This is a genomic window from Paraburkholderia sp. CI2, assembly GCF_014201055.1.
GTDB lineage: Bacteria > Pseudomonadota > Gammaproteobacteria > Burkholderiales > Burkholderiaceae > Paraburkholderia > Paraburkholderia tuberum.
The window spans coordinates 1-55,533 of record NZ_JACHDL010000006.1 but is presented as its reverse complement, the minus strand read 5'-3'; the positions used below and the strand labels follow the sequence as shown (position 1 = coordinate 55,533).

The window sequence follows — 55,533 nt, the reverse complement described above, 5'->3', positions numbered from 1 at the left end:
AAAGCCCGCGACGATGCCGAGCAGCACCGAGATATTGGCGACGAACCCCCTGGCAAACCTGTTGATCAGCAGGATCAGCGTCAGCACGAGCAGCGCCAGGCCGAGATATACCGGATTGCCGTAGTCGGGATTGCCGACACCGCCGGCCGCCCAGTTGATGCCGACCTCCATCAGCGACAGGCCGATCACCGAAATCACGACGCCGATCACGACCGGCGGGAAGAAGCGCAACAGCTTGCCGACCGCGGGCGCGAGCAGAATGCCGATCACGCCGGCCGCGATCGTCGAGCCGAAGATGTCGAGGATGCCGAGCGAAGGATTGGTGCCGATCGCGACCATCGGGCCGACGGCCGCGAACGTGCAGCCCATGATGACGGGCAGGCGGATGCCGAAGATCCACAGTCCGAGCGTCTGGATCAGCGTGGCGATGCCGCAGGAAAACAGATCGGCGCTGATCAGGAAGGCGACCTGGTCTTTCGGCAGCTTCAGCGCCGCGCCGATGATCAGCGGCACCGCGACCGCGCCAGCGTACATGACCAGCACGTGCTGGATGCCGAGAGTGAGCAACTGGCCCGCCGGTAGGCGCTCGTCGCACGGGTGAACCGTGTTCGCTTGCATATCGTCTGTCTCCACCATCTCGTTTTGGGATGACTCCAAGGTATCGGGGACGAAAAGTCGCAACAAGACCATACGTGGCTATTCCGGCATTCCCGGCGACGATATGCAGAGACCTGTTTTGAAAGGCAAATTAAAGCCACGCGTGGGACGGATCGGCCGTCGGACGCCAGAGAACCCTATGCAGTGGGGGCCGCGGGCGGTGCATGGCGTGCGCGGCGCGGGTTCGTCGCGCGAGGGGATATGTGTGAGAATCAATGACGTGTATCACGTTTCACGCATAGTCCTGTTTTGATGACGCTCGCAGCACGGCGGGGTTAACCCGCGAATGGTTTTTTTTCGCGTGTTTTCCGAGCCGTTTGTTCAACGTTCGCGGCGTCTGTGCAGCTTCGCCCTTGAGCTTCGCTTTCCCACTTCGTCGCCAGTCTCGCTGGCTCCTTCTTCACCTCGTTTCAACGTCCCTGCGCTCATGAGTTTTCTCGGCATCGACCTCGGCACCGGCTCCCTGAAAGCGGCAATCGTCGACGAACATGGACGCGAGCAGGCGGTATCGAGCGTCGCTTATGCGCTCGTTACGCCGCACGCGGGTTGGGCCGAAATCGACGTCGAGACCTGGTGGAGCGCGCTCGTCCATGCGATGGCGGGCCTGCCGCGCGAGCTGCGTGACGGCGTGCGCGCGATTGGCTTCTCTGGCCAGATGCACGGCGTCGTGCTGCTCGATGCAAACGGCGCAGCGGTGCGGCGCGCCATGCTGTGGCCGGACTCGCGCGCGCTCGCCATGCTCGACGCGTGGCCCGAGCCGCAACCGAATCCGGTCGCGCCCGGCATGGCCGGACCGCTGCTGCGCTGGCTCGTGCTGCAAGAGCCGGAAGCTGCGCGCCGCACGCGTTGGGCGCTGCAGCCGAAGGACTGGCTGCGCGTCGCGCTCGGCGGCGCGTGCGTGACCGATGCGTCCGACGCGTGCGCGACCGCGCTCGCCGATCCCGCCGGCGCGTGGGACACGGCGCTGCTGCAACGCCTCGAGATTCCGCCCGAGTGGTTCGCGCCTGTGGCGCCGTCGTATGCGGCGGCGGGCGCGCTGTCGCCGCAGGCCGCGCAGGCACTTGGCTTACGGGCCGGTATCGTGCTCGCAACCGGCGCCGCGGATACGCCGTGCGCGGCGCTCGGCAGCGGACTCGTGCGTGACGGCGACGCGCTGCTGACGACCGGCACCGGCGGACAGATCGTCGTGCTCGCGGACGACGAGCCTGCGCCGCTGAAGGGCTTGCATCGCTATCGCGCGGCGAGCGATCACTGGTATCGGATGGCGGCGATGCAGAACGTCGGCATCGCGCTGGAGCGGGTGCGCGGGTGGCTGTCGTTCGGGTGGGCGGAGGCTTACCGAGAGGCATTTGACGATGCGGCTGATGCAAGCGCTCATGCCGCCGCTGAAGTGGCGTCGACGCTGAGCTTCCTGCCGTACCTGACGGGCGAGCGCACGCCGTGGCTGAACCCGCAGGCGCGCGGCGGCTGGCTCGGTTTGTCGCTCGAGCATACGCGCGGCGCGATGATGCGTGCCGCGTTCGAGGGCGTCGCGTTCTCGTTGCGCGCGGGGCTCGACGCGATTCGCGCGAGCGGCGCGCCGGTGACGGCGCTCAAGCTCGCGGGCGGCGGCTCCGTCGATGCGCGCTGGCGACAACTGCTCGCCGATGCGCTCGACGTCGACCTGCATGCGGTCGATTGCCCGAACGCGGCGCCGCGCGGCGCGGCGATCCTCGGCGGTCTCGCGTGCGGCCACTGGCAGACGCGCGATCTCGCCGCGCTCGCGCCGGGCGCGACGCGCGTCGCGGGTCCACGAGGCGATGCGGCGCTTGCTGAACGCTATGCGCGCTTCGTCGATCTGTATGTCCGGGTCGAGCCGTGGTTCGGTGGTAGCGCGCCGTGCGAAGCGCAGTGACAGCGAGGGCGTTGAACACGGTGCCGAGCGCAGCCATCGGCGACGCAGCCTTCACGCACTATGCAATACCATGACGCTTTTCGCGCGCCACGTAGTCGCCGGCACGCGATGCCATTTCGCGTTCACGCACTCACGGACTCACAGGAGCATTGACGATGAAGACCAAAGCAGCAATCGCATGGAAAGCCGGCGCCCCGTTGACGATCGAGGAAGTCGATCTCGAAGGTCCGCGCGCCGGTGAAGTCCTGATCGAAGTGAAGGCGACGGGCATCTGCCACACCGACTACTACACGCTGTCGGGCGCCGATCCCGAAGGCATCTTCCCGGCGATTCTCGGCCACGAAGGCGCGGGCGTGATCGTCGATGTCGGGCCGGGCGTCGGCACGCTGAAGAAGGGCGATCACGTGATTCCGCTCTACACGCCCGAATGCCGTCAGTGCAAGTTCTGCCTGTCGCGCAAAACGAATCTCTGCCAGGCGATCCGCGCGACGCAGGGCAAAGGCCTGATGCCCGACGCGACCTCGCGCTTCTCGCTCGATGGCAAGCCCCTGTTCCACTACATGGGGACGTCGACGTTCTCGAACTACATCGTCGTGCCGGAGATCGCGGTCGCGAAGGTGCGTGAAGACGCGCCGTTCGACAAGATCTGCTACATCGGCTGCGGCGTGACGACCGGCGTCGGCGCGGTCGTGTATTCGGCGAAGGTCGAGGCGGGTGCGAACGTGGTGGTGTTCGGGCTCGGCGGTATCGGGCTGAACGTGATTCAAGGCGCGAAGATGGTCGGCGCGGACAAGATCATCGGTGTCGATCTCAACCCGGGCCGCGTCGAACTCGCGAAGAAGTTCGGCATGACGCACTTCATCAACCCGAACGAAGTCGAGAACGTCGTCGATCACATCGTGCAGCTGACCGACGGCGGCGCCGACTACTCGTTCGAATGCATCGGCAACGTGAAGGTGATGCGCCAGGCGCTCGAATGCACGCACAAGGGTTGGGGGCAGTCGTTCATCATCGGCGTCGCGGCGGCGGGCGAGGAGATCAGCACGCGGCCGTTCCAGCTGGTGACGGGCCGCGAGTGGAAGGGCTCGGCATTCGGCGGCGCGCGAGGCCGCACCGACGTGCCGAAGATCGTCGACTGGTACATGGAAGGCAAGATCAATATCGACGATCTGATTACGCACCGTCTGCCGCTCGAGCGCATCAACGAGGGCTTCGAGCTGATGAAGAAGGGCGAGTCGATCCGCTCGGTCGTGCTCTACTAAGCGAGGAGCGTCGCGATGCTCGAACTACTATCGTCGCACGGCTGCCACGGCGGCGAGCAGCGCTTTTACCGGCACGAGTCGCGCACCATCGGTCTGCCGATGCGCTTCTCGGTCTATCTGCCGCCGCAGGCGTTGCGGGGCAATGCGAAGGTGCCCGCGCTGTTCTACCTCGCGGGGCTGACCTGCACCGAAGAGACGTTCGCGATCAAGGCCGGCGGGCAGCGCTTCGCGGCCCGGCCCGGCATCGCGCTGATCGCGCCGGATACGAGCCCTCGCGGCGCGGGCGTGCCAGGCGAGAGCGATGCGTGGGACTTCGGCGTCGGCGCGGGCTTTTATGTCGACGCGACCGAGCAGCCGTGGGCGCGGAACTACCGCATGTACTCGTACGTGCGCGACGAGCTGCGCGAAACGGCGCTTGCGAACCTGCCGATCGATGGCGCGCGTCTCGGCATCTTCGGTCATTCGATGGGCGGCCACGGCGCGCTGATGCTCGCGCTGCGCAATCCGGACATTTATCGGTCGGTGTCGGCGTTCGCGCCGATCGCGGCGCCGATGCGTTGTCCCTGGGGCGAGAAGGCGTTTAGCGGTTATCTCGGCGAGAACCGTGAAGCGTGGAAGCAGTACGACGCGAGCGAGCTGGTTTCGCACGCGACGCACAAGTTCGCGGAAGGGATTCTCGTCGATCAGGGGCTCGCGGATCAGTTCCTGCCCACGCAGCTCAATCCCGACGTGTTCGAAGCGGCGTGCAAGGCCGCGGGTCAGCCGCTGACGTTGCGCCGGCATGCGGGTTACGACCACGGCTACTACTTCATCTCGACGTTCGTCGAGGATCATCTCGCGCATCACGCGAAGGTGTTGCTCGGCTCAACAACGTCGTAAAACGCGGGCAAAAAAAAACGGCGGCACTTCATGTGCCGCCGTTTTTTCATTTGATCGGCGTAAGCGCCGCTCAATGCCGCTTCAACAGACTCCCGCCATACACCACCGCCGACAGCGCGGTGATCCAGAAGCTCGTCGGGCAATCGGTATAGAACGCGAGCGTCAGCCCGAGCCACGCCTGCGCGAGCGCGAATACGGCCGCGAGCACGAGACCCGTCGACAGCCGCGTGCTCAGGTTCTGCGCGGCGGCGGCCGGCCCCACCATCAGCGTGAACACGAGCAGCACGCCGACGATTTGCGTGCAAGCGGCGACGGCCAGCGCGGCGATCGCGAGAAACAGCACCGACACGCGGCGCAGCGACACGCCCTTCGCTTCGGCCAGCTCCGGTTGCAGCGACGCGAACAGCAGCGGCCGCATGATGGCCGCGAGCGCGGCCAGACTGACGACGCCCAACGCCGCGAGCACACCGAGCGTCGCTGCATTGACGCCGAGCACGTTGCCAAACAGCAGCGCCGTCACCTGCGTCGCGTAGGCGGTGAAGAAATGCAGAAACAGCAGCCCAAAGCCGAGCGACAAGGAAAGGATTACGCCGATCGCGACGTCGCGGCCGGCGAGCCGTTCGCCGAGCGCGCCCATGCCCACACCGGCCGCGAGCGTGAAGCCGATCATCCCCCAGATAGGCGAGATGCCGATCAGCACCGCGCCGGTCGCGCCGGTGAAGCCGACGTGCGACAGCGCGTGGCCCGCGAACGTCTGTCCGCGCATCACCAGAAAATAGCCGACCACGCCGGCCAGCACCGCGACGATCCCCGAGGCCGCGAATGCGTTCACCATGAAATCGTATTCAAACATCGTGCGTGTGTCCGTCGCGGAAGTCGTGCGGGTTTGGGCGACTGTGTGAGTGGCCGTGCGAATGCGTATGTCCGCCGTCCTCGTCGTGTTCGTGCTCGTGATCGTGCTTCTCGACTTCGACGCCGCCCGACATCACGAAGATGCGGCCGTTCACGCGCATCACGTCGATCGGCGAGCCGTACAGACGCGACAGCACCGGCCGCGTGATCACTTCGTCGACGGTGCCGAGCGCCGCGACGCCGCTGCCGAGATACAGCACGCGATCGATCGAGTTCAGCAGCGGATTGAGTTCGTGCGCGGAGAACAGCACCGCGATGCCGAGCTCCTGCTGCACGCGCCGCACCAGTTCGACGACGCTCTTCTGGTGATGCGGATCGAGACTGATCAACGGTTCATCGAGCAGCAGCAGTTTCGGATTGCCGAGCAGGCATTGCGCGAGCAGGAGCCGCTGCCGTTCGCCGCCCGACAACTCCGACAGTGGCCGCTTCGACAGATTCGTCCCGCCGACGAGCTCGAGCACCCGATCGACGTCCGCGCGCGTTTTTGCATCCGCATGCGGCAAGCCCCAGCGATGACCATCGGCTGCCATCGCGACCAGATCGCGGCCGCGCACGCGACGGCCGGCGAGCGCGCTGCGCGTCTGCGGCATATAGCCGATCGACGCGTTGCCGCGCTCGACCGTCTGCCCGAGCACGCGGATCGCGCCGCCCACGGCCGGCACAAGGCCGAGCACCGCGCGCATCAGCGTCGTCTTGCCCGCGCCGTTGGGCCCGAGCACGCCGATGAACTCGCCCTGGTTCACGACGAAGCTGGTATCGCGCAGGATCGTGCGGCCGCCCAGATCGAGCGTCGCGTTGTCGAGTTCGAGCACGGGCCGGTCGCCGCGCGCGGTGGGTGCGCCTGATTGCGCACCTGCTGGCGTTTGATGGCCAGTCGGAATCATGGAGCCTTTCCTTGCGCGTTCGCGCTGGTCGCGCCAATCGCACCGTTCGTGTCACCCGCCGCGAGCGCTTTCTGCAACGCATCGAGCTGCGTCAGCATCCACGTCTGATAGGTCTTGCCGGGCGGCAGGGTTTCGGTGACGCTCATCGTCGGTACCTTCGATTGTTGCGCGAGCTTCAGCATGCGTTTGGTCAGCGCCTCGGTGGCCTGGCTGTTATAGATCAGCACGCGCACGCGCCGCTCGCGCAGATCGCGTTCGAACGCGGCGATATCGGCCGCGCTCGCTTCGGTGTCGTTCATCGTGGCGAGCTGGAAGCGCTGGTTGCGCATGGCGAGGCCAATCGCGTCAGACATATAGCCGAACACCGGCTCCGTCGCCGTGACCGGCAAGCCCGCATAGCGGCCGTGCAGCTCGGCGACCTTCGCGTCGATCGGCTTCAGCGAATCGAGAAACTTCGCGAGGTTCGCATCGTACGCCGGCTTGTGCGCCGGGTCAGCAGCGCTGAGTGCGTCGCAGACCGCGCGCGCGACTTTCGGCATCGTCGCCGGGTCGTACCACAGGTGCGGATTGTCGCCGCCTTTTTTGCCGACGAGGTCGGCCGCAATGATCACCGTGCGATGCGCGCCTTTCGACGCGGCCAGCAGCTTCGCCATCCACGGATCGTAGTCGGCGCCGTTGTAGACGACGAGGCTCGCGTGCTGCAACGCGCGCGCGGTGGCCGGGCTCGCTTCGAACAGATGCGGGTCCTGGTCCGGGTTGCTGAGGATGCTGGTCACGTCGACGCGATCGCCGCCGAGTTGCCGGACCACGTCGCCATAAAAGTTCTCCGCGGCGACGACCGGAATTTTCGTGTCGGCGGCGAACGCGTTGTGGCCGAAGCCGAGCGCTGCGATCGCGAGCAGACAGGTGTACAGGGTGCGCACAGACGTCGAACGCTTCAGCGCGCGGTGCGCTCTGGACAACATCAAGCCGATTGTTTTCATCGTTGTTTCCTGCTGGGTGAGAGTTGAATCAGCCACTCGCGGTGGCAGGGCCAAATACGGGGTGGCGCTTAGCCCGGCGCCGCGCGCCTGATCACGACGAAGTGCCTGCTGCGCCGCCGGCGCCGCCAGGCTTCGCCGCTCGCGCACATGGCCCGCACAGTCCACTGAGCTCGATCACCTGACGATGCACCTCGAAGCCATGCGCGGGTGCGCTGTGCGACAGGCGGTCGGCGAGCTCGTCGCCGGGAATCTCGACAGTCGCGCCGCAACCGTCGCACATCAGGAACTGGCTGCGATGCGGCACGCCGATTTCGCAGCAGGCGACGAACGCGTTCTTCGATTCGATCCGGTGCACGAAGCCGTGCGCGACGAGGAAGTCGAGCGCGCGATAGACGGTGGTCGGCGGCATGCGACCGCGCTGGGGGGCGAGCGCGTCGAGCAACTCGTACGCGCCGACCGGCCGCTCGCTCGCGACGATCGCCGCGTACACCTGGCGGCGCAGCGGCGTCAGCGCGAGCTCCTGCGCCGCAGCGTGCGCGTCCGCATGCGCGAGCCGCATGGCGTGCTGTTCGGCGAGCGAGGTAGTCATCGGCGTGAATCTCCTGACATGGCGGCCCCCGAGCGGGCTGCAAGGTCGAAATGATATAACGTAGCGCGATTTTTTGTCAGCGGCGCGAATCTTCGCACGGCGGCACGCAGCGAACGCGTCGTGGCGACCCGTGGCGCAATGGGCTCGCTCCTGCCGCGCTGCACCATCGAAATTCGTCCGCGTGCCTTGACATGATCCGGTCCGTATCCGATCATTCGATCACTAGCCGAGCAATTGTTCGCGTGATGCGCGTTCGCTCACCGCGCGCCAAAATGTAAAAACGAAGCGGAGACAGGCAGTGGCACGATTGCAGGACAAAGTCGCCATTCTGACGGGCGCGGCCAGCGGTATCGGTGAAGCGGTAGCCCGGCGCTATCTCGACGAGGGCGCGCGCTGCGTGCTGGTCGACGTGAAGCCGACCGACAGCCTCGGCGGCGCGCTGCGCGGCATCTACGGCGAGCGCGTGTTGAGCGTCAGCGCCGACGTCCGGCGCCGCGAGGACATCGAGCGCATCGTCACGAGCACGCTCGGCTGCTTCGGCCAGATCGACATCCTGTTCAATAATGCGGCGCTGTTCGACATGCGCCCGCTCCTCGACGAATCCTGGGACGTGTTCGACCGCCTGTTCGCGGTCAACGTGAAGGGCATGTTCTTCCTGATGCAGGCGGTCGCGCGGCAGATGGTCGAGCAGGGCCGCGGCGGCAAGATCATCAACATGTCGTCGCAGGCCGGGCGGCGCGGCGAGGCGCTCGTGTCGCACTACTGCGCGACCAAGGCGGCGGTGTTGAGCTATACGCAGTCCGCGGCGCTCGCGCTCGCGCCGCATAAGATCAATGTGAACGGCATCGCGCCGGGCGTCGTCGACACGCCGATGTGGAACGAGGTCGACGCGCTGTTCGCGCGCTACGAGAACCGGCCGCTCGGCGAGAAGAAGCGCCTCGTCGGCGAGGCCGTGCCGCTCGGCCGCATGGGCGTGCCCGACGACCTGACCGGCGCCGCGCTGTTCCTCGCGTCGGCCGATGCCGACTACATCACCGCGCAGACGCTGAACGTCGACGGCGGTAACTGGATGAGCTGAATAAAGAGCAGGGAGCGGGCACGTTGACTGCTCCGAGCGGCGCGTCATTCCGTCAAACGAACGCAGCATCACATAACGTACGAGAAAGGAGACAACGATGAAACCAGCTTTCAAATTCGCGCTGAAGGCGGCCGGTGCCGGCGCTGCCACCTGCTTCGCGCTGAGCGCATCGGCGGCGACGGTGACGATCGCGACGCTGAACAATCCGGACATGATCGAGTTGAAGAAGCTGTCGCCCGCGTTCGAAAAAGCGAATCCGGACATCAAGCTGAACTGGGTGATCCTCGAGGAAAACGTGCTGCGTCAGCGCGCGACGACCGACATCACGACCGGCAGCGGCCAGTTCGACGTAATGACGATCGGCGCGTATGAAACCCCGCAATGGGGCAAGCGCGGCTGGCTCGCGCCGATCACCAACCTGCCGGCGAGCTATGACCTCAACGACGTCGTGAAGACGGCCCGCGACGGTCTGTCCGCTAACGGCCAGCTGTACGCGCTGCCGTTCTACGTCGAAAGCTCGATGACCTATTACCGCAAGGATCTGTTCGACAAGGCCGGTCTGAAGATGCCCGACCAGCCGACCTACGACCAGATCGGCCAATTCGCCGACAAGCTCACCGACAAGTCCAGGGAGCAGTACGGCATCTGCCTGCGCGGCAAGGCGGGCTGGGGCGAGAATATGGCGTACGCCACGACGGTCGTGAACACCTTCGGCGGCCGCTGGTTCGACGAGAAGTGGCACGCGCAGCTGACGTCGCCGGAATGGAAGAAGGCGATAACGTTCTACGTCGATCTGCTGAGGAAGGACGGTCCTCCGGGAGCGAGCTCGAACGGCTTCAACGAAAACCTGACGCTGATGTCGTCGGGCAAGTGCGCGATGTGGATCGACGCGACGGTGGCGGCCGGCATGCTGTACAACAAGCAGCAGTCGCAGATCGCCGACAAGGTCGGCTTCGCGGCCGCGCCGATCGAGGTCACGCCGAAGGGCTCGCATTGGCTGTGGGCGTGGGCGCTCGCGATTCCGAAGTCGTCGAAGCAGCAAGATGCGGCGAAGAAGTTCATCGAGTGGGCGACCTCGAAGGAGTACATTGAAATGGTCGCGAAGGATGAGGGCTGGGCCTCGGTGCCGCCGGGCACGCGCGAGTCCACCTACGCGCGCCCCGAGTACAAGCAGGCCGCGCCGTTCGGCGACTTCGTGCTAAAGGCGATCCAGACCGCCGACCCGGATCATCCGACCTTGAAGCCGGTCCCGTACACGGGTGTGCAGTTCGTCGGAATTCCCGAATTCCAGTCGTTCGGCACGGTGGTCGGGCAGAGCATCTCCGGCGCGATCGCCGGTCAGATGACGGTCGACCAGGCACTCGAGGCCGGCAACGCGGCCGCGAATCGCGCGGTCAAGCAGGCGGGTTATCAGAAGTAACCCGGCAGGCCGCCGCATCGACCGATGCGGCTCATGCAGCAGGGCGGCCGTTCGTCTGCGCCCGATGCGATGCGGCGCGTGTCGTGCGCCATTCAGGCACGGCACGCCGCGTCGCACATACGCGGCTCCGGCGAACGCTCCGCGCATTACCGAACAGGTGGTCCATCATGCGTCCTTTGCGCCTACCTCTGATGCAAACCCATCCCCAGACAGAAAAAGAACGCGAGGAGCGTAAGGCCAATTCGGCCCGCTGGCTCGTGGCGCCGTCGGTCGGCGTGCTCGTGCTGTGGATGGTCATTCCGCTCGCGATGACGATCTGGTTCTCGTTCTCGCACTACAACCTGCTCAATCCCGATCTGCGCGGCTTCGCAGGTCTCGACAACTACCGCTATCTCGCGACCGATCCGTCGTTCGGTCCGTCGATCGCGCATACGATCGAGCTGATCGTATGGGTGCTCGTGATCACCGTGGGCGGCGGCGTGCTGATGGCGATCCTGTTCGACCGCAAGTTCTACGGGCAGGGCGTGGCACGCCTGCTCGCGATCGGCCCGTTCTTCGTGATGCCGACGGTCAGCGCGCTGATCTGGAAGAACATGATCCTGCACCCGGTGTACGGCCTCGTCGCGCAGGGCATGCGCGCGCTCGGCATGCAGCCGATCGACTGGTTCGCCGACTATCCGCTCACCGCGGTGATCATGATCGTCGCGTGGCAGTGGCTGCCGTTCGCGTTCCTGATCCTGTTCACGTCGATCCAGTCGCTCGACCAGGAGCAGAAGGAAGCCGCGAAGATCGACGGCGCCGGTCCGTTCTCGATGTTCTTCTACATCACGCTGCCGCACCTGCGACGTGCGATCGCGGTCGTCGTGATGATGGAGACGATTTTCCTGCTGTCGATCTTCGCCGAGATCTATACGACCACGGGCGGCGGTCCGGGCAACGCGACCACCACCCTGTCGTACCTGATCTTCGCGCTGGGCCTGCAACAGTTCGACGTCGGTCTCGCCTCGGCGGGCGGTATTCTCGCGGTCGTGCTGGCCAACATCGTGTCGATCTTCCTCGTGCGGATGCTCGCGAAGAACCTGAAAGGGGAGTACGAAAAATGAGCCACGTTGCCTCCACTACGGCATCGACGACGCAGCCGGTCGCGGTGCCGACCAAATCGCCGTTCGACACGATTCGTCGCGGCATTCCCGGCGTGATCGCGTGGCTCGTCGCGCTGCTGCTGTTCTTCCCGATCTTCTGGATGACGATCACCGCGTTCAAGACCGAGCAGCAGGCCTATGCGTCGTCGCTGTTTTTCGTGCCGACGCTCGACAGCTTCCGCGAGGTGTTCGCGCGCAGCAACTACTTCGCGTTCGCGTGGAACTCGATACTGATCTCGGTCGGCGTCACACTGCTGTGCCTGATCCTCGCGGTGCCGTGCGCGTACGCGATGGCGTTTTTCCCGACGCGCCGCACGCAGAAAGTGCTGCTGTGGATGCTGTCGACGAAGATGATGCCGTCGGTCGGCGTGCTGGTGCCGATCTATCTGCTGTGGAAAAACAGCGGCCTTCTGGATACCGTCTCGGGCCTGATCATTGTCTACACGCTGATCAATCTGCCGATCGCGGTCTGGATGGCGTTCACGTACTTCGCCGAGATTCCGCGCGACATTCTCGAAGCCGGGCGCATCGACGGCGCGGCGACGTGGCAGGAGATCGTCTATCTGCTGATGCCGATGGCGCTGCCCGGGCTCGCGTCGACCGCGCTGCTGCTCGTGATCCTGTCGTGGAACGAGGCGTTCTGGAGCATCAACCTGTCGAGCTCGAACGCGGCGCCGCTGACCGTGTTCATCGCGTCGTATTCGAGTCCTGAAGGGTTGTTCTGGGCCAAGTTGTCGGCCGCTTCGTTGCTGGCGGTCGCGCCGATCCTGATCGTCGGCTGGCTGTCGCAGAAGCAGTTGGTGCGCGGGCTCACGTTCGGGGCCGTCAAATGACGGCTGGCCCGGGCATCGTGCGCTATGCGTTGATCTGCGATTGCGACGGCGTGCTGATCGACAGCGAAGCGGTGGCCGCGCGTATGCTGGTGCGCGAACTCGAGGCGTGCTGGCCCGGCATCGACGTCGCGCCGGTCGTGCTGCCGCTGCTCGGGCTGCGCATCGAGCGCGTGTTGCAGGACACCGCGACTCAGCTCGGCAAACAGCTCGGCGCCGACGATATCGATGCGATCCGCCGCGCGGTCGAAGCGGCGGCGATCGAGGCGCCCGCCGTCGACGGCATCGAGATGGCGCTGACCCAGGTGCCGCTCGTCAAAGGCTGCGCGAGCAATAGCTTCCGGCCCTACGTCGAGACGGTGCTGGCGCGCACGGGCCTGAAGCGTTTCTTCGGCGAGCGGCTGTTCTGCGCCGACGCGGTGCCGAATCCGAAGCCCGCGCCGGACGTGTATCTGGCGGCGGCGCAAGGCTTCGGGCTCGCGCCGGGTGCGTGCCTCGTCGTCGAGGACAGCGTGACCGGCGTCACGGCGGCGGCCACGGCGGGCATGGCGGTGCTGGGGTTTATCGGCGGCGGTCATGCGAGCGATGCGCAGATCGATCGATTGCACGCGGCGGGCGCGCGTCATGTGTTCGAGGACATGCGGCAGTTGCCCGACCTCGTCGCGCAATGGACGCTCTCGGCGACGGCCGCGGCGCCGTGAGCGCACGAACGCACGCGACGTGACACGGCATCAGGTAGCAGCATGAAGTAACGAGCAGCATCGAACGGCATTACACGGAGACACATCATGGCAAGCGTAACCTTGCGCAACATCAGAAAGGCCTACGACGAAAACGAAGTGATGCGCGACATCAATCTCGACATCGCCGATGGCGAGTTCGTCGTGTTCGTCGGGCCGAGCGGTTGCGGCAAATCGACCCTGATGCGGATGATCGCGGGCCTCGAGGACATCACGGGCGGCGATCTGAACATCGACGCCGTGCGCATGAACGACGTGCCGCCGGCCAAGCGCGGCATCGCGATGGTGTTCCAGTCGTACGCGCTGTATCCGCACATGACGCTGTACGACAACATGGCGTTCGGCCTGAAGCTTGCCGGCGCGAAGAAGCCGGAGATCGACTCAGCCGTGCGCAACGCGGCGAAGATCCTGCACATCGACCATCTGCTCGATCGCAAGCCGAAGCAGCTGTCGGGCGGGCAGCGTCAGCGCGTCGCGATCGGCCGCGCGATCACGCGCAAGCCGAAGGTGTTTCTGTTCGACGAGCCGCTGTCGAATCTCGACGCCGCGCTGCGCGTGAAGATGCGCCTCGAGTTCGCGCGCCTGCACGACGAGCTGAAGACGACGATGATCTACGTGACGCACGACCAGGTCGAGGCGATGACTTTGGCCGACAAGATCGTCGTGTTGTCGGCGGGCAATCTGGAGCAGGTCGGCAGTCCGACGATGCTGTATCACGCGCCGGCGAACCGCTTCGTCGCCGGCTTCATCGGCTCGCCGAAGATGAACTTCATGGAAGGCGTGGTGCAGTCGGTGTCGCATGACGGCGTCTCGGTGCGTTACGAGACCGGCGAGACGCAGCGCGTGTTGGTCGAGCCGGGCGCGGCCAAGCAGGGCGACAAGGTGACGGTCGGCATCCGCCCCGAGCATCTGCACGTCAGCACGACCGAGGATGGTATCGAGGCACGCACGATGACGGTCGAATCGCTCGGCGATGCCGCGTATCTGTACGCGGAGTCGAGCGTCGCGCCCGATGGTTTGATCGCGCGGATTCCGCCGCTCGAACGGCATGCGAAGGGCAATACGCAGAAGCTGGGCGCGACGCCCGAGCATTGCCATCTGTTTGATAGCGAAGGCAAGGCGTTCCAGCGCAAGATTGTTGAGGTGCTGGCGGCTTGATCGCGCGATGACGCATTGCAGGAGCAGGCGGCGCACGCGCCGTCTGTTGCGGGCAAGGTTTGCGCTTTCAGGATGGCGGCCGGCGAGCCCGCGCGCGCGTTGGCGCGCCTTGGCGGTACGTGAGGCGCATGCAAAGCGCTGTCGCTAGAGGGCGTTAGGCGCTTTGGGTTGCCAGCTGAAATGAAAGCGCGGAAAACCTACCGGACGGCGGGGAGCCCTCCGGTGCGAGGAAGCGCAGGCTACTCACTCAGAAGAAGACGCTTAAGCTTGTCGAGAAAAGCCTCAGTGGTCTGCTCCCACGCCGTCGGATCGCACTGGTAGCCAAATTCCTCCTCGAAGGCCGCGTCAAGATTTCCAGCATGATCGCTCTTGAACCGGTCTATGTCGGCCACCGTCGCGTTGATCATGTCTGGCGTGCATCCGCTTGCACAAGCCCGGACCAACTCCTCAATTGTGTTTCCCCAGTAGTCGAAATCTTCATTGAAGTAGCCAAGGATCAATTGCCCCAGATCATAATATTTCATACATCAATACCCACCAATCACTTATCGAGCATAGCAGTGAGGATGTAGTACGGCATCCCGTTATACGCCCCGTACTTCAAGACAACCTCCACTTTACTGCTATCTACCAACCTGTCGGTCTTCCTGACCAATGCGTATCCTACTTTTCTTCCAACGTCCTTTCTCAGCGTCAAAACCCGGTTTGGTGCTGCTTTTGTCCATGCGTGAATCTGCAAGGCATTTGCGCGCATTGTTTCCGATATAGCCCACTCCGCTTCCTCGAGATTTACGAAAGACGAAACTACTTTCTTTTCCGGCTCCAGCCTGAGCCTCTCCCGCAACTGCGCTTCAGTCCTCCCGACATGTTTCAAAAGCGTATGTCCACCGATCCGGCTGCCCGCTTTTGCCTCGTGCATTTGCAGGTTAATCCGGCCCATCGTGACACGCGCTGCGCGTGCGGCCCTGATCGAGCCAGCGAAGCCGAATGGCACGGCGATATCGAGCGACAGGCCGATATTGTTCGCCATGTCAGGGCTCGCCTTCATCGCTTCAGCGAGTTTCGTCGTGCCCTGGTGGCTCAGCGTGGCCGTGTCCCGACCAGTCCACACCTGCCGCAAGCCAGCCGCCGCCGAGTCGGAGCCATGTACTCCGAAGACGATACACCCGGCTTTGCTCGCCATCGTCGGGTCCGGCAAAACGCAGAGGGCACCCGCACCGACCATTTCCAGCACGCCGCCGACAACCTGCAGACCGCCCCAAATCCGGTTGGAAAGCATTTCCGTCTGGCTGATCGACTGGCGGGATAGCACGGCCGCGAGTTGCGGAGCACTCAGTACAACCTTCACTCCTTCGGTGTTATCGGCACCGGGCATATAGAAACCCTCTTATGTTTTTATGGGGCTTCGATGCTGCCTTGCTGACCATCTCTCAAGATTCGGATAACTCCGAATTTTCCGTAGCTCGATGCACGGACCTGTTCTGCATCGGGCGGGACTAGGCGCAACATCACGCACGCCGCGATTTTCCGGTCATATCCTGTCCTGCATCACTACAGCGGGCCGCTACACCAGACTTTCCCCTTCTCTCCGAATCATCCTTCGCCCATAGCCGGACAGTGAATCCACCGGCTAATGTGAAAGCCCGAGAAAAAAAGAAGAGGACTTTTTGCACGTCACAGGTGAGTCAGACGGCGTCCGCGTCGTACTGAGCGCCCCGCAAATGGCGGCCGTTCTGGTTCGTCAGTCGATTAGCCAGACTGAGATGCTTTCGAACCGTTTATGGGGCGGTTTGCAGGTTGTCGGCGGAGATTGGAAATGGTCGGCGCGGGTGCGTTATGCGTGCTGCCAGAGCCGACGATGGCAAGCAAGGCCGGGTGCATTGTGTTTGGCGTGCATGGCTCGGATACCGCAGCAGCAGGTCTGCGACAGGTTTGGACCGGGCGAGATTCCTCCACGCTGATCCAACGCGGTGCGGCGAAGCTGGCCGAAACCATGAAGGCCAGCCCCGACATGGCCAACAATATCGGCTTGTCGCTCGATATCGCAGTGTCGGCAGGCGTGGCGGGATCGATCAAGGCGGTGCGGGCGTCCGAGATCACATCGGGCCGGATCAACTTGATGATGCGCGAAGCGAAGGCGGGTAGCGGGATTGGCGGGCACACGCTGCTGAAACATGTGGGGCGCACTGAGGCACCATTGTCAGAGAGATTGTTGAAGGAACCGTGGCGAGATCGGGTCTCGTCATTTGCGAATATTGGTGCGGCGGAATGGGCCATCTCGGAGACGATGCAGGCGAACATACAATGGAATGCCATACTATATTCTCACCGCTTATCTGGATGCCTAATTTAGGGAAGTGAAAATGAGTTTAATCGCGGATATCGTCGCGGCGAGAGGCCCAACGATGGTTAGAATTTCCAATGTACTGGACTATTCAAATGACCTGTCCCTGGTACTGTCCAAATTCGGCCTGACTCAAGATGAGGCGATGCTTGTGCGCCATGATAGAGCCGGGGCCATTGCTATTCTCACGAACCTGCTATGGAAAGGGCAGGCTTATGATTGTGAATGCATGGGCAGGAGTAAAGCGGAAGAGCTTGCTGAAAAAATAATTTCTGAAAATGAATCAAAAGAAAGTAGGTATTTTTCAAACAAGAAATCACCATCATCGGATTCGTGGAATGGTCTTACGGGCTCGACCTTTGACTCAGGTATTGTTATAAGTAATGGGGATGGCCGATATTTCTGTATCTGGCTTGAAGATGAAGATTAATTTGACGTCTTCAGTTAAGTCATGAAACCAGTCAACTTATCCAGAGCTTGGTCATTTCTTCGGAGCCTACCTCAATCAGGATTACGACCTTTCAGGAGACACACTCGCGGAGGTCGTTGAATGCTACAAACAGGGGACGCCTGTGGACGCGCATGAAAGGATGCTGTCCGAGATAGAGCGATTCAAGGGCGAACATCCAGACATGGACGAGGCATTTGAGGAGGCTTACGGCCAAGATTGTTCGCCAGACCTGTGAGGTCACACGACCGCCTCGCTTCTTATGGAGTTGAAGCAGATCCCGAGCGAGTAAGACTCTCGGCTACGCCAACTTACGGCGCGTCTACACCAATCGCGCCCGCTTCTTCTGCGGGCACCGTTTCACGCCTCCAACGCCGCCCGCGCGCACACCTCGTCGGTAACGAGCCCCGACAACCATCCCCCCTTGAGCACCGCGATCAGCGCCTCGCGCTTGCGCTGCCCGCCCGCGAAGCCGATGGTCGGCCGGCGCGGCGGCGTGTCGAGCGCGATGCTCGTCACGCGTCGGCCAGTCGGCGATTCGACGTGCGCGCCGGCCGCATCGATCGGCAGGCCGAGCATTTCGGCGACCGCGCCGTTGTGCATCAGCTCGTTCACCTCGCCTTCCGTGATGAAGCCGTCCTCGTGCAACGGACAGGTCATCCCAATGTTGCCGATGCCGACGAACGCGACATCGGCTTGCGCCGACAGCGATTCGACGATCCGGTACAGACGGTGATTGCACCACTGCGCGCGCTCGGCCTCGCTGTCGGCGAGCAGCGGCGCGGGCAGCAGAAAATGCTTGCCCCCGGTCTTTTCGGAAATGTGCAGCGCGACGTCGTAGCGGTTCGAGGAGCCGTCCTGCGCGATCGCGCCGACCATCGATACCAGCCGATGCTGCGGACGGTCTAGCTGCGCGATCTGATCGACCGCGGCCTTCAGCGTGCGGCCGCTGCTGACCGCAACGACCATCGGCTTTTCCTCGCTCAGATAGCGCTCCATCACCTGCGCGCCGGCCACCGCGAGCTTACGGTCGACTTCCTCGGAGGTATCGCCGTCGATCGGCACGATCTCGCACATGCTGAGGCCATAGCGCTTCGACAGCTGATCGGCGAGCGACAGGCAATCAGCGAGCTTGTGATCGACCCGCACGCGGATCAGGTTCTTTTCGACCGCGAACGCGACGAGCCGCTGCGCGACCGGCCGCGATACCTGCAGCTTCTCGGCGATTTCGTTCTGGGTATTGCCCGCGACGTAATAAAGCCACGCGGCGCGTGTGGCGAGATCGAGTTTTTCTGTGGACCTGGGCACGATGAGGTTTCGGTTGAAGTGCGCCGATGATAGCGGCCGGCGGCGCGTCTGTCGCGCGGGCCGGCCGCGGTTGACGCTCAGGCGAGCGGTGCGCGCGCGGGATCGAACAGCGGCCGTACGTGGCGATACAGCGCGCGATACGCTTCGAGCCGCGTGCGCAATTGCGCGTGGCGGCGCGGATTCGGCGTGAACTCCTTTTCGACAGGCGGCTTGGTCAGCACGGTGGCCGGCTCGCCACCGGCGGCGAGCCAGCCGAGACGCGCCGCGCCGAGCGCCGCGCCGGTTTCGCCGCCGCCGTGCTTGACGGTGACGGTGTCGAGCGCATCGGCGAGCAACTGGGCCCAGTAGTCGCTGCGTGCACCGCCGCCGAGCAGCGACAACACCTTCGCCTCGGTGCCGGCCGCGCGCAGCGCGTCGAGGCCGTCGGTCAGCGCGAGCGTCACGCCTTCGAGCACCGCGTAGCCGAGCAGCGCGCGGTCGGTTGCGTGAGTCATGCCGAAGAATACGCCTTGCGCATAGGGGTCGTTGTGCGGCGTGCGCTCGCCCGACAGATACGGCAAAAAGAGCGGCGCGGTGGTCAAGGCCTCGGCGGGCAGCGCCTCGATTTCGGCGAGCAGCGTCGGCTCGTCGGTCGACGTCAGCTTGCAGACCCAGCGCAAACAGCTCGCCGCCGACAGCACCACGCTCATCTGATGCCAGCGGTCCGGGATCGCATGACAGAACGCGTGCACGGCGGAGGCCGGGTTCGGGCGGAAGCTGTCGCCGACCACGCACAGCACGCCCGAGGTGCCCAACGACACGAAGCCGTCGCCCGGTTGCGTCGCGCCGATGCCGATCGCGCTGGTCGCGTTGTCGCCGCCGCCGGCCGCGACGATCACGTCGTCGCGCAGGCCGAATTCGCGCGCGAGTTCCGGCAGCAGCGTGCCGGCCGGCGCGCTGCCTTCGCGCAGCGCCGGCATCTGCGCGCGCGTCATGTTGCAGGCAGCGAGCAGCGAATCGGACCAATCGCGTTTCGCGACGTCGAGCCACAATGTGCCGGCCGCGTCCGATGGATCGGACACCTTGCCGCCCGTCAGTTGCAGGCGCAGATAGTCTTTCGGCAGCAGCACGCAGGCAGTCCTCGCGAAAATCTCCGGCTCGTGACGTGCGACCCACAGCAGCTTCGGCGCCGTGAAACCGGGCATCGCCAGATTGCCGGCGACGCTGTGCAGATCCGGCGCGCGCTCGGTCAGCTCCGCGCACTCCTTGTCACTGCGCATGTCGTTCCACAGGATCGCGGGCCGCAGCACGCGGTTTTCCGTGTCGAGCAGCACCGCGCCGTGCATCTGCCCCGACAGGCCGATGCCGCGAATCTGCGCGAATTCGTCGGGATGACGCGCGCGCAACACGGCGAGCGCCGTGCGCGTGCCGGCCCACCAGTCTTCGGGATTCTGCTCGGCCCAGCGCTGGTGCGGACGCGAAACGGTGAACGGCGAGCCTGCGGTGCCGATCACGCGGCCGTCGGAGGCGAGCAGCAGAACTTTCACTTCGGACGTGCCGAGGTCGATGCCTAGGTACATGGGAGCGAAACCTTCGTCGTTGGGGATGCGCTACTTTAGCGGTTCATCGCGCGCGCTGTCATGCGCATTAAGCCTGGCTAGTCGCGCCGCGTTCGGCGAGCCATGCGTCGACCCGCGCGAGCGCGCCCGCGAGCGCCGCTTCGAGCTCGGGCGTCTGCGCCATGCCGCCCCACAGCAGCCGGTCGGCCGCGAACGCGCGCAGCGGATCGGGCGCCGTGAAAAAGGCGTGCGCGACGCGCTCTTCCATCACGCCGTCCTGATACGCGTAGGGCAGCTTGCCCGTGTGCCAGCGTTCCAGAAAGCGGAAGAACAATGCGGGCAGCATCGCGGTCGCCGCCGGCGTGACGCCGCGCTCGAAGCATTCGGCGAGTGTCGGCGCGATGAAGCCGGGTAACTTCGAGAAGCCATCGGCGGCGACGCGCTGGTTCGTGTCGAGGATATGCGGGTTGCTGAAGCGCTCGAGCACGACGTCGCGATAGCGTTCGAGATCGAGCGGACTCGGTGTCAGACACGGGATCACGTCCTCGGTCACGTAGTCGTACGCGAACTGGCGGATGTCGGCATCGAGCGTGCCTTCGTGGATGTAGTTCAGGCCGACCAGCGTGCCCGCCCACGCGATGCAGCTATGCGTCGCGTTGAGAATGCGGATCTTCGCTTCCTCGTACGGCAGCACCGAATCGACGAGTTCCGCGCCGACCTTCTCCCAGGCCGGCCGTCCCGCGATGAAGCGGTCTTCGATCACCCACTGGATGAACGCCTCGCCCATCACCGGACTCGCGTCGTCGACGCCGGTCGCGGCCTTCACGCGCTCGCGCACGTCGGGCGTCGGACGCGGCGTGATGCGATCGACCATCGAACACGGGCATGACGTGTTGTCGTCGAACCATTGCGCGAGTTCGTTCGCGCCGCGTCGTTCGAGAAACTCGCTCATGCCCGCATGAAAGCGCTCGCCGTTGCTGCGCAGGTTGTCGCAGGTCTGCAGCGTGACGGGTCCCGCGCCGCGCTTCACGCGCGCGTCGAGAATCGCCGCGAGCGCGCCGTAGATCGTCGTGTGGCCGCCGGCGAGGTCGGCGGCGAGATCGGCATTCGCGGTGTCGAGCCGGTCGTGTTCGTCGAGGTAATAGCCGCCTTCGGTCACGGTGAACGCGATGATCTTGCAAGCCGGATCGGCGCCCGCTTCGATCAGCCCGTCGAGGCTTTCGCTCCACGGCAGCACGCGCTCGATCGAGCGGATCGTCTCGTAGGCGCGCTCGCCTTGCGGCGTGACGGTTTCGAGCGTGTAGACGCCGTTCTGCGCGGCGAGCGCTTCGAGCACCGGGTTCATGTCGCCGCGGATATTGCCCACGCTCAGCGACCAGCGCGGCTCGCCGGCCGTGCCCGCTTCGTTCAGCCGGTGCAGATACCACGCCTGATGCGCGCGATGAAACGATCCCGCGCCGATGTGCAGGATCACGTGTGCGGCCGCGCCGCTGCCTTGCCCGCTGTTCATGTTGTGTCTCCAAAAACTTGTCCGCGGCGCTCGCGGCGCGCGTTCTGTGCGTGCAGAGCATTTGCTCTGTGTGTGAGCGAATGATCGTACCCGGAGAAACGAAAGTCAAGGCAAGGGGCGGGCTTTTGATGGCGCAGCGCGGCATGCGCGATGCGCCGGCGGGAGCGACGAGCGCCCGAGGCGAGAAAACGAGTCGCGCCGCTCATATTGCATTGCATCAAATTTGACCGTGCGCGCGTCGGGGCTAACCCGAATACAAAAAAGTATCGGTCCGCGGTTCCTTTTAAAGTGGTCGCCAACGCGTTTGGCGGTTACTTTTCGCTTTACAAGATCAAGATCGGCGGCGCCTCCCGCGCGCCGCTTCATGGAGGCAGACAGTGCAACCTGATCTCGAAATCGTGGCCGTACGCCACGACGAATCGTTCAAAGTGTGGTCGCATGGCTATCCGTATCGCACTGTGCGCTGGCACTTTCATCCGGAGTACGAAATCCATCTGATCGTCGCGACGACCGGCAAGATGTTCGTCGGCGATCACATCGGCAGCTTCGCGCCCGGCAACCTTGTGCTGATGGGGCCGAACCTGCCGCACAACTGGGTCAGCGACGTGCCCGAAGGCGAGAGCGTCGCGCAGCGCAATCTGGTCGTGCAATTCGGCCAGGAGTTCGTAGCGAACTGTCTCGAGAGTTTTCCGGAGTGGCGTCAGGTCGAGGCGCTGCTCGCCGATGCGCGTCGCGGCCTGTCGTTCGGTCTGGAGACATCCGCGCAGATCAAGCCGCTCTTTCTCGAACTGCTCGCGGCGCGCGGGCTGCGCCGGCTCGTGCTGTTCATGTCGATGCTCGAGATCCTGATCAACGCGCCGGATCGCGACACGCTCGCAAGTCCCGCTTATCAGGCCGATCCGACCAGCTTCGCGGCGACCCGCATCAATCACGTGCTCGCGTATATCGGCAAGAACCTCGCGAACGAGTTGCGCGAGTCGGAGCTTGCGCAACTCGCCGGCCAGAGCGTCAGCGCGTTTTCGCGTTATTTCCGCCGCCATACCGGGCTGCCGTTCGTGCAGTACGTGAACCGCATGCGCATCAATCTCGCGTGCCAGTTGCTGACCGACGGCGAACTGAGCGTGACCGACATCTGCTTCAAGGCGGGCTTCAACAACCTGTCGAATTTCAACCGGCAGTTTCTTGCGATGAAGGGCATGGCGCCGTCGACGTTTCGCCGTTATCAGCAACTGAACGATGCGAGCCGCGATGCTTCCGAGCAAGCGGCCGCGCATGGCAGGGGCATCGACAACGCGCCGGCGATCGTGCTCGCGCCGGACTTGTCGCGTAGCGGCGTCGCGTACCCGGTCACATAGTGCCCGCCCGGTAGTTCACAGCTTTATTCCACTCGCGTTTCAACACGCATCGATCGCGCTGTGCGCCCACAGCGCGAGGGGGCGTGCTCACTTCAAAAAATGGAGACAACCATGAAGCCGTCGACTCTTTCGCTCAACCCTTCGATGATGTTCGCGCGCCGTGTCGCCTCGCTCGCGTTCGGTTTGTCGCTAGTCGCTGTGTCGGCCGCGCAGACCGCGCAGGCCGCGCCGCTGAAAATCGGCATGACGTTCCAGGAACTGAACAACCCGTACTTCGTGACGATGCAGAAAGCGCTGAACGACGCGGCCGCGTCGACCGGCGCGACGGTCGTCGTCACCGACGCGCATCACGACGTCAGCAAGCAGGTCAGCGACGTCGAAGACATGCTGCAAAAGAAGATCGACATCCTGCTCGTCAATCCGACCGACTCGACCGGCATCCAGTCGGCGGTCACGTCGGCGAAGAAGGCGGGCGTCGTCGTGGTCGCGGTCGATGCGAACGCGAACGGTCCGGTCGATTCGTTCGTCGGCTCGAAGAACTACGACGCGGGCGTGATGGCGTGCGACTACCTCGCGAAGTCGATCGGCGGCAGCGGCGAAGTGGCGATTCTCGACGGCATTCCGGTCGTGCCGATTCTCGAACGCGTGCGCGGTTGCAAAGCGGCGCTCGCGAAGTCGCCGGGCGTGAAGCTCGTCGATACGCAGAACGGCAAGCAGGAACGCGCGACCGCGCTGTCCGTCACCGAGAACATGATCCAGGCGCACCCGAATCTGAAGGGCGTGTTCAGCGTGAACGACGGCGGCTCGATGGGCGCGCTGTCGGCGATCGAATCGTCGGGCAAGGACATCAAGCTGACGAGCGTCGACGGCGCACCGGAAGCGATCGCCGCGATCCAGAAGCCGAATTCGAAATTCGTCGAGACGTCCGCGCAATTCCCGGCCGACCAGGTGCGCATCGCGCTCGGCATCGCGCTCGCGAAGAAGTGGGGCGCCAATGTGCCGAAAGCGATTCCGGTCGACGTGAAGATGATCGACAAGAGCAACGCCAAGGGCTTCAGCTGGTAACGCAGGCGCAGGCTGCCGCGCGTGCGGATCATGCGCGGCGGCGCGCGGCACAGGAACATGCGATGGACACGATTCTGAAGCTCGACAACATCAGCAAGAGCTTTCCCGGCGTGAAGGCGCTGCAAGGCATTCACCTCGAGATCGCGCGCGGCGAGATTCACGCGCTGCTCGGCGAGAACGGCGCGGGCAAGTCGACGCTGATGAAGATTCTGTGTGGTATCTACCAGCCGGACGAAGGCACGATCACGCTCGACGGCGAGCAACGCCACTTCGCGAACTATCACGACGCGGTGGCCGCGGGCGTCGCTATCGTGTTTCAGGAGTTCAGCCTGATTCCGTATCTGAACGCGGTGGAGAACATGTTTCTCGGCCGTGAATTGCGCAATCGCTTCGGTCTGCTCGAACGCGGCAGCATGCGGCGCGCGGCGGCGCGGATTTTTGAGCGGCTTGGCGTAGCGATCGATCTGTCGGTGGCGATCCGGGAACTGTCGGTAGCGCAGCAGCAGTTCGTCGAAATCGGCAAGGCGTTGTCGCTCGATGCGCGCGTGCTGATTCTCGACGAACCGACCGCGACGCTGACGCCCGCCGAGGCCGCGCATCTGTTCACGATCATGCGCGAGCTGAAGCAGCAGGGCGTCGCGATGATCTTCATCTCGCACCACCTCGAAGAGATTTTCGAGGTGTGCGACCGCATTACGGTGCTGCGCGACGGCCAGTACGTCGGCACGACCGAGGTCGCGCAATCCGACGTGAGCCGGCTCGTGCAGATGATGGTGGGACGCCGCATCGAAAGCAGTTTTCCGCCGAAGCCGACGCCGCGCGCCGGCGCGAAGGTCGTGCTCGACGTCGCGCGCTTGCAGCTGTTCAAAGACAGCCCCGAGCTGAGCTTCACGCTGCGCGAGGGCGAGATTCTCGGCTTCGCGGGACTCGTCGGTTCGGGGCGCACCGAGACCGCGCTCGCGGTGATCGGCGCGGACCGTGCGTACGCGAAGGAAATTCGCGTCAACGGCGCGGCCGCGAAGCTCGCCGACCCGGCCGATGCGCTGCGCGCGGGGGTCGGCATTCTGCCCGAGAGCCGCAAGACCGAAGGGCTCATTACCGAGTTCTCGATCAAGCAGAACATCTCGATCAACAACCTCGGCAAGTACCGGTCGCTACGTTTCTTCATCGACCAACGTAGCGAAGCGCGCGCGACCGCCGACATCATGAAGCGCGTCGGCGTGAAGGCCCCAACGATGCACACCGAAGTCGCGACGCTGTCGGGCGGCAATCAGCAGAAGGTCGTGATCGCGCGCTGGCTCAATCACCACACCAACATCCTGATCTTCGACGAACCGACACGCGGCATCGACGTCGGCGCGAAGGCCGAAATCTATCTGCTGATGCGCGAACTGACCGCGCGCGGCTACTCGATCATCATGATCTCGTCCGAGTTGCCGGAGATCGTCGGCATGTGCGACCGCGTCGCCGTATTCCGGCAGGGCCGCATCGAAGCGCTGCTCGAAGGCGACGCGATCGAATCGAATGCCGTGATGACCTAGCGACCGCCGGTTCGCTCGGAGCCTCTCATGAACATGCCTAATCCTTTCTCTTCGCCGAAAACATCGAGTGTCAACCGCGACACGCCGGGCGCGCCGGTGCGCTTCACGTGGGCCGCGCTGAAGCGCTCGACGCTGTTCTATCCGTTCATCGGCCTGCTGGTCGTCTGCATCGTGATGGTGTTCGCGAGCGACAGCTTTCTGTCGGCCGCGAACATCGAGAACGTGCTGCGCCAGGTGTCGATCAACGCGATCATTGCGGTCGGCATGACCTGCGTGATCCTGACGGGCGGCATCGATCTGTCGGTCGGCTCGGTGATGGCGCTTTCGGGCACGCTGTCGGCCGGGCTGATGGTCGCCGGCATGAATGGGGTGGCCGCGCTTGCGGTCGGCCTCGCGGTCGGTCTCGGCTTCGGCGCGGCCAACGGCTTTTTCGTCGCGTTCGCCGGCATGCCGCCGATCATCGTCACACTCGCGACGATGGGTATCGCGCGCGGCCTCGCACTGATCTACACGGGCGGCTACCCGATCGACGGTCTGCCCGACTGGGTCAGCTTCTTCGGCAGCGGCAAGATTCTCGGCGTCCAGGCACCGGTCGTGATCATGGCGGTGATCTATCTGATCGCGTGGGTGCTGCTCGAACGGATGCCGTTTGGCCGCTACGTGTATGCGATCGGCGGTAACGAGCAGGCGACGCGATTGTCCGGCGTGCGTGTGGCGCGCGTGAAGCTGATCGTCTACACGATCGCGGGTTTGACGTCCGCGTTCGCCGCGATCGTGCTGACCGCGCGCCTGATGAGCGGCCAGCCGAACGCGGGCGTCGGTTTCGAACTCGACGCGATCGCCGCCGTCGTGATGGGCGGTACGTCGATCTCCGGTGGGCGCGGCTCGATCATCGGCACGCTGATCGGCGCGCTGTTACTCGGCGTCCTGAATAACGGCCTGAACATGGTCGGCGTGAATCCGTACGTGCAGAACGTGATCAAGGGCGGAATCATTCTGCTCGCGATCTATATCAGCCGCGAGCGCAGAAAGTAACGCTCGCTTCCCCACATCCCTCTTTTCGCAGGACCATGCAATGACGACTCAATCCGACCAGCGGAACATGACCGCCATCGTCTGTCATGCACCGAAAGACTATCGCGTCGAGCAGGTTCAGAAACCACGCGCGCGCGCGCACGAACTCGTGATCCGCATCGCCGCGTGCGGCATCTGCGCGAGCGACTGCAAATGCCATTCGGGCGCGAAGATGTTCTGGGGCGGCCCGAGCCCATGGGTCAAGGCGCCGGTGATTCCGGGCCACGAGTTCTTCGGCTATGTCGAGGAACTGGGCGAAGGCGCGGCCGAGCATTTCGGCGTGCAGAAGGGCGAGCGCGTGATCGCCGAGCAGATCGTGCCGTGCGGCAAGTGCCGCTATTGCAAGTCCGGCCAGTACTGGATGTGCGAAGTGCACAACATCTTCGGCTTTCAGCGCGAGGTGGCGGACGGCGGCATGGCCGAGTACATGCGCATTCCGCCGACCGCGATCGTCCACAAGATTCCCGACGGCATCTCGCTCGAAGACGCCGCGATCATCGAGCCGCTCGCGTGTGCGATTCACACGGTCAATCGCGGCGATCTGCAACTCGACGACGTGGTCGTGATCGCGGGCGCGGGGCCGCTCGGTCTGATGATGACGCAGGTCGCGCATCTGAAGACGCCGAAGCAGCTCATCGTGATCGATCTGGTCGAAGAACGGCTCGCACTCGCGCGCGAATATGGCGCGGACGTGACGATCAATCCTCGGAAGGACGACGCGCTCGCGATCATCCGTTCACTGACGGACGGCTACGGTTGCGACGTCTATATCGAAACGACGGGTGCGCCGATTGGGGTGAATCAGGGGATGGACCTGATCCGCAAGCTCGGGCGCTTCGTCGAATTCTCGGTGTTCGGCGCGGATACGACGCTCGACTGGTCGGTGATCGGCGATCGCAAGGAACTCGACGTGCGCGGCGCGCATCTTGGGCCCTATTGCTATCCGATCGCAATCGATCTGCTCGCGCGCGGACTCGTTACGTCGAAGGGCATCGTCACGCACGGCTTTTCGTTGGAAGAATGGGACGAAGCGATCAGGATCGCGAACTCGCTCGATTCGATCAAAGTGCTGATGAAGCCGCGCGCGTGAATCTGGGGCGCGGCGTTTCAACGGAGACTCTATGAACTACGTCATCGGCGTCGATATCGGCACGCAGAGCACGAAGGCGCTGCTGGTCGACGAGCAGGGCGCGATCGTCGCGCAGCATGCGTCGAGCTATCAGCCCGATACGCCGAAGCCATTGTGGGCCGAGCAGTGGCCCGCGGTGTGGCTGAAGGCCGTGGTCGAATGCGTGGCCGCGTGCGTCGGCGAGGCGAAGGCGGCCGGCATCGCGCCGGGCGCGATCAAGGCGCTGTGCGTGAGTAGCCTGTACGGCGGCTCGGGCATTGCGGTCGACAACGACATGCGGCCGCTCGCGCCCTGCCTGATCTGGATGGACCGGCGCGCGACCGCGCAGGTCGACTGGGTGCGCGAGAACGTCGATCTCGAACGGCTCTATACGATCACCGGCAACGGGGTGGACAGCTACTACGGTTATACGAAGATGCTGTGGCTGCGCGAGAACGAGCCGGACGTGTGGGCGCACACGCGCTATTTTTTGCCGCCGAACGCATACGTGATCTACATGCTGACCGGCGAGGTCGCCGTCGATCACAGCTCGGCCGGCAATATCGGCGGCGTCTACGATATCGCGCGGCGCGACTGGTCGGACGAAGCGCTCGACATGCTCGGCATTCCCGCGACGATGATGCCGGAGCGGCTGGTCGAATCGTCGGAGGTGGTGGGCGGGCTGTTGTCGCAATGGACCGCGCAGCTCGGGCTCGACGCGGGCACCGCGATCGTCGCGGGTGGCGTCGATGCGGCGATGGCGACGTTCGCGGCCGGCGTCACGCGCGCGGGGCAGCACGTCGCGATGATCGGCACCAGCATGTGCTGGGGTTACCTCAATCAGCGTGTCGACGCACGGCACGGTTTGATCAGCATGCCGCACGTTTTCAACGGGCAGCACGACATCTACGTATTCGGCGGTGCGATTACCGCGGGCGCGTCGGTCACCTGGTATCGCGAGCAGTTCTGTCACGCGGAGATCGAGGCCGCGCGCGCGACACCGCATGGCGATCCGCATCGGCTACTCGAAGAGAGCGCCGCGCAAGTGCCGGCCGGCGCCGACGGCGTGCTGTTCCTGCCGTATCTGATGGGCGAGCGCAGCCCGGTGTGGGATGCGAAAGCGAGCGGCGCGTTCGTCGGGCTGTCGCTGTTTCATACGCGCGCGCATCTGTATCGCGCGGTGCTCGAAGGCGTGTCGTTCGCGCTGAAGCACAACATCGAGGCGGGGCGCAAAGGCGCGCAATCGCTCGACGACAAGCTGATCGTGGTCGGCGGCGCCGCGCTGCTCGCCGCGCTCGGCGTCGGCCTCGTGTCGCGCGAAGCGGCGCAAGGCGGCTGGGTAACGCTGATCGAGCGCGCGCAGCCCGACGCACGGCGCATGGCGCTATACAAAGAGCGCTTCGGCGTGTACACGGACCTCTATCCGGCGTTGAAGCCGGTCATGCATCGCTTGCAATCATCATGAACGCTACTTTCGATTTTTCCGGCCGCTCGATTCTGGTGACGGGCGCCTCCAGCGGCATCGGCCGCGCGACGGTTGAGACGCTGTGCGCGAGCGGCGCGTCGGTCGTCGCGGCCGCGCGCAACGTGAACGAGCTCGCGCGGCTCGCCGAGGGAACCGGCTGCGAGCCGTTGAGGCTCGACATCAGCGACGAAGCCGTGATCGACGAAGCAATGGCCTCGCTCGAACCGTTCGACGGTCTGGTGAATTGCGCGGGAATCGCGTTGCTCGAACGCGCGGTGGAAACGACGGCCGCAAGCTTCGATCGCGTGATGGCGGTGAATGCGCGCGGGGCGGTGCTGGTCGCGAAGCACGTCGCGCGTGGCATGCTCGACGCGGGGCGCGCGGGCAGCATCGTCAACGTGTCGAGCCAGGCCGCGCTCGTCGCCCTCGACGATCATCTGAGCTATTCGGCGTCGAAGGCCGCGCTCGATGCAGTCACGCGCGCGTTGTGCATCGAGCTGGGGCCGCACGGAATTCGCGTGAACAGCGTGAACCCGACGGTCACGCTGACGCCGATGGCGGTGCTGGCGTGGAGCGATCCTGTCAAACGCGATCCCGCTTTGCAGGCGATTCCGCTCAGGCGCTTTGCCGAATCGGCGGAAGTCGCCGCGCCGATTCTGTTTCTGTTGAGCGACGCGGCGTCGATGATTAGCGGGGTATGTTTGCCGATCGATGGTGGTTATACCGCGCGCTAGCGGGTGTCAGGCACTGCCGGTTGCCGGGTGAAATGGAAGTACGCGGAGGCCCTACCAGACGGTGTGGGGCCGTCCTGTGGGAGGAAGTGCGGGCTACTCACTCAGAAGAAGACGCTTAAGTTTGTTGAGAAAAGCCTCAGTGGTCTGCTCCCACACGGTCGGATCGCACTGGTAGCCAAAATTTTCCTCAAACGCTGCGTCAAGGTTCCCCGCATGATCGCTCTTGAATCGGTCTATCTCGGCCACCGTCGCGTTAATCTCTTCCGGTGTGCATTCGCATGTAAAAGACAAAACCAATTCCTCAATTGTGTTTCCGAACAAGTCGAAATCTTCATGGAAGCGGCCACCAAGCAATTGATACAAATTTTCGTATCTCAGATTGATCGACTGGCCGGATAGCACAGCCGCGAGTTGCTGAGCACTCAGTACAACCTTCAGTCCTTCGTCGTCATCGGCACCGGGCATATCGAAACCCTCTGATGTTTTTATGGGGTTCCGATGCTGCCATGCTGACCATCTCTCAAGATTCGGATAACTCCGAACTTGCGTCATAGTGTTGGCTTGCTCTTTGTTCCCCGCCAGAATGCCAGGTTTGCCCGGGAAGTGCCTTACACGCGCTAACCGCTACAGCATCGTCCGCACGTGCCACAGCTCGGGAAACAGCACCACGTCGAGCATCTTGCGCAGATACTGCGCGCCGCTCGTGCCGCCGGTGCCCTGCTTGAAGCCGATGATGCGCTCGACCGTCGTCACGTGGCGGAAGCGCCACTGGCGAAACGCATCCTCCAGATCGACGAGTTCCTCGGCCATCTCGTACAGATCCCAATGCTCGGACGGATTGCGATACACCTCGAGCCACGCCGCTTCGACCGATGCATCATGTTCGGTCGGCTTCGTCCAGTCGCGTTCGAGCCGCGCGGGCGAAATCCTGAAGCCGCGGCGCGCGAGCAGCCTCACCACTTCGTCGTAGAACGACGGCGCTTCGAGTGATGCCTTCACTTGAGCGTACACGTCGGCGCGATGCTCGTGCGGCTTCAGCATCTGCTCGTTCTTGTTACCGAGCAGGAATTCGATCTGCCGGTACTGATACGACTGAAAGCCCGACGAACTGCCGAGGTACGGCCGCATCGCCGTGTATTCGGACGGCGTCATCGTCGCGAGCACGCTCCACGCCTGCACCAACTGCTCCATGATTCGCGACACGCGCGCAAGCATCTTGAACGCGGGCGGCAGGTCGTCGCGATGCACGGCCGCGAGCGCCGCGCGCAGTTCGTACAGCGCGAGCTTCATCCATAGCTCGCTCGTCTGATGCTGGATGATGAACAGCATCTCGTTGTGATCCGGCGACAACGGATGCTGCGCGTCCAGCACCGTGCCGAGCGACAGATAATCGCCGTAGCTCATCGACTCCGAGAAGTCGAGCTGCGCGTCGTGCCAGCCGCTGTCGGCCGCGCTCGCGGACGGCGCCGACGCCGTCCGTCCGTGCCCGAACGGGCAGCCTTGTGCCGCCGGTTCTTCTGGCAAGCCCGGCGTGTGCATGTGATCGGTCATTCTGTCGTCCTCAGGTAACGGCGCCGCGCTGGGCGAATTCAGGGGCCCGCCAGGCCTCGCGGGTGAGCACGTCGCGCAAGATTTCGACGGCGTCCCATACGTCAACGAAGCGCGTGTACAGCGGCGTGAAGCCGAAGCGCAGCACGTGCGGCTCGCGATAGTCGCCGATCACGCCGTGCGAGATCAGCGCCTGCATCACCTCGTAGCCGTGCGGATGTTCGAAGCTCGCGTGCGAGCCGCGCTGCGCATGCTCACGCGGCGTCACGAGCTTCAGTGGAAATTCGCTGCAACGTGTCTCGACGAGTTCGATGAACAGATCGGTCAGCGCGAGCGACTTCTGGCGGACCGCCTGGATAGACGTTTGCAGGAACACGTCGAGCCCGCATTCGACGAGCGCCATCGACACCATCGGCTGCGTGCCGCACAGGTAGCGGCCCACGCCGTTGTCGGGCTGATACGTCGGGTTCATCTCGAACGGCGCGCGATGCCCCCACCAGCCCGACAGCGGCTGCGCAAACTCGTTCTGGTGACGTCTGGGCACCCACACGAACGCGGGCGAACCGGGACCGCCGTTCAGATACTTGTACGTGCAGCCGACCGCGTAGTCGGCACCGACGCTGTTCAGATCGACCGGCACCGCGCCCGCCGAATGCGCGAGATCCCACAGCGCGAGCGCGCCCCTGTCGTGAATCAGCTTCGTCAGCGCGGCCATGTCGTGCATGTAGCCGGTGCGGTAGTTCACGTGCGTGATCATCGCGATCGCGGTGTCCTCGCCGATCGCGTCGGGCAGTTCGGACGGATCCTCGACGAGGCGCAGCTCGTAGCCGCGATCGAGCTGCTCGATCAGGCCCTGCGCGATATACAGATCGCTCGGGAAGTTGGAGCGCTCGGACACGATCACGCGACGCTTCGGATCGCGCGCATTGGCGAGCCGCACGGCGGCCGACAGCAGCTTGAACAGGTTGATCGAGATCGTGTCGGTAATCACGACTTCGTCTTCGGCCGCGCCGATCAGCGGCGCGAGCTTGTTGCCGAGTCGGCGCGGCAGCGCGAACCAGCCGGCATTGTTCCAGCTGCGGATCAGTCCTTCGCCCCATTCGGCGGCGATCACGGTCTGCGCGCGCTGCGCGGCGGCGGCCGGCGGCACGCCGAGCGAGTTGCCGTCGAGATAGATGGTCGTCGGCGACAGCGCGAACTGGTCACGCAGCGCTGCGAGCGGTTCGGCGCTGTCGAGCGCCACGGCTTCATCACGATGGTTCATGGTGGTTCGATGGGTTGGGTTGTCGGGTTGATCGCTCGCCGGGGAGCGTGGCTGAGCGCGAGCCGGGCAGTGCACGCAGCACCGCGCGCACCGGGCTCGCGTCGAGCGTGGTCAGCTTCAGCGGCAGCGCGATCAGTTCGTAGTCGCCGGGTTCGACCGCGTCGAGCACGATGCCCTCGAGAATCGCCATCCGGTGCGCGCGAATGCGGTGATGCGCATCCATCGTCTTCGATTCCTGCGGATCGAGCGACGGCGTGTCGATGCCGAGCAGCGTCACGCCGCGCGCGGCGAGCAGGTCGACGGTCTCGGGCGCGACCGCGCAGAACGCACTATCCCACTCGCGCGTCGGCGCTTTTCTGTAAGTGTGCAGTAAGACTCGCGGCGGCAAATCGTCGAGCGAGCCGGCCAGATGTTGTGGCGTCACAACAGGCGACGCGCCGATACAGTCAATCACTCTGCATAAACCGAGATATGCGTCGAGCGGCACGTTGCCGATCGCGGCGCCGTCGGCGTCGTAGTGCAGCGGCGCATCGGTATGCGCGCCGGTGTGCGGCGAGATCGTCAGACGCGCGACATTGACCGGCGAGCCAGCCTCCATGCGCCAGACGCGCTCGATGCCGACCGGCGTGTCGCCCGGCCAGACGGGCGTGGCGGTATCGACGGCGGGGGTGATGTCCCAGAGTGCTCGCATGACGGTGTCGACGGTTGGTGACTATCTCTAAATCATAGAGGTCAAGCGGTGAAATGTGATTGCGAAATAATCTCCTTAGCAGCCGTGTCTTGGAACATAATTTGAGTCAAACGGGAAAGGGAGACCGAATATGAACGCGATCTCGCTCGACGCCACCGATTGCCGTATCTTGACGGTGCTTCAGCAGGAAGGACGGATCAGCAATCTCGACCTGGCGGAGCGCATCTCGCTCTCGCCATCGGCCTGTCTGCGACGCCTGCGTCTGCTGGAAGAGCAGGGCGTCATCGAACACTACCGAGCGTGCCTGAACCGCGAAGTTTTGGGGTTCGAGCTGGAAGCGTTCGTGCAGGTATCGATGCGCAACGACCAGCAGAACTGGCACGAGCGCTTTGCCGAAGCGCTGCGCGACTGGCCAGAAGTGGTCGGTGCTTTCGTCGTGACCGGCGAAACCCACTATCTGCTGCGCGTGCTCGCGCACAACCTCAAGCACTATTCGGACTTCGTGCTCAATCGCCTGTACAAGGCGCCGGGGGTGATGGACATCCGCTCGAACATCGTGCTCGAAACGCTGAAGGAAGATTCGGGCGTGCCGGTGTCGCTCGTGAAGAAGAACAGCGGGCACGGAGCCACGCATAGCGACCGTTGAGGATGATGAGGGCGGGGCGCGCCGTTTTCGACGCGTCCGACCGACAGGCGCTACAGACGCCAGGGAAGCGCCGCGCCGCTCAAAGCGGCTTCAGGCCGTGGAACTGCGCGCTCTGGAACACGAGCGGCAGCATGTCCGCGGCATTTTCGTGCACACCGCAGCGCTCCACTTCGCCGACGAAAATCACGTGGTCGCCTTCCTCGTAGCGGCTGCGGTTATGGCATTCGAACCACGCGAGTGCGCCGTCGAGCACCGGCATGCCGCTGTCGCCCGCCGCGTGCGACACGCCCTCGAAGCGGTCGCCCTTCACGGTCGCGAAGCGCTTGCACAGATCGAGCTGCGTCGAGGCCAATACATTGATCACGTAGTGACTGTTGGCGCGGAACACCGGCATCGACGCGGAGCGCGTCGCGAGACTCCACAGCACGAGCGGCGGAGAGAGCGACACCGAGTTGAACGAACTGGCCGTGATGCCGATCAGTTGGCCGGACGCGGCGCGCGTCGTAATCACGGTGACGCCGGTCGCGAACTGGCTGAGCGCCTGTTTGAACGCGGACGGGTCGAAGTTGGGTGGGCTCGCGCGCTTCATCGGGGCGAGGCCCCCGTCGCGCGCCGTGTGAAAGACCGACTACGGCGCGAATCAAGGCGCGAATTGAAGCGTATACCCGCGCGGCGGGAAGCGGATGTTTCGAAAGTCATAGTGAAAATCGTTGATTTCCGCCAATTTTAACTGCAATCGCCGCGCGCGCCGCAGCACGATGCGTGCGGTGCGTGGCAGCCGGGCGGCCGCATCGGCGATCTCCTCGAAAGGCTGCACCCGAAAATTTGCCGATCGTGCTGGATCGAGGCGCGGGCGCGGCGCTTGCGTGTGTGAGGCACGGTTATTCACCCGTTGCGTGCCGGCGTTTCTATACTCGATATCTGCACGGCCGGATTTGCGGTCATTGCGCGACGGGTGCCTGACTCGTGCCTGACTGCGCCTTTCGGAACGCGTTTTCGGCCATATATTCGGATGCGGTGGCAGATACGGCGGCGCTACGCAGGCCGGCTGCCGATCATGGTGTGAATCTGATCCTGGGGTGAAGCTTATGAACGAGACAGCAACGCTCGGCGGTGGATGTTTCTGGTGCCTCGAAGCGGTGTATCTGGGCGTCGAGGGCGTCAATGCGGTGGAGTCGGGTTATGCGGGCGGTCACACGCGCCATCCGAGCTACGAGCAGGTCTGCGACGGCGACACCGGTCACGCGGAAGTGGTCAAGATCGACTTCGATCCGGCCAAGATCAGCTATCGCGAGATTCTCGACATCTTTTTCGCGATCCACGATCCGACCCAGCTGAACCGGCAGGGCAACGACGTCGGCACGCAATACCGCTCGGTGATCTTCACGCATTCCGACGCGCAGCGCGAAACCGCGCTGCAGGCGATTCGCGAGATCGGCGAACAGCGCATCTACGACGGCAAGCTCGTGACCGAGGTGCTGCCGCTCGGCGACAACTACTGGCCCGCCGAGGCCTACCACCAGAACTATTTCGCGCAGCATCCGAATCAGGGCTACTGCTCGTTCGTGGTAGCGCCGAAAGTCGCGAAATTCCGCCAGAAGTTCGCGCATCGGATCAAGGCGGGTTAGCGGCGCAGCGCGGGGATTGGAGTCGGCAACGGGCGGATGCGTAAGACCGCCCGCTGCTGTTCGTCACTGCGGTTCCTGTGCTCGCGATGGCACCTCGTCGCCGTTATCGCCGCGCCCCTGCGTGACACGCACGCAGGCTTCGACGATTTCTTCGGCCAGTTTCACGCAGCTGAGCGGCGCCGATCCCTCCGCCTTGTTGTTGACCGCGATCATGACCGGCTGACCAGCGAGCGCGTAACGCGCGGCCAGTTCGGCGAGCGACGCGCGCGTCGCCGGATCTTCGTCGACGAGCCGGTTGAACGGCTCGTACTTCGCCTTCGCCTGTTCGTACTTGAAACCGCCGTGCAGGCTCCAGCGCACGATCAGCGGACCGGCCGGCTCGCCATCGAGCAGCGCGAGCGCCGCGGCCTGGCGCAGCGGATCGGGCATCCGCGCATGAATGCCGACGCAGTAGCGCACGCCAGCCGTCTTCAGCATGCGGATGAAGCGCGGCGTGAGCAGGCTCGCGTCGCGAATCTCGACCGCGTAGCAACTGCCGTCGGGCAGCCCGGGCAGCGCGTCGAAAAACTCTCCCAGTCGTTCGATGAATACCGCCGGCTGCGCGAGCATCTGATCCGGCAGCGGCGAGAACTGGAACACCAGCGCGCCGGCCTTTGCGCCGAGGCCTTCGAGGCAGGGCGTGACGAAATCGTCGATCGCCATCCGCGCGTTCAGGAAGCACGGGTTCAGCGACACCGGCTCGCCGCGCTCGGCGCGCACGGTGGCGTCGGTGATCGTCATCGGCGCCTTGACGATGAAGCGGAAGTGCTCGGGCACCTGCTGCGCGTAGCGCAGGTATTCGGTGACCGTCAACGCCTGGTAGAACGAGCGGTCGATGCTGACCGACTTCAGCAGCGGATGTGCGCCGTACGCACTCAAGCCCTCGCGCGACAGTTTGCTGTTGCTGTAGTCGTCGCTGTAGACGATGCCTGTCCAACCCGGGAACGACCATGTCGACGTGCCGAGGTGGATCTGCGGCGGCAATTGCGCCGCGAGCGCGAGCAGCTCCGGCGACGGCGGTGCAGCGAGCACGGCGCGGCTGCGGCGCTTTTTCGGGGCGTCGGCGGAGGCCGGGGCGGAGTCTGGTTCAGGAGCGGGGCTGTCGGGCGGGGTGTCGGCTTCGAACAGCGACGCGGGGGCGTTGGATATTGCGGTCTTCGGCGTGCGCTTGTGCTCTGGCTGCGCGGCAGCGCTTGCGGCCGAATCGGCTTCACGTGCGGACATGGCCGGCGCTTCTGCCGCGGCCTCCACCGGCATCCCGAACAGATCGAACTGCTGCGTGGCCTGATGCGCCGCATCGTCCGCGCGGCCGTCCTTGCCGTTCAACGGCTCTTCAACGTCACTCGTCCTGCTCTGGTCCATCAATGTCCGGCCTGCTGTTCATCAGAATTGCGCCGCGGCGCGCGCTTCATGCACGCCGCCGCGGCGCGACCGGTCACAAACCGGGTCACAGCCGGGTCACAGCGGTTTTTCGTACATGTAGCGGCGCGACCACGGCAGGGTTTTCGCGCTGCGGCCGGCTTTGCGGCACACCACCTGGAAAATCGACACGTCGTCGTTTTCGAACGCATACGCGCAGCCGGCCAGATACACGCGCCAGATGCGGAATTTTTCGTCGTCGACGAGCTTGCGCGCCTGGTCTGCGTGGGCCTCGAAATTTTCCGCCCAGATGTCGAGCGTGTGCGCATAGTGACGGCGCAGGCTTTCGACGTCAACCGGTTCGAGCCCGCCGCGCTGCATCGCTTCGAGCGCGAGGCCGATGTGCGGCAGCTCGCCGTCCGGGAACACGAAGCGGTCGATGAACTCACCGCCGCCGAGCGCGGTTTCGCCGCTGTCGGCGTCGCTCGACGTGATGCCGTGGTTCATCGCGATGCCGTCGTCGGCGAGCAGATCGTGCATTTTCTGGAAATAGCCGGGCAGGTTCTTGCGGCCGACGTGCTCGAACATGCCGACGCTCGTGATGCGGTCGAACTGCCCCTTGATGTCGCGATAGTCCTGCAGGCGGATATCGATCTGGTTTTCGAGGCCCGCCGCTTTCACGCGCGCGGTGGCGAGATCGAACTGGTTCTGCGACAGCGTGACGCCGACGCACTTCGCGCCGAACTTCTGCGCGGCGCGCAGCACGAGCGCGCCCCAGCCGCAGCCGATGTCGAGCAGACGCTGCCCGGGCTGCAGCTGGATTTTGGTCAGAATGTGATCGATTTTCTTCAGCTGCGCGGTCGCGAGGTCTTCGGTGCCGGTCTCGAAGTACGCGCACGAGTAGACCATGTTCTCGTCGAGCCACAACTTGTAGAACTCGTTCGAGACATCGTAGTGATACTGGATCGCTTTCTTATCCGACGTCTTCGAGTGATTGAAGTAGCGCCGCACGCGCGCGAGCTTGCCGGCGCTCGTCACGGTGCTGCGCGCGAGCTGATAGCCGATATTGATGATGTCCGACAGCTTGCCCTCGATGTCGATCTTGCCTTTGACATAGGCCTCGCCAAGATTGTCGAGGCTCGGTTCGAGCAGATAGGGCAGCGCGGTTGCGCTCTTCACGTGTAGCGTGACCCGGGGCGCGGCGAACTGCCCGAAGTCGTGTTGCTGACCGTCCCACAGCACGAGGCGTGCGGGCAGGTTAGCTGTGGTTTTGACATCTTCAACCCACTGCGCCAGCTTTTTCTCCCAGAACATGTGATCTCTCCGTGTTCGTTGATTTAAAGCAAAGCTATGTGGATCACGACACGGCGCGGCGCATTCCGCGGGCCGCGCAACGCAATCCCGCCGACGCGCGCCGCTACGTTGGCGCCGCCGCCGGCCTCATTCGTCCGGTTATCGACCGGTCAGGGCGACAGGCGTGCGATCAGCCAGTTGGCGCTTTCTTCCGCGCGCGTGTAAAGCAGACGATCGTGCAGCCGAGACGGCCGCCCCTGCCAGAATTCGATCGCGTCGGGCACCAGACGGTAGCCACCCCAGTGCGGCGGACGCGGAGGATTTTCGCCGTATTGCAGGCTGATTTCGCGTTCGCGTACTTCGAGCTGCGAACGGCTTTCAATCACCTGACTCTGATTCGATGCCCATGCGCCGATCCGCGAGCCGAGCGGACGAGACGCGAAATACGCGTCACTGTCTGCCTCGCTCGTTTTGACGACGCGGCCCTCGATGCGCACCTGGCGTTCGAGTTCGATCCAGTGAAACAGCAGGCTCGCGTAGGGGTTCACGTTCAGTTCGCGGCCCTTGCGGCTTTCATAGTTGGTGAAGAATACGAAACCGCGCTCGTCGACGCCCTTGATAAGCACGATGCGTGCCGAAGGCCGGCCGCGCGCGTCGACCGTGGCCAGCGTCATTGCATTCGGCTCGGGCAGCTTGGCGTCGATGGCCTGCTGGAACCACGTGTCGAATTGACGGAACGGATCGTGGTTGACGTCGGCAACGTCCAGTGAGCCCAGCGAGTAGTTTTTTCGAAGCTCGGCGAGTGAGATCATGTTCTTATGCGAACGCTACAGTGTGGGCCAAGTATAGCTAAGGCGTCAGGTTTTTGCGCGCGAGCGGAGCAACGTATGGCGCGGCGCATGTTGCGCCAGCGCAAGCCTGCAACATCGCGTCGCTGCTCGTGGTCCTGCGCGGCTGTTTTCACGTGTTCAGGCAAAATACGGGCTGCGCGCCCCATTTGCCAAAGCAATTTGCCCAGGCGATTTGCCAAAGCGCCGCCGCTTGCTTTGTTCCGCCTGTGTTTTCGAGCCCTGCCATCATGTCCAGCACCACCGCGCAATCCGATCTTACTACCAGCCTCGACGCGAACGAAACCGCCGACCGCGCGCGCCGTTTCGGCGGCATCGCCCGTCTGTATGGCGCGCCCGCGCTCGCCGCATTCGAGGGTGCGCACGTCGCGGTGATCGGCATCGGCGGGGTGGGGTCGTGGGTCGCGGAGGCGCTTGCGCGCAGCGCGCTCGGCACGCTGACGCTGATCGATCTCGACAACGTCGCGGAAAGCAACACGAACCGGCAGATTCACGCGCTCGACGGCAACTACGGAAAACCGAAGGTCGAAGCGATGGCCGAACGCATCGCGGCAATCAATCCGTACTGCGAGGTGCGGCTGATCGAGGACTTCGTCGAGCCGGACAATTTCGCGGCCACGCTCGGCGGCGGCTTCGACTATGTGATCGACGCGATCGACAGCGTGCGCACGAAGACCGCGCTGATCGCATGGTGCGTCGAGCGCAAGCAGCCGCTGATCACGGTCGGCGGCGCGGGCGGTCAGCTCGACCCGACGCGGATCCGCATCGACGACCTCGCGCTGACGATCCAGGACCCGCTGCTGTCGAAGGTGCGCGGGCAGTTGCGCAAGCAGCATGGCTTTCCGCGCGGGCCGAAGGCGAAGTTCAAGGTGAACGCCGTGTATTCCGACGAGCCGCTGATCTATCCGGAAGCGGCCGTCTGCGATATCGATGAAGAAGCCGAGCACGTGAGCACGTCGCCGGGGCATACGGGGCCGGTCGGCTTGAACTGCGCGGGGTTTGGCTCCAGCGTGTGCGTGACCGCGAGCTTTGGTTTTGCGGCCGCGGCGTACGTGTTGCGGGAGCTGGCGAAGAAGGCGACGGTTTAGGTGGCAGCCCGGGCGGCGGTTTCAACCGCGCTGACCCAGGCTGCCATCGGGCAAAACATCACAATCGATCAATACAACGATGCGCTCAGCCTGCGCCGCCACTGCGACACCAGCTCCGGCTGATGCGCGGCCAGATCGAACACCGACAACATCGTCTTGCGGCCGATATCGTCGCGGAACGCGCGGTCGCGTTGCACGATCGCGAGCAGATGTTCGAGCGCCTGCGCGTATTTGCGTCGCGCGATAAACGCATTCGCAAGATCGAAGCGTGCTTCGAGATCGTCGGGGTGGCCGGCGACACGCGCTTCGAGCGCATCGGTGGGCGGCAGGTCCGCGGCGGCGTCCACCGCGTCGAGCCGCGTCTTGATCGCGTTGAAACGCGCGTCGATGCCTTGCGTGGTTTTCGGCGACAGCAGATCGACTTCGTTGCGGGCCTCATCGATGCGGTTGTCTTCGAGCAGTAACTCGATGCGGTCCATGCGCGCGTCGTCGAAGCCCGGGTCGTAAGCGAGCGCCGCTTGCAGCAGGTCGTAGGCGTCGTCGCGGCGGCCTTCGGCGAGCGCGGTCTGCGCTTCGATGCGCGCGGCCGGCGCCCCTTGCGGCACGAGCCGGTCGAGGAACTCGCGCAGCTGCCCTTCCGTCAGCACGCCGACGAACTGATCGACGGCCTGGCCGTCGGCGAACGCGATCACGTGCGGAATGCTGCGCACCTGGAAGTGCGCGGCCAGCTCGTGGTTCTCGTCCACGTTGACCTTCACGAGCTTCCATTTGCCGGCGGCTTCGGCTTCGAGCTTTTCGAGCATCGGGCCGAGACTCTTGCAGGGGCCGCACCACGGCGCCCAGAAATCGACCAGCACGGGGGCCAGCATCGACGCCTTGATGACGTCCTGTTCGAAAGTGGCCAGAGTGGTGTCCATTGCGTCCTCGTCGATAGAAACGGTTTGTGAACAGGCGCTAGGTGGGGCCGAATCGCGCGAATTCAATGCGGTGATTCGCGCGCGGCCCGGCGCCGTCACTTGCGCTGCGGCAGCGGAATCCATTCGGTTTCGCCGGGCACGTGGCCCATTTCCTGATTGGTCCACGCGAGCTTCGCGGCTTCGATTTTCTCGCGCGAGCTCGCGACGAAATTCCATTCGATGAAGCGCTCGCCGTCGAGCTTCTCGCCGCCGAGCAGCATCGCGCGCGCGCCGTGCGTGCTCGCGAGCGTGACGGTTTCGTCGAGCGCGAGCACGGCCATCTGGCCCGCTTCGAGCGGCGTGCCGTCGATCTCCAGATCGCCTTCCACCAGATATACACCGCGCTCCTCGTGCTCCGGTTCGAGCGCGAACGCGCTGCCCGGCGTGAAGTCGGCGGCGACGTACAGCGTGCCCGAAAACGTCGCGACCGGCGACACCGCGTCGAACGCGGTGCCCGCGATCACGCGCAGCGTCACGCCGTTGCGCTCGACGACCGGCAAGGTCGCGGCCGCGTGATGCGCGAACGACGGCTCGGCGTCTTCATCGGCGAGCGGCAGCGCGACCCAGGTCTGGATGCCGTGAATCGTCTGGCCGCGCGCGCGGTCTTCCGGCGGCGTTCGCTCCGAATGGACGATGCCGCGCCCGGCCGTCATCCAGTTGACGTCGCCGGGGACGATCTTCTGCTCGGAGCCGAGGCTGTCGCGATGCATGATCGCGCCGTCGAACAGATAGGTGACGGTCGCGAGGCCGATATGCGGATGCGGGCGCACGTCGAGGCCGCTGCCGGGTTCGAGGGTCGCGGGGCCCATGTGGTCGAAGAAAATGAACGGGCCGACGAGGCGCGCCGCCATCGCAGGCAGCACGCGCCGCACGGTCAGATTGCCGATGTCGCGTAAGTGCGGTTTGAGGACGGCTTTGATCGAGGAAGTCATGGGCAGGCTCGACGGGAAAGTGAAGGAGAAGGCTCGAATGGTCGATTCTACTGCGCGTCGCGCGCGGCCGACGGCATCGGCGCACGCTCGCCATGAGCGGGCGCACCGAAGCGAATTTGCGGCCTCCGTTACACTGCCAGATCGAACCATTTCTTTGGAGACCCGGATGTCGCCCAGGGACTTGCTGCTCGCGCTGATCGTCGTGCTCGCATGGGGCGTCAATTTCGTCGTGATCAAGGTCGGCCTGCACGGCGTGCCGCCGATGCTGCTCGGCGCGCTGCGCTTTACGCTCGCTGCGGTCCCGGCGGTGTTTTTCGTCAAGCGGCCGCAGATGCCGTGGCGGTGGCTGTTCGCCTACGGCGCGACGATCTCGTTCGGGCAATTCGCGTTCCTGTTCTCGGCGATGTACGTCGGCATGCCGGCGGGGCTTGCATCGCTGGTGCTTCAGGCGCAGGCGTTTTTCACGCTGATCTTCGCGGCGCTGTTTCTGCACGAGCGCTTCCGTTTGCCGAACGTCGCGGGTCTGCTGATCGCCGCGGCGGGGCTTGCGGTGATCGGCCTGCAAGGCGGCCACACGATGTCCGTCGCTGGTTTCCTGCTGACGCTGTGCGCCGCGTGCATGTGGGCACTCGGCAACATCGTTACGAAGAAGGTCGGCAAGGTCGATCTGGTCGGACTCGTCGTGTGGGGGAGCCTGATTCCGCCGCTGCCGTTTTTCGCGGCGTCGTTCGTGTTCGAAGGGCCGCGCGAAATCGCCGCCGCGCTGACCGGTATCAGCGCGCGGTCGGTCTTCGCGATCGTCTATCTGGCGTTTATCGCGACGCTGCTCGGCTATGGCTTGTGGAGCCGTCTGCTGTCGCGCTATCCGGCGAGCCAGGTCGCGCCGTTCTCGCTGCTGGTGCCAATCGTCGGACTCGCGTCGGCGTCGCTGCTGCTCGGCGAGCAACTGTCTGCGATGCAGGTGGCGGGCGCGTTGCTCGTGATGGCGGGGCTCGCGGTCAACGTGTTCGGCGGCTGGGTCGTGCAGCGCTTGATACCGGCACGCTGAGCAATCGTTGCGCCACGGGTTGCGAGCGTGAACAACAAAGCGGCCGGCGGGCCGTTTTGTGATTGCTTCGTGTGTGCCGACATCACGTCATGCGGCTCTTTGCGAGCGGCGGATTCGCCGCGAAATAGCGCTTGATGCCGGTCAGGATCGCGCTGGCCATCTTGTCGCGATACGCGTCGTCGTTGAGGCGGCGCTCTTCGTCCGGATTGCTGATGAACGCGGTCTCGACGAGGATCGACGGAATGTCCGGCGCCTTCAGCACCGCGAAGCCGGCCTGCTCGACCGAGCCCTTGTGCAGCTTGTTGATGTCGCCGATCTCTTTGAGCACGAAGTTGCCGTAGCGCATCGAGTCGCGAATCTGCGCGGTGGTCGACATGTCGAACAGTGCGCGGTTCACGGTGGCGTCGTCGGACTTGATGTTGATGCCGCCGATCAGATCCGACGAGTTCTCCTTGTTCGCCATCCAGCGCGCGGCCGCGCTCGACGCGCCGTGCTCCGACAGCGCGAACACCGAGGAGCCCTTCGCCTCGGGCGTCGTGAACGCGTCCGCGTGGATCGACACGAACAGGTCCGCGCCGACGCGGCGCGCTTTCTGCACGCGCACGTTCAGCGGCACGAAGAAGTCGGCGTCGCGCGTCATCATCGCGCGCATGTTCGGCTGCGCGTCGATCTTCGCGCGCAGCTTCTTCGCGATGTCGAGCGCGACGTGCTTCTCGTAGGTGCCTGCGCCGCCGATCGCGCCCGGGTCCTCGCCGCCATGACCCGGATCGATTGCGACGGTGAGCAGTCGCACGGTGTTGCTGCGGCTCGACTTCGGTGTGGTGAATGCGTAGGTGTCGCCGTTGTCGCCGAGGTTGTCGTTGTTGCTGTCGAGCCCGCGTGCGGTGTTGTTGCTGTTGGCGTTGCCACCCTTGTTGCGCGCCAGTGCGGCAGGCGGCGCGGAGGGCGCGGACGGCGCCGCCTGCCTGCCGGCAATGACCGGCGCGGACGGCGCCGTCGTGCCATGCGTGGGCGGATGCGGTACGCCCGGGGCGCCATTGCCGGCGCCACCGTTCTGCGCGTAGTGCTCGAAGAACGCTTCGCTGTTGTCGACGGGCGGCGCCGTGCCGGGGCCGGCAAGCGTCGCGGGCGGCGCGCTGTTTTCTTCGTTGAGCGCCTGCTGCTTGCGCTCGGTCTGCGCGAGCAGGTCCATCAACGGATCGGGCGCGACAGCCGGATACAGGTCGAACACGAGCCGGTACTTGTACGCGCCGACCGGCGGCAGCGCGAACACCTGCGGCTTCACCGAGCCCTTCAGGTCGAACACCATGCGCACCACGTGCGGCTGATACTGCCCGACCCGCACCGACGAAATCTGCGGATCGTTTGGTGTGATCTTCGAGACCAGCTCCTTCAGCGCCTGATCGAGGTCGAGGCCGTTCAGATCGACGACGAGCCGGTCCGGTCCCTGCAGCAGTTGCTGCGTGTTCTGCAGCGGCTGATCGGATTCGATCGTCACGCGCGTGTAGTCGCGCGCGGGCCACACGCGCACGCCGAGCACCGAGCTCGCAAACGCGAGACGCGGGGCGACGAGGCCGAGCACCAGCGTCGACGCACCGGCGCGCAGGATTTGCCGGCGCCGCCAGTTATGCGTTGCGCCCGCCGCCGATTCGATCGAATGGAATGGTTTGATTAACATCTTTCGAGACATGCCTTTCCTGATTCGCTATAAGCACGTGCGACGAGTACGCGTGCGTCCGCGTTTGCGTCTGTGTTGCCGACGAGCCCGAGCGAGAAGACGAGATCCGGCACGCCGAGCAGCGGTCCCGCGCGTTGCGGCCATTCGACGAGGCAGACCGCGCCGCTGTCGAAATATTCGCGAAAGCCCGCGTCGGCCCATTCGGCCGGATCGGTGAATCTGTACAGATCGAAGTGATAGAGCGCGAGTTCCCCGGCGGGCCGCTCGAGCACATACGGTTCGACGAGCGTGTAGGTCGGACTGCGCACGCGGCCGGTGTGGCCGAGGCCGCGCAAGGTCGCGCGCACGAGCGTGGTTTTGCCGGCGCCGAGGTCGCCGACCAGTTGGACTTGCAGGCCGTGGAACGCGGGGCCGCTTGCGGCGCCAGGCTGGGCTGGCTGTGCCTGATGCGAGGCCGCGCGCACGCTTTCGATCGCCTGTGCGAAGCGCGCGCCGAACGCCTGCGTGGCGGCTTCGTCCGCGAGCGCGAAAGAGCGTTCGAGCAGCACGGGAGCGGACGGTAGGGGCGCGTGATCGGGATTGACAGGCATTCTCGTAAAATGGCGTGATGAACCGAAGTCCGAAGTCCCCTGTTTTCTGCACGCCCGCATCGGCCGATGATGCCATGCGAGCTTCTGGCGCAACGTCCCGTTTCGACGAGGCGGCGCTTCGTGCGCTCGCGCTCGACATCAAGACGTGGGGCCGTGAACTCGGTTTCGGGGCGATCGGCATTAGCGATACCGATCTGTCGGCCGCCGAAGCGCCGCTTGCAGCGTGGCTCGAAGCGGGTTGCCACGGCGAGATGGATTATATGGCCAAACACGGCATGAAACGCGCGCGGCCGGCCGAGCTTGTGGCCGGCACGCGACGCGTGATCACTGCGCGCATCGCCTATTTGCCTGCGCAGACGCTGGGAGCAGAGGCGGCTGAAGGGGCGCATGAAGGGGGACATGAAAGCGCGCCTGAAAGCATGCCGCAAGACGTAACGCAACCCGCCTCACGCGCCACACCCCGCGCGCGCGACTGGCGCGCGGCCGAGCACGCGCGGCTCGCGGACCCGTCGACGGCGGTCGTGTCGATCTACGCGCGCGGCCGCGACTATCACAAGGTGATGCGTCAGCGCCTGCAACAACTGGCCGACCGGATCGAAGCGGCGATCGGGCCGTTCGGCTATCGCGTGTTCACCGATTCGGCGCCGGTGCTCGAAGTCGAGCTCGCGCAGAAGGCCGGCATCGGCTGGCGCGGCAAGCACACGTTGCTGCTGCAGCGCGACGCCGGCTCGCTGTTTTTCCTCGGCGAGATCTATGTCGACATCCCGCTGCCGACCGACGCCGAAACCTCACCCGAGGCCGCGCCCGAAACGCCGGGCTCGCATTGCGGCAGCTGCGCGCGCTGCATCGGCGCCTGTCCGACCGGCGCGATCGTCGCGCCGTACAAGGTCGACGCGCGGCGTTGCATCTCGTATCTGACGATCGAGCTGAAGGGCAGTATTCCGCTCGAGCTGCGGCCGCTGATCGGCAATCGGGTGTACGGCTGTGACGATTGCCAGCTCGTGTGTCCCTGGAACAAGTTCGCGCAGGCCGCACCGGTCGCCGATTTCGACGTGCGGCACGGGCTCGATCGCGCGTCGCTGGTCGAACTGTTCGCGTGGAGCGCCGAGGAGTTCGATACGCGCATGCAGGGCAGCGCGATTCGCCGCATCGGCTACGAGAGCTGGCTGCGCAATCTCGCGGTCGGCATGGGTAACGCGTTGCGCGCCGCGCCAGGAAGTCTCGACCTCGATGCCCGTGGCGCGATCGTGCTGGCTTTGAGGCAGCGAGCCGACGATCCGTCGGCGGTCGTGCGCGAGCATGTGGAGTGGGCGCTCGAAGCGGCGTAAAGTCGTGGCAATTCGGTGCCGGCAATCTGGCACGCTAGGGTCTGTTTACATATGGAACGCACGGGCATTCCCCTGGAATGAAATTCAGAACTGGGGTTGCCGCGAGAAGGGCCGCTCGCTGCGTCATGCTCCTTGCGAATACGTCGAGTATTCGCTGCGTCGCAATCCTTGCGAGCGGCCCTTCTCGCGGCAACGCACGTGCGTTCCATATGTAAACAGACCCTAGAGGAGCAGGCAATCATGTTCAACGCAGTGATCGATGCGCCGTTCGGCAAGATCGGCATCCGGCTCGAAGGCGAAGCCGTGCGCGAGATCGTCTATCTGCCCGACTCGACGCCCAACGTCGCGCCCGACACGCCGCTCGCACGCGAGGTGGCCGAACAGATCGAGCGTTATTTCGAGCACGCGTCAGCGAAATTCGAGCTGCCGCTCGCCGAGTGCGGCACCGCGTTCCAGCGGCGCGTGTGGCAGGCGATCAGCGACATCCCGCCCGGCGTCGTGCTGACTTACGGACAACTCGCGAAGCAGCTCGGCAGCGTGCCGCGCGCGGTCGGCCAGGCGTGCGGCGCCAATTTCTTTCCGATCGTGATTCCGTGTCACCGCGTGGTGAGTTCGAGCGGCATCGGCGGCTTCGCGCACGATGGCGGCGACGGCTTCTTCCGCAACGTGAAGCGCTGGTTGCTCGCGCATGAAGGTGTGCCGTACGTATGAGCACGAGCACCACCAATACCGCTGTACACGTCGAAGACACAGCCGCCGCATCACCGCTGCTGCTGACCAGCTCCGCATCGATCGACGCCTTCTGCGACGCGCTGTGGCTCGAGCATGGCCTGTCGCGCAACACGCTCGACGCGTATCGCCGCGACTTGCGGCTCTTCTGCGAATGGCTCGCGCACACGCGCAATGCTTCGCTCGACACCGCGAGCGAAGCCGACCTGAGCGCCTACAGCGCGGCGCGGCAAAAGGACAAGGCGACCTCGGCGAACCGCCGGCTGTCGGTGTTTCGCCGCTATTACGCGTGGGCGGTGCGCGAGCATCGCGCGGCCGCCGATCCGACCTTGCGCATCCGCTCGGCGAAGCAGCCGCCGCGATTTCCGTCGACGTTGAGCGAGGTCCAGGTCGAAGCGTTGCTCGGCGCACCCGACATCGACACGCCGCTCGGCTTGCGCGATCGCACGATGCTCGAGTTGATGTACGCGAGCGGCTTGCGCGTGACCGAACTGGTCACACTGAAAACCGTCGAGGTGGGACTCAACGAAGGCGTCGTGCGCGTCACTGGCAAGGGCTCGAAGGAGCGGCTGGTTCCGTTCGGCGAAGAGGCGCACGCGTGGATCGAGCGCTATCTGCGCGAGGCGCGCCCGGCGCTCCTCGGCCCGCGCGCGGCCGATGCGCTATTCGTGACGACACGCGCGGACGGCATGACGCGCCAGCAGTTCTGGAACATCATCAAGCGACACGCGCAGGCCGCGGGCGTCCATGTGCCGTTGTCGCCGCACACGCTGCGGCACGCGTTCGCGACTCATCTGCTCAATCACGGCGCGGATCTGCGCGTCGTGCAATTGCTGCTCGGTCACACCGATATTTCGACGACGCAGATCTACACGCACGTCGCGCGAGAGCGGCTGAAATCGCTGCATGCGCAGCATCATCCGCGCGGGTGAGCACGACGTGAAGCGCGCGGGTGCCCGCGCGCTTCACACGACCTCGCGTAACCGGTGCTTGAGAATCTTGCCGGTCGATGCGGCCGGCAGCGCCGCGAGCACCTTCAGCTCGGCTGGCCGCTTATACGGCGCGAGCCGCTCGCCGCACCACGCGATCAACTCCGCGGGCGTGACCGTCGCGCCGGAAACCAGTTCGACGAACGCGATCACCTCCTCGTTGCCCTCGACCGCGCGTCCGATCACCGCCGACTGCACGACCTGCGGATGCGCGTTCAGCACGTGCTCGACCTCGGCCGGATACACGTTGAAGCCCGAGCGGATGATCAGCTCCTTGCTGCGCCCGACGATATGCAACGCGCCGTCCGCGGCCTGCCGCGCGAGGTCGCCGGTCTTCAGCCAGCCATCCTCGGTGACGGTCGCGCGGGTCTGCTCGGGGTTGCGGTAATAGCCGAGCATCACGTTCGGCCCGCGCACCCATAGCTCGCCGATCTCGCCCGGCGCGGCGTCGGCGCCGTCGAGCCCGACGAACTTCACTTCGACGCCCGGAATGACTTCGCCGACCGAGCAATCGGCGCGCGGTGCGTCGACCATCGTCTGCGACACGGTCGGGCTGCTTTCGGTCATGCCGTAGCCGTTGTGCAGCGGCAGACCGTACACGGCTTCGACCTGCGCCTTCAGCGCGGCGTCGAGCGGCGAGCCGCCCGAGTACGCGAAGCGCAGTCGCGGCGCGGACCATGCGTGGCCGTGCGTGTGCAGATGTTCGAGCAGCTTCGCGTGCATCGCCGGCACGCCCTGGAAGATCGAGACGTGCTCGGTGGCGAGGGCGAGGCGCACCGCTTCCGGCACGAAGCGCGGCGCGAGCCGCAACGTCGAGCCCGCATGCAGGCTGCCGAGGCACACCGACGCGAAGCCGTACACATGCGAGATCGGCAGCACCGCATAGACGACGTCGTCGGGCCCGACCTGGCGCAGCCGGCTCGACACGGCCGCGATGTACAGCAGATTGCGATGCGACAGCATCACGCCTTTCGGCGTGCCGGTGGTGCCGGTCGTGTAGATCAGCGCCGCGCATTGGCGGTCGCTGGCGGCTTCGACGGCTTCGGCTTGCACGCTGCTGTCCACCGCATACGACCATGCGCCGATGTCCGGCGACAGCGTGGGTGCGTGCGTCGCTCGATGCCGCTCAGCATGCTGGCGCGCGTCGGGCGAGCTTTCGAGCGCATACGCGATAACGCGCGGTTGCGCATGCGCGCGGATCGAATCGAGTTCGGCGGCCGACAGTCGGGCGTTCGACACGAGCGCCCACGCATCGAGCTTCGCGGTCGCGAACAGCAGCACGATTTGCGCGATGCTGTTCTCCGCGACGATCATCACGCGATCGCCGCCGCGCACGCCCCAGTCGCGCAGCAGCGCGGCGGCCGCATCGACGGCCTCGCGCAGTTGCGCGTTGGTCAGGCGGCGCGCATCTTCGATCAGCGCGACATGCCGCGGATCGCGTGCGGCGGCGAGCGCCGGAATGTCGCCGATGCGCGCGGGCAGGGCGGCGAGCAGCGCGGGGATATCGATCGTGGAACGGATGGATGAAGCCTGCTTCAACACTGTCTCCTCTTTACCAATTCGTAGCCCTGCGCGCAGTATCTCGCACCGCGCCGGCATATTTTCGAACGATCGTGCCACAAGTGTCGAACCCGCACAATTGGCCATCCGGCAAATAGCCGTTGTGCAAACTCGCCATTACAATGCGCCGATGAGCAAATCCAGACATGTGTCGGAAACACCCGCCACGCAGCTGCTGCGCCGTCACGGCGTCACGTTCGGCGAGCATCCTTACGACTACGTCGAGCATGGCGGCACCGCGGAATCGTCGTGCCAGCTCGGCGTCGACGAGCATCACGTCGTGAAGACGCTGGTGATGGAAGACGAGCACGCGAAGCCGCTGATCGTGCTGATGCACGGCGATCGCACCGTCAGCACCAAGAACCTCGCGCGGCAGATCGGCGCGAAGCGCGTCGAGCCGTGCAAGCCCGAGGTCGCGAACCGGCATTCGGGTTATCTGATCGGCGGCACGTCGCCGTTCGGCACGCGCAAGCAGATGCCGGTGTATGTCGAGTCGACCGTTCTCGAGATGGACAAAATCTGGTTGAACGGCGGGCGGCGCGGCTTTCTCGTCAGCATCGAGCCGAAGGTGCTCACCGATCTGCTCGCGGCAAAGCCGGTGCAATGCGCGAGCGTGGACTGACGCCGATGAGCGGGTTGACGTTTGCCTGAATGTTTTTCGCGCGGACGCGTTCGGTAAAATGTGCGCCGCCCTGATTCGACGGGCATGCCCTGTTGCGGTTGGGGTATCGAATGTCAGACCGCGATCCTTATAAGAGTCCCAGATGCAAAACCTGATCGTCGCTGTCATTGCCTATCTGATCGGTTCGTTGTCGTTTGCCGTGATCGTGAGCGCCGCGATGGGTCTCGACGACCCGCGCTCGTACGGCTCGGGCAACCCGGGCGCCACCAACGTGCTGCGCAGCGGCAGCAAGAAGGCCGCGATTCTGACGCTGATCGGCGACGCCTTCAAGGGCTGGTTGCCGGTATGGCTGGTCGTGCATTTTGGCGCGCGTTACGGGCTCGACGAGCGCGCGATCGCGATTGCGTCGCTTGCGGTGTTTCTCGGTCACCTGTATCCGATTTTCTTCCGCTTCAAGGGCGGCAAAGGCGTCGCGACCGCCGCGGGCGTGCTGCTCGCGATCAACCCGACGCTCGGCGTCGCGACCTTGCTAACCTGGCTGATCGTCGCGTTCTTTACGCGCTACTCGTCGCTCGCGGCGCTGTGCTCGGCGCTGTTCGCGCCGCTGTTCTACGTGTTTCTGTTCGGGCCGCGCATCGTCGCGCTCGCGGTTCTGGTGATGAGCCTGCTGCTCGTGTGGCGGCATCGCGGCAATATTGCGAAGCTGATGCGGGGGCAGGAGAGCCGTATCGGCGACAAAAAGAAGGCAGCCGGTCCGGCGGCGGGCAACGATCTTTGAAGTGGGCTGAGCGCTTCGCCCGGCCCGATGGCCCGATGCGAAGCGCTTCCGGGTCCGCGTGAGGCTCGTTGCAAGCCAGGCGCGTCGTGCCGCTTAGTCGCGGAAGTTGTTGAAGTCGAGCGGCGTGTCGGTCACGTCCTTGCGCAGCATCGCGATCACGCTTTGCAGATCATCGCGCTTCGCACCGGTGATGCGCACCGCATCGCCCTGAATGCTCGCCTGCACCTTGATCTTGCTGTCCTTCACCAGACGCACGATTTTCTTCGACAGATCGCCCGAGACGCCCTTCTTGATGTTGATGACCTGCTTGACCTTGTCGCCGCCGATCTTCTCGATCTTGCCGTAGTCGAGGAAGCGCACGTCGACGTTGCGCTTGGCCATTTTCGACAGCAGCACGTCCTTCACCTGGCCGAGCTTGAAGTCGTCGTCGGCGTACGCGGTGATTTCGTTTTCCTTGTGTTCGACGCGCGCGTCGGACCCCTTGAAGTCGAAACGCGTCGAAATTTCCTTGTTGGACTGCTCGATCGCGTTCTTGACTTCGATCATGTTCGCTTCGCAGACGACGTCAAACGATGGCATTGCTTTCTCCCAATAGTGCGGCAGTGCGCGACACAGCCGGTCGGCTGAGCGCGAGGCACTCGCTATAATCACGGACCGGACGTCATTTTACCGACGCCGCTCTCTTTTGCCCAAGGCCGCCGCGCGGCGTCGCGACGGCGGGCGATCCCGCGTCGGGCGGCGCCGCTCGTGTCGTCAGGCGCGTCGTTGGTTGTTTTTGTCGTTTCCTGTCGCTTCCCGTCGTTGCCCTGTTGCCATTCCGATGTCCCAATCCGCTCTTGCCGCTCCCGCCGTCGCGTCCCTCATGCCCGGCTATCCGCTGAAGGCCCACAACACGTTCGGCTTCGACGTACGCGCGCAGTTCGCGTGCCTGATCGAGCGTGAGGAACAGTTGCTCGCCGCGGTGCGCGATCCGCGCGTCGAGGGCCTGCCGCGCCTCGTGCTGGGCGGTGGCAGCAACGTCATGCTGACCGGCGACTTCGCCGGGCTCGTACTGCTGGTGGCGCTGCGCGGGCGCCGCGTGGTGCGCGAGGATCAGGATGCGTGGTATGTCGAGGCGGCTGGCGGCGAGCCGTGGCACGAGTTCGTCGCGTGGACGTTGGCGCAGGGCATGCCCGGCCTCGAGAATCTCGCGCTGATACCTGGCACGGTCGGCGCGGCGCCAATCCAGAACATCGGCGCGTACGGGCTCGAAATGTGCGAACGCTTCGCGTCGCTGCGGGCGATCGAGCTCGTGACCGGCGAGGCCGTCGAACTCGACGGCGATGCGTGCCGGTTCGGCTATCGCGACAGCCTTTTCAAGCGGGAAGGGCGCGAGCGCTTCGTGATTGCGTCGGTGACGTTCCGTTTGCCGAAGGCGTGGCAGCCGCGCGCGGGCTACGCGGATCTCGCGCGCGAGCTGGCGGCGCGCGGTCATGCGGCGAGCGCTGGCCAAGCCGAGGGTGCGGCCACGCAGCCGACCGCGCAAGCCATTTTCGATGCGGTCGTCGCCGTGCGGCGTGCGAAGCTGCCCGATCCGCTCGAACTGGGCAACGCGGGGAGCTTCTTCAAGAATCCGGTAATCGATGCCGCCCAGTTCGAGGCGCTGAAGCGTCGCGAGCCGGAAGTCGTGTCGTATGTGCAAGCGGATGGGCGGGTGAAGCTGGCGGCCGGCTGGCTGATCGACCGATGCGGCTGGAAGGGCCGCGCGATGGGCGCGGCGGCCGTGCATGAGCGACAGGCGCTGGTGCTGGTGAATCGCGGTGGCGCTAGCGGCACGGAAGTGTTGGCGCTGGCACGGGCGATCCAGCACGACGTGTTCGAGCGATTTGGCGTGGAACTGGAGGCGGAGCCAGTTTGCCTGTGAGCGGCAGTTCTCTCTTTTCGCGCTGAGTTGCCCCGCGGAGCGTCGCCGCCGACGAATGCAAAAGGCGCCGGGAGTTTTCTCCCGGCGCCTTTTTTGTGCCCGCGGTTCCGGCGCGTGTATGGACCAGCGGTTCGCTCAGTGATTGAGCTTGCCGAGCAGCAGGTATTCCATCAACGCCTTCTGCACGTGCAGACGGTTTTCCGCCTCATCCCACACGACGCTCTGCGGTCCGTCGATCACTTCCGCGCTGACTTCTTCGCCGCGATGCGCGGGCAGGCAGTGCATGAAGAGCGCGTCGGGATTCGCGCGCGCCATCATGTCGGCGTCGACGCACCAGTCTGCGAAGGCCTTCTTGCGCGCTTCGTTCTCGGCCTCGAAGCCCATGCTGGTCCACACGTCGGTGGTGACGAGATCGGCGCCCGTGCAGGCTTCGTTCGGGTCGTCGAATTCCTCGTAGAACGATGCGCTTTCCGCCGCGACGAGCGCGCGGTCGAGCTTGTAGCCGGGCGGCGTGGACAGGCGCAGCCTGAAGCCGAGAATCTGCGCGGCTTCGATCCACGTGTACAGCATGTTATTCGCGTCGCCGACCCACGCGACCGTCTTGTCGCGAATTGGACCGCGATGCTCGAAGTACGTGAAGATGTCTGCGAGCACCTGACACGGGTGGTATTCGTTCGTGAGCCCGTTGATCACCGGCACGCGCGAATTCTCGGCGAAGCGCTGGATGATGTCCTGGCCGAACGTGCGGATCATGATGATGTCGACCATGCGCGAGATGACCTGCGCGGCGTCTTCGATCGGCTCGCCGCGGCCGAGCTGCGTGTCGCGCGTGCTCATGAACACGGCGTGGCCGCCCAGCTGGAAGATGCCGGCTTCGAACGACAGGCGCGTGCGTGTCGAATTCTTTTCGAAGATCATCGCCAGCGTGCGGTCATGCAGCGGGTGATAGGTCTCGTAGTTCTTGAATTTGCGTTTCAGGATGCGCGCGCGCTCCAGCACGTACTCGTAGTCTTCCAGCGAGAAGTCCTTGAACTGCAGGTAGTGGCGAATTTTCTTGGCGGTCATGAAACAAATACGGCGGTCTCACCCGGCAGGGTTGCCGGACTGCGCCGCCGTCGGTTTGGTGGTAACTCCATGCAGCATAAAGGATTTCGCCTCGTTTGACGAGTCGGCGGGAGGGCGCCGCAAGCGATTCGAAAGCGTCGTATCGGGCTTCGCGGGGTCATCGGAAGGCGCTTGTGTGCGCTGCGGAAAAGGGCCCGCTGCGCTATAATCTGCGGGTTATCCCAAAGCCCAGCAGGCCGGCGTTTCGCATGAAGAAACGCGGCTCGCGCGGCGCGGAAAGCCTGTCACGGCGTGGCCGTCATGACAGACGCCAGAGCGGTTCAGCCGGTTCGCCGCAGCGGTTCTCGTGGTGCGGTTCGTCATTGTTGCGTTAGCGCCAGATCCCACGCACGTCGCAGGTGGCTGCAAGCGCTTGCCGTACATGCCGCTTGCGGTGAGTTCGAGCGTACAACTGGCGTCGCCGGTTGGTCGTCATTCCGCTGGGCAGTCACACAGGTATTTCTACATGGCCGAAGCAGCTCCAATCGAATATTTCATTCAGGGCATTACGTCGACCGGAAAAAAATTTCGGCCGAGCGACTGGTCGGAGCGGCTCGCGGGCGTCATGTCGTCGTTCGGGCCCGGCGTGAGGAAGGGGCCGAACGCCTATATGCAGTACTCGCTGTACGTGCGGCCGACCATGATCGGCGACCTCAAATGCGTGATTCTCGATTCGCGGCTGCGCGACATCGAACCAATGGCCTTCGATTTCGTTATGAACTTCGCGAAAGACAACGACCTGTTGGTCACCGAGGCGTGTGAACTGGAACTCGAGCATGCGCCTGCGCCGCAAGCCAAACGGCACGTCATCTGATGTAAGTCGACCGGATCGGCAAAAGCAAAAAAACAAAAACCCGCAAGCAGCGGGTTTTTTTGTGGCTGGCAATTGAGCCAAAACAAAATCTATGGTCAGCCTGACTTTTGCAAGCGAGGTGGTGTTGACGTAAATTGGGCTTGCGCAAATCTATCCGGGGTCGTTGTGGGAACAGGTTCC

The 55,533-nt window shown here is 64.6% G+C and carries 53 protein-coding genes and 3 pseudogenes (1 of these 56 only partly in view); 30 read left to right on the top strand and 26 right to left on the bottom strand.

The features are described from left to right. A protein-coding gene (locus tag HDG32_RS10810) for a nucleobase:cation symporter-2 family protein (RefSeq protein WP_184023022.1) crosses the window boundary here: on the bottom strand, nt 1-618 show its start. 792 nt of this gene lie to the left of the window's left edge; only the first 618 of its 1,410 coding nucleotides appear in the window; its start codon is at nt 616-618; the stop codon falls past the left edge of the window. Nucleotides 619-1,084: 466 nt separating this feature from the next. Between HDG32_RS10810 and HDG32_RS10805 the strand changes: the two genes are divergently transcribed. The 3 genes from HDG32_RS10805 to fghA all read left to right on the top strand — a co-directional run bounded on the left by HDG32_RS10805 (nt 1,085) and on the right by fghA (nt 4,692). Beyond that, entirely contained in the window at nt 1,085-2,551 is a 1,467-nt protein-coding gene (locus HDG32_RS10805; protein ID WP_184066486.1) for a xylulokinase, read from the top strand. A 155-nt stretch (nt 2,552-2,706) separates the two neighbouring features. Continuing rightward, the gene (locus tag HDG32_RS10800) at nt 2,707-3,813 is read left to right on the top strand and encodes an S-(hydroxymethyl)glutathione dehydrogenase/class III alcohol dehydrogenase (RefSeq protein WP_184023024.1); all 1,107 of its coding nucleotides are present in this window, start codon (nt 2,707-2,709) and stop codon (nt 3,811-3,813) included. A gap of 15 nt (nt 3,814-3,828) precedes the next feature. Next, nucleotides 3,829-4,692 carry an S-formylglutathione hydrolase gene (gene fghA / locus HDG32_RS10795; protein ID WP_184066483.1) on the top strand — a complete coding sequence of 288 codons (864 nt, stop codon included), beginning with the start codon at nt 3,829-3,831 and terminating at the stop codon, nt 4,690-4,692. A gap of 70 nt (nt 4,693-4,762) precedes the next feature. Here the strand turns inward: fghA and HDG32_RS10790 are convergent, their stop codons facing one another. The 4 genes from HDG32_RS10790 to HDG32_RS10775 form a co-directional block, all read right to left on the bottom strand. Continuing rightward, nucleotides 4,763-5,545, bottom strand: coding sequence for a metal ABC transporter permease (locus HDG32_RS10790; protein ID WP_090801692.1), 783 nt, complete (start codon nt 5,543-5,545; stop codon nt 4,763-4,765). Beyond that, nucleotides 5,538-6,488 (bottom strand): ABC transporter ATP-binding protein, encoded by a 951-nt coding sequence (locus HDG32_RS10785; protein WP_184066480.1) that lies wholly within the window; start codon nt 6,486-6,488, stop codon nt 5,538-5,540. Before HDG32_RS10785 ends, HDG32_RS10790 begins: the two co-directional genes overlap by 8 nt. Further along, nucleotides 6,485-7,471, bottom strand: a complete 987-nt coding sequence (locus HDG32_RS10780; protein WP_184066477.1) for a metal ABC transporter solute-binding protein — start codon at nt 7,469-7,471, stop codon at nt 6,485-6,487. Before HDG32_RS10780 ends, HDG32_RS10785 begins: the two co-directional genes overlap by 4 nt. Nucleotides 7,472-7,562: 91 nt before the next feature. Further along, the gene (locus HDG32_RS10775; protein ID WP_184066473.1) at nt 7,563-8,060 is read right to left on the bottom strand and encodes a Fur family transcriptional regulator; all 498 of its coding nucleotides are present in this window, start codon (nt 8,058-8,060) and stop codon (nt 7,563-7,565) included. Between the two features lie 298 nt (nt 8,061-8,358). Here HDG32_RS10775 and HDG32_RS10770 point away from each other — a divergent pair, with 298 nt between their 5' ends. The 6 genes from HDG32_RS10770 (at nt 8,359) to HDG32_RS10745 (ending at nt 14,428) form a co-directional block, all read left to right on the top strand. Continuing rightward, nucleotides 8,359-9,138, top strand: coding sequence for an L-iditol 2-dehydrogenase (locus tag HDG32_RS10770; RefSeq protein WP_184066470.1), 780 nt, complete (start codon nt 8,359-8,361; stop codon nt 9,136-9,138). Nucleotides 9,139-9,235: 97 nt separating this feature from the next. After that, entirely contained in the window at nt 9,236-10,558 is a 1,323-nt protein-coding gene (locus tag HDG32_RS10765) for a sugar ABC transporter substrate-binding protein (RefSeq protein WP_184066467.1), read from the top strand. Between the two features lie 167 nt (nt 10,559-10,725). After that, nucleotides 10,726-11,661, top strand: coding sequence for a carbohydrate ABC transporter permease (locus HDG32_RS10760; RefSeq protein ID WP_090801682.1), 936 nt, complete (start codon nt 10,726-10,728; stop codon nt 11,659-11,661). Further along, complete coding sequence (locus tag HDG32_RS10755) at nt 11,658-12,533, top strand: carbohydrate ABC transporter permease (RefSeq protein WP_184006437.1); 876 nt, start codon at nt 11,658-11,660, stop codon at nt 12,531-12,533. Before HDG32_RS10760 ends, HDG32_RS10755 begins: the two co-directional genes overlap by 4 nt. Beyond that, nucleotides 12,530-13,231, top strand: coding sequence for an HAD family phosphatase (locus HDG32_RS10750; protein ID WP_184066464.1), 702 nt, complete (start codon nt 12,530-12,532; stop codon nt 13,229-13,231). The genes HDG32_RS10755 and HDG32_RS10750 overlap by 4 nt, the downstream gene beginning before the upstream one ends. Before the next feature lie 87 nt (nt 13,232-13,318). Beyond that, nucleotides 13,319-14,428: an ABC transporter ATP-binding protein gene (locus tag HDG32_RS10745; protein WP_184023032.1), complete on the top strand. Its 1,110-nt coding sequence runs from the start codon at nt 13,319-13,321 to the stop codon at nt 14,426-14,428. Between the two features lie 239 nt (nt 14,429-14,667). Here the strand turns inward: HDG32_RS10745 and HDG32_RS10740 are convergent, their stop codons facing one another. Together HDG32_RS10740 and HDG32_RS10735 are read right to left on the bottom strand one after the other, a co-directional pair. Next, nucleotides 14,668-14,952: a contact-dependent growth inhibition system immunity protein gene (locus HDG32_RS10740; RefSeq protein WP_184066461.1), complete on the bottom strand. Its 285-nt coding sequence runs from the start codon at nt 14,950-14,952 to the stop codon at nt 14,668-14,670. 17 nt (nt 14,953-14,969) lie between these two features. Continuing rightward, nucleotides 14,970-15,803, bottom strand: coding sequence for an RNase A-like domain-containing protein (locus HDG32_RS10735; protein WP_184066458.1), 834 nt, complete (start codon nt 15,801-15,803; stop codon nt 14,970-14,972). A gap of 346 nt (nt 15,804-16,149) precedes the next feature. Between HDG32_RS10735 and HDG32_RS10730 the strand changes: the two are divergent. The 3 genes and pseudogenes from HDG32_RS10730 to HDG32_RS10720 all read left to right on the top strand — a co-directional run. Beyond that, nucleotides 16,150-16,727 (top strand): annotated as a pseudogene (locus HDG32_RS10730) (RNase A-like domain-containing protein); the annotation flags it as partial. 64 nt (nt 16,728-16,791) lie between these two features. Further along, complete coding sequence (locus HDG32_RS10725) at nt 16,792-17,202, top strand: hypothetical protein (RefSeq protein WP_184066455.1); 411 nt, start codon at nt 16,792-16,794, stop codon at nt 17,200-17,202. Nucleotides 17,203-17,251: 49 nt separating this feature from the next. Continuing rightward, nucleotides 17,252-17,458 (top strand): annotated as a pseudogene (locus HDG32_RS10720) (contact-dependent growth inhibition system immunity protein); the annotation flags it as partial. Nucleotides 17,459-17,580: 122 nt separating this feature from the next. Here the strand turns inward: HDG32_RS10720 and HDG32_RS10715 are convergent. The 3 genes from HDG32_RS10715 to dalD all read right to left on the bottom strand — a co-directional run bounded on the left by HDG32_RS10715 (nt 17,581) and on the right by dalD (nt 21,576). After that, nucleotides 17,581-18,528 carry a sugar-binding transcriptional regulator gene (locus HDG32_RS10715; protein ID WP_184066452.1) on the bottom strand — a complete coding sequence of 316 codons (948 nt, stop codon included), beginning with the start codon at nt 18,526-18,528 and terminating at the stop codon, nt 17,581-17,583. Between the two features lie 77 nt (nt 18,529-18,605). After that, entirely contained in the window at nt 18,606-20,087 is a 1,482-nt protein-coding gene (gene xylB / locus HDG32_RS10710; protein ID WP_184066449.1) for a xylulokinase, read from the bottom strand. Between the two features lie 67 nt (nt 20,088-20,154). Continuing rightward, the gene (dalD, locus tag HDG32_RS10705; RefSeq protein WP_184066446.1) at nt 20,155-21,576 is read right to left on the bottom strand and encodes a D-arabinitol 4-dehydrogenase; all 1,422 of its coding nucleotides are present in this window, start codon (nt 21,574-21,576) and stop codon (nt 20,155-20,157) included. A gap of 377 nt (nt 21,577-21,953) precedes the next feature. Between dalD and HDG32_RS10700 the strand changes: the two genes are divergently transcribed. From HDG32_RS10700 to HDG32_RS10670, 7 genes and pseudogenes are all read left to right on the top strand, one after another. Next, on the top strand, nt 21,954-22,931 hold the full coding sequence (locus HDG32_RS10700) for an AraC family transcriptional regulator (protein ID WP_184066443.1): 978 nt from the start codon (nt 21,954-21,956) through the stop codon (nt 22,929-22,931). 144 nt (nt 22,932-23,075) lie between these two features. After that, nucleotides 23,076-23,996: a substrate-binding domain-containing protein gene (locus HDG32_RS10695; RefSeq protein WP_409340023.1), complete on the top strand. Its 921-nt coding sequence runs from the start codon at nt 23,076-23,078 to the stop codon at nt 23,994-23,996. 62 nt (nt 23,997-24,058) lie between these two features. After that, nucleotides 24,059-25,578 (top strand): annotated as a pseudogene (locus HDG32_RS10690) (sugar ABC transporter ATP-binding protein). Continuing rightward, a complete protein-coding gene (locus HDG32_RS10685) occupies nt 25,565-26,572 on the top strand; it encodes an ABC transporter permease (protein ID WP_184066435.1) in 1,008 nt (335 codons plus the stop codon). The pseudogene HDG32_RS10690 and the gene HDG32_RS10685 overlap by 14 nt, the downstream one beginning before the upstream one ends. Nucleotides 26,573-26,612: 40 nt before the next feature. After that, complete coding sequence (locus HDG32_RS10680; protein WP_184066432.1) at nt 26,613-27,701, top strand: alcohol dehydrogenase catalytic domain-containing protein; 1,089 nt, start codon at nt 26,613-26,615, stop codon at nt 27,699-27,701. Nucleotides 27,702-27,732: 31 nt separating this feature from the next. Then, the gene (locus HDG32_RS10675; protein WP_184066429.1) at nt 27,733-29,184 is read left to right on the top strand and encodes an FGGY-family carbohydrate kinase; all 1,452 of its coding nucleotides are present in this window, start codon (nt 27,733-27,735) and stop codon (nt 29,182-29,184) included. Further along, complete coding sequence (locus tag HDG32_RS10670) at nt 29,181-29,918, top strand: SDR family oxidoreductase (RefSeq protein WP_184066427.1); 738 nt, start codon at nt 29,181-29,183, stop codon at nt 29,916-29,918. Before HDG32_RS10675 ends, HDG32_RS10670 begins: the two co-directional genes overlap by 4 nt. A gap of 93 nt (nt 29,919-30,011) precedes the next feature. On the opposite strand, the gene HDG32_RS10665 is transcribed toward HDG32_RS10670, so the two are convergent. From HDG32_RS10665 to kynB, 4 genes are all read right to left on the bottom strand, one after another. Then, nucleotides 30,012-30,383, bottom strand: a complete 372-nt coding sequence (locus HDG32_RS10665; RefSeq protein WP_260336433.1) for a contact-dependent growth inhibition system immunity protein — start codon at nt 30,381-30,383, stop codon at nt 30,012-30,014. Between the two features lie 159 nt (nt 30,384-30,542). Beyond that, complete coding sequence (gene kynA / locus HDG32_RS10660; RefSeq protein WP_184066424.1) at nt 30,543-31,469, bottom strand: tryptophan 2,3-dioxygenase; 927 nt, start codon at nt 31,467-31,469, stop codon at nt 30,543-30,545. Nucleotides 31,470-31,479: 10 nt separating this feature from the next. Beyond that, complete coding sequence (kynU, locus tag HDG32_RS10655; protein ID WP_184066421.1) at nt 31,480-32,730, bottom strand: kynureninase; 1,251 nt, start codon at nt 32,728-32,730, stop codon at nt 31,480-31,482. Continuing rightward, nucleotides 32,717-33,421, bottom strand: coding sequence for an arylformamidase (kynB, locus tag HDG32_RS10650; protein WP_184066418.1), 705 nt, complete (start codon nt 33,419-33,421; stop codon nt 32,717-32,719). Before kynB ends, kynU begins: the two co-directional genes overlap by 14 nt. A gap of 130 nt (nt 33,422-33,551) precedes the next feature. Here kynB and HDG32_RS10645 point away from each other — a divergent pair, with 130 nt between their 5' ends. Then, entirely contained in the window at nt 33,552-34,067 is a 516-nt protein-coding gene (locus HDG32_RS10645; protein ID WP_013090375.1) for an Lrp/AsnC family transcriptional regulator, read from the top strand. Between the two features lie 79 nt (nt 34,068-34,146). Here the strand turns inward: HDG32_RS10645 and HDG32_RS10640 are convergent, their stop codons facing one another. Both HDG32_RS10640 and HDG32_RS10635 read right to left on the bottom strand, forming a co-directional pair. Next, a complete protein-coding gene (locus tag HDG32_RS10640) occupies nt 34,147-34,656 on the bottom strand; it encodes a flavin reductase family protein (RefSeq protein WP_090801653.1) in 510 nt (169 codons plus the stop codon). A 51-nt stretch (nt 34,657-34,707) separates the two neighbouring features. Further along, nucleotides 34,708-34,956, bottom strand: coding sequence for a hypothetical protein (locus tag HDG32_RS10635; protein ID WP_184066416.1), 249 nt, complete (start codon nt 34,954-34,956; stop codon nt 34,708-34,710). Between the two features lie 199 nt (nt 34,957-35,155). Between HDG32_RS10635 and msrA the strand changes: the two genes are divergently transcribed. Then, entirely contained in the window at nt 35,156-35,695 is a 540-nt protein-coding gene (gene msrA / locus HDG32_RS10630; protein ID WP_184066413.1) for a peptide-methionine (S)-S-oxide reductase MsrA, read from the top strand. A gap of 63 nt (nt 35,696-35,758) precedes the next feature. On the opposite strand, the gene HDG32_RS10625 is transcribed toward msrA, so the two are convergent. The 3 genes from HDG32_RS10625 to pdxH all read right to left on the bottom strand — a co-directional run bounded on the left by HDG32_RS10625 (nt 35,759) and on the right by pdxH (nt 39,198). Next, the gene (locus HDG32_RS10625) at nt 35,759-37,096 is read right to left on the bottom strand and encodes a DUF72 domain-containing protein (RefSeq protein WP_184066410.1); all 1,338 of its coding nucleotides are present in this window, start codon (nt 37,094-37,096) and stop codon (nt 35,759-35,761) included. Between the two features lie 96 nt (nt 37,097-37,192). Beyond that, entirely contained in the window at nt 37,193-38,407 is a 1,215-nt protein-coding gene (locus HDG32_RS10620) for a cyclopropane-fatty-acyl-phospholipid synthase family protein (RefSeq protein ID WP_184066409.1), read from the bottom strand. Between the two features lie 149 nt (nt 38,408-38,556). Further along, nucleotides 38,557-39,198, bottom strand: a complete 642-nt coding sequence (gene pdxH, locus HDG32_RS10615) for a pyridoxamine 5'-phosphate oxidase (protein ID WP_090801646.1) — start codon at nt 39,196-39,198, stop codon at nt 38,557-38,559. A gap of 266 nt (nt 39,199-39,464) precedes the next feature. Here pdxH and tcdA point away from each other — a divergent pair, with 266 nt between their 5' ends. After that, entirely contained in the window at nt 39,465-40,322 is an 858-nt protein-coding gene (tcdA, locus tag HDG32_RS10610) for a tRNA cyclic N6-threonylcarbamoyladenosine(37) synthase TcdA (protein ID WP_184066406.1), read from the top strand. Nucleotides 40,323-40,390: 68 nt separating this feature from the next. Here tcdA and trxA read toward each other — a convergent pair whose 3' ends face one another. Beyond that, entirely contained in the window at nt 40,391-41,239 is an 849-nt protein-coding gene (gene trxA / locus HDG32_RS10605) for a thioredoxin (protein WP_090801643.1), read from the bottom strand. A gap of 95 nt (nt 41,240-41,334) precedes the next feature. Further along, on the bottom strand, nt 41,335-42,210 hold the full coding sequence (locus tag HDG32_RS10600) for a pirin family protein (RefSeq protein WP_184066403.1): 876 nt from the start codon (nt 42,208-42,210) through the stop codon (nt 41,335-41,337). Nucleotides 42,211-42,376: 166 nt separating this feature from the next. Between HDG32_RS10600 and HDG32_RS10595 the strand changes: the two genes are divergently transcribed. Beyond that, the gene (locus tag HDG32_RS10595) at nt 42,377-43,258 is read left to right on the top strand and encodes an EamA family transporter (RefSeq protein WP_184066400.1); all 882 of its coding nucleotides are present in this window, start codon (nt 42,377-42,379) and stop codon (nt 43,256-43,258) included. A gap of 82 nt (nt 43,259-43,340) precedes the next feature. On the opposite strand, the gene HDG32_RS10590 is transcribed toward HDG32_RS10595, so the two are convergent. Together HDG32_RS10590 and tsaE are read right to left on the bottom strand one after the other, a co-directional pair. Next, a complete protein-coding gene (locus HDG32_RS10590) occupies nt 43,341-44,948 on the bottom strand; it encodes an N-acetylmuramoyl-L-alanine amidase (RefSeq protein ID WP_184066397.1) in 1,608 nt (535 codons plus the stop codon). Further along, nucleotides 44,930-45,526: a tRNA (adenosine(37)-N6)-threonylcarbamoyltransferase complex ATPase subunit type 1 TsaE gene (tsaE, locus tag HDG32_RS10585; RefSeq protein WP_184066394.1), complete on the bottom strand. Its 597-nt coding sequence runs from the start codon at nt 45,524-45,526 to the stop codon at nt 44,930-44,932. The genes HDG32_RS10590 and tsaE overlap by 19 nt, the downstream gene beginning before the upstream one ends. A gap of 17 nt (nt 45,527-45,543) precedes the next feature. Here tsaE and queG point away from each other — a divergent pair, with 17 nt between their 5' ends. The 3 genes from queG to xerD all read left to right on the top strand — a co-directional run bounded on the left by queG (nt 45,544) and on the right by xerD (nt 48,515). Then, on the top strand, nt 45,544-46,854 hold the full coding sequence (queG, locus tag HDG32_RS10580) for a tRNA epoxyqueuosine(34) reductase QueG (protein ID WP_184066382.1): 1,311 nt from the start codon (nt 45,544-45,546) through the stop codon (nt 46,852-46,854). A gap of 240 nt (nt 46,855-47,094) precedes the next feature. Next, the gene (locus HDG32_RS10575; protein ID WP_090801634.1) at nt 47,095-47,565 is read left to right on the top strand and encodes a methylated-DNA--[protein]-cysteine S-methyltransferase; all 471 of its coding nucleotides are present in this window, start codon (nt 47,095-47,097) and stop codon (nt 47,563-47,565) included. Continuing rightward, nucleotides 47,562-48,515, top strand: a complete 954-nt coding sequence (gene xerD / locus HDG32_RS10570) for a site-specific tyrosine recombinase XerD (protein WP_184066380.1) — start codon at nt 47,562-47,564, stop codon at nt 48,513-48,515. Before HDG32_RS10575 ends, xerD begins: the two co-directional genes overlap by 4 nt. A gap of 33 nt (nt 48,516-48,548) precedes the next feature. Here the strand turns inward: xerD and HDG32_RS10565 are convergent, their stop codons facing one another. Then, nucleotides 48,549-50,111, bottom strand: coding sequence for a class I adenylate-forming enzyme family protein (locus HDG32_RS10565; RefSeq protein ID WP_184066377.1), 1,563 nt, complete (start codon nt 50,109-50,111; stop codon nt 48,549-48,551). Nucleotides 50,112-50,262: 151 nt separating this feature from the next. Between HDG32_RS10565 and ybaK the strand changes: the two genes are divergently transcribed. Both ybaK and plsY read left to right on the top strand, forming a co-directional pair. Continuing rightward, nucleotides 50,263-50,754, top strand: a complete 492-nt coding sequence (ybaK, locus tag HDG32_RS10560; protein WP_184066375.1) for a Cys-tRNA(Pro) deacylase — start codon at nt 50,263-50,265, stop codon at nt 50,752-50,754. A gap of 142 nt (nt 50,755-50,896) precedes the next feature. Next, nucleotides 50,897-51,532, top strand: a complete 636-nt coding sequence (plsY, locus tag HDG32_RS10555; RefSeq protein ID WP_184066363.1) for a glycerol-3-phosphate 1-O-acyltransferase PlsY — start codon at nt 50,897-50,899, stop codon at nt 51,530-51,532. 93 nt (nt 51,533-51,625) lie between these two features. Here plsY and HDG32_RS10550 read toward each other — a convergent pair whose 3' ends face one another. Next, on the bottom strand, nt 51,626-52,111 hold the full coding sequence (locus HDG32_RS10550; protein WP_184066349.1) for a YajQ family cyclic di-GMP-binding protein: 486 nt from the start codon (nt 52,109-52,111) through the stop codon (nt 51,626-51,628). A 283-nt stretch (nt 52,112-52,394) separates the two neighbouring features. On the opposite strand from HDG32_RS10550, the gene murB reads away from it, so the two are divergent. Beyond that, a complete protein-coding gene (gene murB / locus HDG32_RS10545) occupies nt 52,395-53,435 on the top strand; it encodes a UDP-N-acetylmuramate dehydrogenase (RefSeq protein ID WP_184066346.1) in 1,041 nt (346 codons plus the stop codon). A gap of 135 nt (nt 53,436-53,570) precedes the next feature. Here the strand turns inward: murB and argF are convergent, their stop codons facing one another. After that, nucleotides 53,571-54,500 (bottom strand): ornithine carbamoyltransferase, encoded by a 930-nt coding sequence (gene argF / locus HDG32_RS10540; protein WP_018421631.1) that lies wholly within the window; start codon nt 54,498-54,500, stop codon nt 53,571-53,573. Nucleotides 54,501-55,005: 505 nt separating this feature from the next. Between argF and HDG32_RS10535 the strand changes: the two genes are divergently transcribed. After that, complete coding sequence (locus HDG32_RS10535) at nt 55,006-55,353, top strand: DUF3579 domain-containing protein (RefSeq protein ID WP_008923011.1); 348 nt, start codon at nt 55,006-55,008, stop codon at nt 55,351-55,353. The last annotated feature ends 180 nt before the right edge of the window (nt 55,354-55,533 follow it).

What these genes read in the sequence shown, in the direction of transcription:
- HDG32_RS10735 (WP_184066458.1), bottom strand. Translation starts at nt 15,803, where the DNA reads ATGCCCGGTGCCGATAACACCGAAGGAGTGAAGGTTGTACTGAGTGCT.
- HDG32_RS10595 (WP_184066400.1), top strand. Translation starts at nt 42,377, where the DNA reads ATGTCGCCCAGGGACTTGCTGCTCGCGCTGATCGTCGTGCTCGCATGG.
- xylB (WP_184066449.1), bottom strand. Translation starts at nt 20,087, where the DNA reads ATGTACCTAGGCATCGACCTCGGCACGTCCGAAGTGAAAGTTCTGCTG.
- murB (WP_184066346.1), top strand. Translation starts at nt 52,395, where the DNA reads ATGCCCGGCTATCCGCTGAAGGCCCACAACACGTTCGGCTTCGACGTA.
- tsaE (WP_184066394.1), bottom strand. Translation starts at nt 45,526, where the DNA reads ATGCCTGTCAATCCCGATCACGCGCCCCTACCGTCCGCTCCCGTGCTG.
- kynU (WP_184066421.1), bottom strand. Translation starts at nt 32,730, where the DNA reads ATGAACCATCGTGATGAAGCCGTGGCGCTCGACAGCGCCGAACCGCTC.
- HDG32_RS10760 (WP_090801682.1), top strand. Translation starts at nt 10,726, where the DNA reads ATGCGTCCTTTGCGCCTACCTCTGATGCAAACCCATCCCCAGACAGAA.
- msrA (WP_184066413.1), top strand. Translation starts at nt 35,156, where the DNA reads ATGAACGAGACAGCAACGCTCGGCGGTGGATGTTTCTGGTGCCTCGAA.
- HDG32_RS10645 (WP_013090375.1), top strand. Translation starts at nt 33,552, where the DNA reads ATGAACGCGATCTCGCTCGACGCCACCGATTGCCGTATCTTGACGGTG.
- HDG32_RS10620 (WP_184066409.1), bottom strand. Translation starts at nt 38,407, where the DNA reads ATGTTCTGGGAGAAAAAGCTGGCGCAGTGGGTTGAAGATGTCAAAACC.
- pdxH (WP_090801646.1), bottom strand. Translation starts at nt 39,198, where the DNA reads ATGATCTCACTCGCCGAGCTTCGAAAAAACTACTCGCTGGGCTCACTG.
- HDG32_RS10665 (WP_260336433.1), bottom strand. Translation starts at nt 30,383, where the DNA reads ATGCCCGGTGCCGATGACGACGAAGGACTGAAGGTTGTACTGAGTGCT.
- plsY (WP_184066363.1), top strand. Translation starts at nt 50,897, where the DNA reads ATGCAAAACCTGATCGTCGCTGTCATTGCCTATCTGATCGGTTCGTTG.
- HDG32_RS10725 (WP_184066455.1), top strand. Translation starts at nt 16,792, where the DNA reads ATGAGTTTAATCGCGGATATCGTCGCGGCGAGAGGCCCAACGATGGTT.
- HDG32_RS10675 (WP_184066429.1), top strand. Translation starts at nt 27,733, where the DNA reads ATGAACTACGTCATCGGCGTCGATATCGGCACGCAGAGCACGAAGGCG.
- HDG32_RS10755 (WP_184006437.1), top strand. Translation starts at nt 11,658, where the DNA reads ATGAGCCACGTTGCCTCCACTACGGCATCGACGACGCAGCCGGTCGCG.
- fghA (WP_184066483.1), top strand. Translation starts at nt 3,829, where the DNA reads ATGCTCGAACTACTATCGTCGCACGGCTGCCACGGCGGCGAGCAGCGC.
- HDG32_RS10590 (WP_184066397.1), bottom strand. Translation starts at nt 44,948, where the DNA reads ATGTCTCGAAAGATGTTAATCAAACCATTCCATTCGATCGAATCGGCG.
- HDG32_RS10535 (WP_008923011.1), top strand. Translation starts at nt 55,006, where the DNA reads ATGGCCGAAGCAGCTCCAATCGAATATTTCATTCAGGGCATTACGTCG.
- ybaK (WP_184066375.1), top strand. Translation starts at nt 50,263, where the DNA reads ATGAGCAAATCCAGACATGTGTCGGAAACACCCGCCACGCAGCTGCTG.
- queG (WP_184066382.1), top strand. Translation starts at nt 45,544, where the DNA reads ATGAACCGAAGTCCGAAGTCCCCTGTTTTCTGCACGCCCGCATCGGCC.
- tcdA (WP_184066406.1), top strand. Translation starts at nt 39,465, where the DNA reads ATGTCCAGCACCACCGCGCAATCCGATCTTACTACCAGCCTCGACGCG.
- kynA (WP_184066424.1), bottom strand. Translation starts at nt 31,469, where the DNA reads ATGACCGATCACATGCACACGCCGGGCTTGCCAGAAGAACCGGCGGCA.
- HDG32_RS10805 (WP_184066486.1), top strand. Translation starts at nt 1,085, where the DNA reads ATGAGTTTTCTCGGCATCGACCTCGGCACCGGCTCCCTGAAAGCGGCA.
- HDG32_RS10740 (WP_184066461.1), bottom strand. Translation starts at nt 14,952, where the DNA reads ATGAAATATTATGATCTGGGGCAATTGATCCTTGGCTACTTCAATGAA.
- HDG32_RS10745 (WP_184023032.1), top strand. Translation starts at nt 13,319, where the DNA reads ATGGCAAGCGTAACCTTGCGCAACATCAGAAAGGCCTACGACGAAAAC.
- HDG32_RS10765 (WP_184066467.1), top strand. Translation starts at nt 9,236, where the DNA reads ATGAAACCAGCTTTCAAATTCGCGCTGAAGGCGGCCGGTGCCGGCGCT.
- HDG32_RS10780 (WP_184066477.1), bottom strand. Translation starts at nt 7,471, where the DNA reads ATGAAAACAATCGGCTTGATGTTGTCCAGAGCGCACCGCGCGCTGAAG.
- dalD (WP_184066446.1), bottom strand. Translation starts at nt 21,576, where the DNA reads ATGAACAGCGGGCAAGGCAGCGGCGCGGCCGCACACGTGATCCTGCAC.
- HDG32_RS10750 (WP_184066464.1), top strand. Translation starts at nt 12,530, where the DNA reads ATGACGGCTGGCCCGGGCATCGTGCGCTATGCGTTGATCTGCGATTGC.
- HDG32_RS10575 (WP_090801634.1), top strand. Translation starts at nt 47,095, where the DNA reads ATGTTCAACGCAGTGATCGATGCGCCGTTCGGCAAGATCGGCATCCGG.
- HDG32_RS10670 (WP_184066427.1), top strand. Translation starts at nt 29,181, where the DNA reads ATGAACGCTACTTTCGATTTTTCCGGCCGCTCGATTCTGGTGACGGGC.
- HDG32_RS10625 (WP_184066410.1), bottom strand. Translation starts at nt 37,096, where the DNA reads ATGGACCAGAGCAGGACGAGTGACGTTGAAGAGCCGTTGAACGGCAAG.
- HDG32_RS10680 (WP_184066432.1), top strand. Translation starts at nt 26,613, where the DNA reads ATGACGACTCAATCCGACCAGCGGAACATGACCGCCATCGTCTGTCAT.
- trxA (WP_090801643.1), bottom strand. Translation starts at nt 41,239, where the DNA reads ATGGACACCACTCTGGCCACTTTCGAACAGGACGTCATCAAGGCGTCG.
- HDG32_RS10600 (WP_184066403.1), bottom strand. Translation starts at nt 42,210, where the DNA reads ATGACTTCCTCGATCAAAGCCGTCCTCAAACCGCACTTACGCGACATC.
- kynB (WP_184066418.1), bottom strand. Translation starts at nt 33,421, where the DNA reads ATGCGAGCACTCTGGGACATCACCCCCGCCGTCGATACCGCCACGCCC.
- HDG32_RS10785 (WP_184066480.1), bottom strand. Translation starts at nt 6,488, where the DNA reads ATGATTCCGACTGGCCATCAAACGCCAGCAGGTGCGCAATCAGGCGCA.
- HDG32_RS10695 (WP_409340023.1), top strand. Translation starts at nt 23,076, where the DNA reads ATGATGTTCGCGCGCCGTGTCGCCTCGCTCGCGTTCGGTTTGTCGCTA.
- HDG32_RS10775 (WP_184066473.1), bottom strand. Translation starts at nt 8,060, where the DNA reads ATGACTACCTCGCTCGCCGAACAGCACGCCATGCGGCTCGCGCATGCG.
- HDG32_RS10685 (WP_184066435.1), top strand. Translation starts at nt 25,565, where the DNA reads ATGAACATGCCTAATCCTTTCTCTTCGCCGAAAACATCGAGTGTCAAC.
- HDG32_RS10550 (WP_184066349.1), bottom strand. Translation starts at nt 52,111, where the DNA reads ATGCCATCGTTTGACGTCGTCTGCGAAGCGAACATGATCGAAGTCAAG.
- argF (WP_018421631.1), bottom strand. Translation starts at nt 54,500, where the DNA reads ATGACCGCCAAGAAAATTCGCCACTACCTGCAGTTCAAGGACTTCTCG.
- HDG32_RS10790 (WP_090801692.1), bottom strand. Translation starts at nt 5,545, where the DNA reads ATGTTTGAATACGATTTCATGGTGAACGCATTCGCGGCCTCGGGGATC.
- xerD (WP_184066380.1), top strand. Translation starts at nt 47,562, where the DNA reads ATGAGCACGAGCACCACCAATACCGCTGTACACGTCGAAGACACAGCC.
- HDG32_RS10640 (WP_090801653.1), bottom strand. Translation starts at nt 34,656, where the DNA reads ATGAAGCGCGCGAGCCCACCCAACTTCGACCCGTCCGCGTTCAAACAG.
- HDG32_RS10800 (WP_184023024.1), top strand. Translation starts at nt 2,707, where the DNA reads ATGAAGACCAAAGCAGCAATCGCATGGAAAGCCGGCGCCCCGTTGACG.